The sequence below is a fragment of the Stenotrophomonas sp. YJH_SMC_27 genome, from assembly GCF_059369815.1.
In genome coordinates, this window is the sequence record NZ_JCAFTA010000020.1 from 1 (window position 1) to 57,671 (window position 57,671).

A 57,671-nucleotide genomic window follows, 5' to 3' on the forward strand; every position below is an offset into this window, starting at 1 on the left:
ACATCCACGGCTTCTACAATCCAGCCCGGCTACACTCGGCGCTGGGCTACCACTCGCCTAACAACTACGCCCGGCAGCTCCGGGCTGCCGCCTGAAACGGCTTCATGGCGTCCGTTTTCAGGGGGCCAGATCAGACACCCCGCAACCCGACACCGCCCCACCCCTGACAGTTTCCCGGTGACGGTGGGTGAACTGCGATGACTGGTAGGTGTCGACCTTGGTCGGCACGGATCATTGCGAACTGGTGGGTGTCGACCTTGGTCGACACCAGGAGCGAAGCGACCGGCGTTTGCTTTTGATTTTCTTTTTCTTCTCCGTGGCTGGACAGCACACGGAAACTGTCAGAGGCCGGGCGGGTGGGTTGCGCAGGGGCGTGAGCCGCATGGATGCGGCGATCGAGCTTACATGGACGTACTTGCAGCGTCCCCTGCGCCACCCACCCGCCCGGCCACGCGCGGCTTCTGCTTTTGCTTCTGCCTTCAGCGACCAACCAGCCAGCCACGAGGGGCTGCGCCGTTGGCTGGAACAACCTGTTACCCATACGGGGCATGTACCCGTCACAGCTGCATGCGATGCTGACCACCTGATCCCTGCCAGCGAGAACGCCCGCATGACCACCATCATCGCCCCGCGCGTGCACGACATCGGCGGCCTCGAAGTCCGTCGCGCCGTCCCCACCCTGCAGGCGCGCAGCATCGGCTCGTTCGTGTTCGTCGACCAGATGGGCCCGGCACTCATGCACCCCGGCACCGCCATCGACGTGCGCCCGCATCCACATATCGGCCTGGCCACCGTGACCTACCTGTGGTCGGGCGCGATCGGCCACCGCGACACGCTGGGGTCGGACCAGGTGATCCGTCCCGGCGACGTCAACTGGATGACCGCTGGTCGCGGCATTGCCCATTCCGAGCGGACACCGCAACCGGACCGCGCCCACGACAACCCGATCCACGGCATGCAGACCTGGGTGGCGCTGCCGAAATCGCACGAGGAAATCGAACCGGCCTTCTACCACCATGCCGCGGCTACACTGCCCGAGCAGCGCCGCAACGGTGCCTGGCTGCGGGTGATCGCCGGCCGCGCCTATGGCGAGGAATCGCCGGTGAAGGTGTTCGCCGATACCCTCAACGTGGCGATCGATCTCGACCCGGATGCGGAGATCGATATCGATGACGGCCACCGCGAGCGCGCGCTGTACATCCTCGAAGGCGACGCACAGCTGGATGGCGTGGACATCCCTGCACAGCATCTGGTGATTCCCGAGGCCGGCGCACGCGGCCGCCTGCGCGCGAAGACGCCGGTGAAGGCGATGCTGTTCGGTGGCGAGCCGCTGGATGGCCCGCGCCACCTGTGGTGGAACTTCGTATCCAGCTCGAAGGAGCGCATCGAGCAGGCCAAGCACGATTGGGAGGCCGGCCGATTCGGCACCATTCCGGGCGACGACAAGGAGTTCATTCCGCTGCCGCAGTATTGAACATCGCGTGTTGCACACATCCGAGGGTGTATCCCTGCACCCGGCGTTGACGCTACAGTCACCCGCTGAGCACTGAAATGTGACATAAATCACACTTTCGCCCTCAAAGGAGTGCAACACATGAGCATGGGTAAACGCTTGTCCGCCGAATTCCTCGGCACGTTCTGGCTGGTGTTGGGCGGCTGTGGCAGCGCGGTGCTGGCCGCCAAGTTCGGTGGCGACGGCAATCCGCTGGGTATCGGGTTCCTCGGCGTCGCCCTGGCCTTTGGCCTGACCGTGGTGACCGGCGCCTATGCGTTCGGCCATATCTCCGGCGCGCACTTCAATCCGGCAGTCAGCGTCGGCCTGTGGGCCGGCGGCCGCTTCCCGACCAAGGACCTCGTGCCGTACATCATCGCCCAGGTGGTTGGCGGCCTGCTGGCCGGCTTCATCCTGCTGCAGATCGCGTCGGGGGCCAGCGGCTTCGCCATCGATGGCAGCCAGGCCGGTGCGTTCGCCAGCAATGGGTATGGCGCGCTGTCGCCTGGCGGTTACAGCGTGGCAGCGGCCTTCCTGTGCGAAGTGGTGCTGACCGCCGTGTTCCTGATCGTGATCATGGGCGCCACCCATGGCAAGGCGCCGGCTGGCTTTGCGCCACTGGCGATCGGCCTGTCGCTGACCCTGATCCACCTGATCAGCATCCCGGTCACCAACACCTCGGTGAACCCGGCCCGTTCCACCGCCGTGGCCTTCTTCGCCGGCAGCGGCGCAGTAAGCCAGTTGTGGCTGTTCTGGGTCGCCCCGCTGCTGGGCGGCGCGATCGGCGGCATCATCTACAAGTGGATCGGCAACGACCGCTGAGGCCTGTGCGCACCATTGCGGCCGACCATCGGCCGCAATGGTTACGTCTGCAACTTCGATTTGTGCGATCGCTCACGTTCCGTTAAGGTTGAGTTGACCGTCCGTGCACACGCCGGGCGGGGCGGCATCCGGGGATGGGATGCCACAGCCGCCAGTCCTTCTGGTGGAGCCACACGACCGACCACCTTGGGGGATGCATGAAGTTCGCGCCTGTAGTGTTGTCGAGCCTGCTGTTCGCCGCAGCCCAGGCTGCCGCGCAGGCTCCCGCGGAATGTCCTTCGTTGCCGGCCAGCAGTGGCCTGCAGTGGCAGCAGCAGGTGTTGGCCGACCTTCTGGTCTGCCGCGCCAGCACCGGGGATGGACGCGAGGTACTGAGCCTGATGCTCAGCGCGCGTGACCCCAATATTCCGTTGAACCGGGCACTGCGCCAGGAAAAAGGCAGCTTCGGCGGTGAACCACTTTACTGGTACCAGCCCGATCTCGGTGGCCAGCAGCCGCCCGGCTATGCCGAGCGCCGCATCAGCGTGGTCAAGCTGGACAAGAAGCGCTACGCGCAGATTTCGCTGTACCCGGACAGCGCCCAGGAGCTGGGCTCGCTGCAGCAGTTGGCGCAGGGCATGAGCCTGACCCCGTCAGCCGTGGCCGCGGGGCGCTGAAGGTGACGGGGATGACTGCCTGGCAGCATCCCCGCAGGATCCGACTCGCGGGACGTCCGCCGGGCGTGGCCCGGCGGCGTTGCCGGCTTCTTTCGACGGGCCATGCCCGGCGCAATCCATCAGAACTTGCCTTCCTGGAAATCGACGAAGGCCTGCATCAGTTCCTGCCGCGTGTTCATCACGAAGGGGCCATGGCGCATCACCGGTTCGCGCAGCGGACGGCCGGCAACCAGGATCAACCGCGCGCCTTCACTGCCCGCCGAGAGGTGCAGTTGCTCGCCTCCGCCCAACACTGCCAGTTCCTGGCGTGCAACGTCGCGCGCAGCGTCCTGCTCGCCCACCGTCAGCCCGCCCTCGAACACGTAGGCAAAGGCGTTGTGCCCTTCCGGCAGCGTGTAGGTCCAGGCCCGATCAGGCGCCAAGGTGATGTCGAGGTAGAGCGGATCGGTGGCCGGTTGCACGATCGGACCCCGGGTGCCGTCCACGCTGCCGGCAATCACCTTCACTGTCACACCCGGCTCCGGCTGCACCACCGGAATCCGCTCGGGCGCGAATTCCTGGTACTTCGGGTCAGTCATCTTCTCCTTTGCCGGCAGGTTCACCCACAGCTGGAAGCCGCGCATCTGCCCGCTTTCCTGCTCGGGCATCTCCGAATGCACCAGGCCACGCCCAGCGGTCATCCACTGCACGCTGCCCGGGGTCAGCAGGCCTTCGTTGCCGTGGTTGTCGCGATGCCGCATGCGCCCGTCGAGCATGTAGGTGACGGTCTCGAAACCGCGGTGCGGATGTTCCGGGAAGCCGGCGATGTAATCCTCGGCGCGGTCGGTTCCGAATTCATCGAGCAGCAGGAACGGATCCAGATCGGGCAGCGTGGGGCCGCCGATGACGCGGGTCAGGCGCACGCCAGCACCGTCGGAGGTGGGCAGGCCACGGATGGTGCGCAGCACGCGGGCCGGTTCGGGAAGGCTCATGGCGACTCCTGTTGGATGGATGCCAGTGAAGATGGACGCCATACGGCCGTACGCCAATGGATGGCGCCGCAACCGATTGTTCCATCCCTGATGTTCGCTGCACGTCAGCACAACGAACGTACGACCAAAGTACTACCGCCGATTCGTCCTGCGCCAATTGACCCTGTCGAAGGCAAGCGGGACTCTTTGACTGTCTTTCCGGGAGAGAGCACCTCATGAAAGGGTTTTCAAAACTGGGCTGGGCGGTACTCGCCCTGCTCGGCGCATTCTGTCTGGGCACCGTGGCACTGCGCCGCGGCGAGCACATCAATGCGCTGTGGATCGTCGTCGCTGCGGTTTCGCTGTACCTGGTCGCCTACCGCTTCTACAGCCTGTTCATCGCCAACAAGGTGATGCAGCTGGATCCGACCCGGGCCACCCCGGCGGTGATCAACAACGATGGCCTGGACTACGTGCCGACCAACAAGCACGTGCTGTTCGGCCACCACTTCGCCGCCATTGCCGGCGCCGGCCCGCTGGTCGGCCCGGTGCTGGCCGCGCAGATGGGCTACCTGCCCGGCCTGCTGTGGCTGGTGGTGGGCGTGGTGCTGGCCGGCGCAGTGCAGGACTTCATGGTGCTGTTCCTGTCCAGCCGTCGCAACGGCCGCTCGCTGGGTGACCTGGTGCGCGAGGAGATGGGCCAGGTACCCGGCACCATCGCCCTGTTCGGTGCGTTCCTGATCATGATCATCATCCTGGCGGTGCTGGCGATGGTGGTGGTCAAGGCGCTGGCCGAAAGCCCGTGGGGCATGTTCACGGTGATCGCGACGATGCCCATCGCGATCCTGATGGGCGTCTACATGCGCTATATCCGCCCTGGCAGGATCGGCGAGATCTCGGTGGTCGGCCTGATCCTGCTGCTGGCCGCAATCTGGTACGGCGGCAAGGTCGCCGCCGACCCGGTGTGGGGCCCGGCGTTCACCTTCACCGGCACCCAGATCACCTGGATGCTGATCGGCTACGGCTTCGTCGCCTCGGTGCTGCCGGTGTGGCTGCTGCTGGCCCCGCGCGACTACCTGTCGACCTTCCTCAAGATCGGTACCATCATCGCGCTGGCCGTCGGCATCCTGATCGTGATGCCGGAACTGAAGATGCCGGCGCTGACCCAGTTCGCCGCCAGCGGTGATGGCCCAGTGTGGAAGGGCGGCATGTTCCCGTTCCTGTTCATCACCATCGCCTGCGGTGCGGTGTCGGGCTTCCATGCGCTGATTTCGTCCGGCACCACGCCGAAGCTGCTGGCCAATGAAGCGCACATGCGCTACATCGGCTACGGCGGCATGCTGATGGAATCGTTCGTGGCGGTGATGGCGCTGGTGGCGGCCTCGATCATCGACCCGGGCATCTACTTCGCGATGAACAGCCCGGCGGCGGTGATCGGTGCCGATGCGGCCTCGGCGGCGCACTACATCACCAACACCTGGGGCTTCACCATCACGCCCGAACAACTGACCGCGACCGCGGCGGCGATCGGTGAACCGACCATCCTGCATCGCGCCGGTGGCGCGCCAACGCTGGCGGTGGGCATCGCGCAGATCCTGCACGAAGCGATTCCCAGTGGCAGCGACGCGATGATGGCGTTCTGGTACCACTTCGCGATCCTGTTCGAAGCACTGTTCATCCTGACCGCAGTGGACGCCGGCACCCGCGCCGGACGCTTCATGCTGCAGGACCTGCTGGGCAATTTCGTGCCGGCCCTGAAGAAGACCGAATCGTGGACCGCCAACATCATCGGCACTGCGGGTTGCGTGGCACTGTGGGGCTACCTGCTCTATACCGGCGTGGTCGATCCGTTCGGCGGCATCCAGACGCTGTGGCCGCTGTTCGGCATCTCCAACCAGATGCTGGCTGGCATCGCGCTGATGCTGGGCACGGTGGTGCTGTTCAAGATGAAGCGTGACCGCTATGCGTGGGTCACCGGGGTACCGGCGGTGTGGCTGCTGATCTGCACCACCTATGCCGGCTTCATCAAGATCTTCGACAGCAACCCGGCACAGGGGTTCCTGGCCCAGGCACACAAGTTCCAGGCTGCCATTGCCAGCGACACCATCACCGCACCGGCCAAATCGGTGGCGCAGATGAAGCAGATCGTGGTCAATGCCTACGTCAACACCGGCCTGACCGCGCTGTTCCTGCTGGTGGTGGGCGCTGTGCTGGTGTATTCGATCAAGACCATCCTGGCGGCACGCCGCAATCCGCAGCGCAGCGACCGCGAGACCCCTTACGTGGCACTGAAGCCGCACGAAATGGTGGATCTGTGATGAGCACGCAACTGGTTCCCGCCGGCCAGTACCAGGCGCACCGCCGCATCTGGCGGCGCCTGGTGCAGACCGCACGTCTGTGCTGTGGCATTCCCGATTACGACAACTATGTCCGGCACATGCTGGAAAAGCACCCGGACCAGGAGCCAATGGACTACAAGACGTTCTTCCGCGAACGCCAGGAAGCGCGCTACGGTGGGCGCAATGGTGGCCGCTGCTGTTGAGGGTTGGGTGCCGGGCTTGCAGCCCGGCGCCCGCAGAGGCAACTGCAACTGCAACGGCGAAAGCGTCGGCTCTGGTTTTCCGTGAATTTGGCGGGGTGGTGTCGGATGGCGGGAAGCCGTAAACCCGTCCTTGGGGGCTTGGCCGCAGCATCCATGCCGCGGACACCCCGCCATCCGACACCACCCCACCTTCGACAGATTTCCGTTGACGGCAAGAAGCATCAGGGGGCAGATCCGTTTCCGCGGGGAAACGGATCTGTCCTTTCTTTGTTCATGGATACCCATGAAGTGCATCCACGCATGACGTGGATCTATCCGGTGGCAGGCAAAAAGAAAGCCGAGCGTGGGCTCGGCTCTGCACGGGGAAAGCGTGTCCACGGCAATTGCCGTGAACACGCAACATGATCGTCAGCTCAGGACTCAGCCGCCGGCCATCCACTTCAGGATCAGGCCGGTGACATACGCCAGCCCGGTGCCGGTGGCATAGCCCACCGTACCCAGCAGCACGCCCACCGGCGCCAGCGTCGGGTGGAACGCTGCTGCCACCACGGGAGCCGAAGCGGCTGCGCCGATGTTGCCCTGCGAACCAATGGCGAAGAAGAACAGCGGCGCGCGCAGCAGCTTGGCCACCACCCACAGCACCAGCACGTGGGTGGCCATCCAGATCGCGCCGAGCAGGAACAGCCACGGCCTGTCCAGCAGCGACAGCAGGTTCATCTGCATGCCGATGCAGGCAATCAGGAAGTAAAGGAACACCGTGCCCAGCCGCGAAGCGCCTGCCGCTTCCAGCCGGCGCGCACGGGTGAAGCTCAGGCCCAGGCCCATCGCCGTGGACAGCAGGATCACCCACACGAACTGGCTGTCCAGGCTGAACTGGCTGGCCCAGCTGATATTGGCCTTGAACCAGCCCGACAGCGGCGCGGCGATGGCGTGGGCCAGGCCGACGCCACCCAGAGCCACGCCGACGATCACCATCAGGTCGGTCATGCTGGGAATGCGCGCGTTCTGTGCCTCGTAGGCGCTGATCCGTGCCTTCATCTCGTCGATGGCGCGGGTATCGGCCCCGTTGCGGGTGTCGATCTGCTGCGCGCGGTTGGCCAGGAACAGCAGGATCGCCATCCACAGGCTGGCACAGGCCACGTCGACCACGGCGAACTGGCCGAAGGTGGTGGCGTCGGTGCCGAACACCTCGCGCATGGCCACCATGTTGGCGCCGCCACCGATCCAGCTGCCGGCCAGCGCGGCCATGCCGGCCCAGGTATCACCGGCCACGGTTTCCGGGTGGATCAGCTTCATCAGCTGGAACGAGACGATTGCGCCGAGCATGATGCCAGCGGTACCGGCACAGAACACGAGCAACAGCTTCGGGCCGAGCTTGATGACGCCCTTCAGATCGATCGACAGGGTCAGCAGGACCAGTGCAGCCGGCAGCAGCACGTCACGCGCGACCGGGTTGTACAGCGAGGTGTTGTGGCCATCGATGACACCGGCGGTGTTGTAGATGGCGGGAATGAAGTAGCACAGCAGCAGCGCCGGCACCCAGGCGAAGATCTTCTTCAACAAGGGGGTCGGACCACTGGCAGCCCAGAAGATCAGGGCCAGGGTGGCGGCGATCAGGCCCAGTCCAACGATATCGTTGCTGATCAGGGCGGTAGCGGGTTCGGTCGGCATGGGATCCTCTGTCGATCGAAAGAGCGGAAAAAAAAGCGCCGCATAAAGCGGCGCAGTTCCAGATTAACACTGTCTTCACGCCGGGTCATGCCGCAGCGCGGAGCAGGTCGGCCGCTTGATCAGGCGGGGCGCGAAGCGCCAAAGTCCAGGGTGACGCGTGTCCCGCGCAGCTCGCAGGGCTGCAACTGCAGTGTCCAGCCCAGGTGTTCACACAGCCGCGCGATCAGGTCCAGGCCGATGCCGCTGCCACGGTCGGCACGCCCGCCGCGGGCCATGCGTGCATGGATCGCCGCGATCTCCTCCGGGCTCATGCCGTGCCCGGGGTCCTGCAGGGTCAGCACCGCCGACGGACTCAGCTGCAGTTCGATATGGCCGCGACCGCTGTTCTCGATGGCATTGCGCAGCAGGTTGCCGATCGCCGCCTGCACCACCGCCATCGGCGCGACGATATCCACCGGCGCGGCCTGGATACCGATGCTCAGGTCCTTGTCGCCGAGGAGGTGGCGATGGTCGTCGACGATCTCCGGCAGCAGCTGGTCCAGCGCGATGCGCTCGGCACGCGCCGCCAGGCGCGCCGGATCGCGCGCCAGCACCAGCAGCAGCTCGATCAACTGCTCCACGCTCTGCGCCGTTCGCAACACCCGCTGCATCTGCTGGCGGGCGCGCTCGGGCAGGCCCGGTTGCTCCAGTGCCAGTTCGGCGGCACCGGTCATCACGGCAATCGGCGTGCGCAGTTCGTGGCTGGCGGTGCTGATGAAGACCCGCTCACGCTCGACGAACTGCTCATTGCGGTCAAGGTAATCGTTCAGTGCATCGGCGATGGTATGCAGTTCGGAACTGCCGCGTGGATCGACCTCGATGCGCTGGCCCTGCACGCCCGGCCGCAACGCGGCGATGTGCTGTGCCAGCAGGCTCAGCGGGCGCACCATGCGTTCCATGCCGAACGACGCCATCAGTACGGTGACGAAGATCATGATCACCCCGGCCAGCATCACCCAGCGCGTGGCGAACTGTTCCAAGTCATGAAAATCGGAAATGTCCAGAACCAGCGCGACCCGGCCCATCGACTCGGTTTCGCGCACCATCACCGCCGTCTCACGGCCCTTGATCATTACGCCGTCATGCAGCCCCGGATGCAACGTACGCAGAGCGTCGGGCAGGTTGACCGCATCGAAGCGATACAGGCTGAGCGTGTCCGAATCCTGCCAGCGGTAATGCGGCTCATGCTCGACGTGCTCGACGATGCTGTCCAGTTCGGAGTTGAGCAGTGCGCGCCAGGCGGCGTGCTCGGCATGCTCGTGCACATAGTTGCCAACGCTGAACACCGCCAGTGAAAGCAGCGCCAGATAGCCCAGCAACCACCACACGACCCGACGGTACAACGGGCCCGGCTTACGCGCCTTCATCGTCATCCTTGCCGGCATCGCTGGTGGAACTCACCGCCAACCGGTAGCCCACCCGCGGCAGCGTGTGGATCAGTTTCTTGGCGAACGGGCCGTCGACGCTGCGACGCAACTCGTAGACGTGCGAGCGCAGCAGGTCACCATCCGGCGGCTCATCGCCCCACAGGGCGAACTCCAGCTGCTGTCGTGTCACCGCCCCCGGGCTGGCCCGCATCAGCACTTCCAGCAATTTGCGGCAGGCCGGGTACAGGTGCAGCAGCTGGCCCCCACGCTGGGCCTCCAGCGTTGCCAGATCCAGTACCAGGTCGCCCACCTGCAGGCGCTTGCGCGGGTTGCGGCCCTGCGCACGCAGCAACAGCGCCTCCAGCCGCACCTCCAGTTCTGGCAGCGCGAACGGCTTGGTCAGGTAGTCGTCGGCACCGGCGCGGAAGCCGGCAATCTTGTCCGGCAGCTCGTCACGCGCGGTCAGCATGATCACCGGCACTTCCGATGCTTGCTCGGCGCGCAGCCGGCGCAGCACCTCCGGGCCCTCCATGCGCGGCAGCATCCAGTCCAGGATCACGGCGTCGTAAGGGTGGCTGCCGGCCAGGTGCAGGCCGGTGATGCCATCCGGGGCCACGTCAAGCACATGCCCGCGCGACTCGAAATAGTCGAACAGGTTGGCTACCAGCTGGCGGTTGTCCTCGATCACCAACAGACGCATGCACGAAACACCCACGGAAGTTCGTACCATGGTAGCGCCGCGCATGTCGGAATGCGGTCGCCCCGGCCCCGCTCTGACGCTTTTCCCACCCCCGCCACCTCAGAATGGCCGTTTTGCTCCCGGAGCCTGCCGTGCCCGTAGCCCTGCCCCGCCGTTGGCGCCTGCCCCTGTTGTGGCTGTTGATCGTTGCTGCGCTGGCAGCGGGGATCGGCCTTCGGCAGCCGCAGCCGCCGGACGAGCCGCGCTTCGTGCTGGCGGCCCGGACCATGGTCGAAAGCGGGCAATGGCTGCTGCCGCACCGGGGCGTGGAGCTGTATGCGGAGAAGCCGCCGGTCTTCATGTGGCTGCAGGCGGCGGCCTACGAGATCGTCGGCAGCTGGCAGTGGTCGTTCCTGCTGCCGTCGCTGCTGGGCGCCCTGCTCAGCCTGTGGCTGGTGTCGGATCTGGCACGCCGGCTGTGGTCACCGCGGCATTCCCTGTATGCCTTGGCGGCGCTGTTCTGCACCCTGCAGTTCGGGCTGATGGCCAAGCGCGCGCAGATCGACATGGTGCTGGTGGGCATGACCACGGTGGCCCTGTGGGGCCTGATGCGCCATCTCTGCGAGCGCCGCAACCTGCCCGCACTGTGGCTGGCGGGTTTCGCGGCCGGCCTGGGGACAGTGACCAAGGGTGTGGGTTTCCTGCCGCTGTTGATGGTGCTGCCATGGTTCGGCTGGTGGCTGTACCAGCGTTGCCGCGGCCTCAGGGGGGATGGTCCGCACCCGGCAACGCTGCTGTGGCTGATCCCGGCCTTCCTGCTGGGCGTGTCGGTGTGGCTTGCGCCGCTGGGCTGGGCCCTGCTGCACACGCCCAGCGCCGAACTGCAGGCCTACGCGCATGAGCTGTTGTTCAAGCAGACCGGTACCCGCTATGCCAACGCCTGGCACCACCGCCAACCGGTCTGGTACTACCTGCAGGTGATCCTGACCCTGTGGCTGCCCGGCAGCCTGTTGCTGCCGATGCTGTTCAGACCCTGGTGGCGCCGCCTCCGCCGAGGCGACCGCCGGCAGTGGCTGCTGCTCGGCTGGGCCATTCTGGTGCTGGTGTTCTTCAGCGCCAGCCCGGGCAAGCGTGAGGTGTATGTGCTGCCGATGCTGCCGGCAATGGCACTGGCGGCGGCGCCACTGCTGCCGGGCCTGCTGCGCCGGCTGTGCGTGCGCCGCTACCTGTTCGGCTACAGCGTGGTGCTGATGCTGGCCACCGGCGTGCTCGGCGTCATGCTGTTGACCGAGCACCCTTGGGCCCTTGCGCAGCTTGAGCGCCGGGCAATGCCCGATACGCTGCTGCCGGTGCTGGGCGATGGCCTGCTGACCTTCGCCATCGCCCTGGCCACGCTGATCGTGTGGCTGCGGGTGCGCCGCGCCGCAACGCTGGTGCTGCTGACCCACGGCATGCTGTGGATGCTCTACGGCCTGGTGTTGATTCCGGCGCTGGATCCCTACGCTTCGGCATCGGCGCTGATGCGCCGGGTCGGCGCACGGATCGGGCCGGACGCCGAACTGGCGCTGGTCGCCTGGCGCGAGCAGAACCTGCTGCAGGCCGACCGCGCGGTGCGCGAGTTCGGCTTCAAGCGGCCTTGGGCCGAGCAATGGCACGATGCCGGCCCCTGGCTCGCCGAAGCGCCGGACAAGCGCTGGCTGCTGGTGCTGGACGATGCAATGAGTCCCTGCGTGGACCCGGCCAAAGTGATCGACATCGGCATGGCCAACAGGAATCGTTGGCAACTGCTTCCCGGTACGGCCTGGGACCCGAAATGCCACGCCGAACGGACAGGATCGACCGCAGACGAAGACTGAACGTTGACGTGCGCCGGGGAGTCATTAACCCGGCGCGAACGGGCGTCCGACCCTTCTCCGACATCAAGGTGACGAGCATGAGCGCGGATTCCCGAACCGCCCCTTCCCAGCATGCCCGTTCGTCCCATTGATGCGGTTGCGCCGCCTGCGACATCGCCACTGGCGTCAAGATTCGCCGTAACTCACTTCTGGCTGCCTGTCGCAATCGGTCTGCCCCTGTTTACGCTGCTGATGGGTTTCGGCGGCGATCAATGGGTCGCCGATCACCTGTTCCGTCTTGAAGGTGGCCACTGGGCGTTGCAGGACGCCTGGGTCACCCGCACAGTGGTGCACAAGGCCGGCAAATGGCTGAGCACGTCGGCGGCGCTGGTCGCGATCCTGTTGTGCGTGCACCACTGGCGCAAGGGAGGCGATCGCACCCTGCGATGGGCGCTGCTTTATGTCGTAATTGCCATGGCGCTGGGGACGGGCGTGATCTCCCTGCTGAAGGCCCTGGTGCCGATGGAATGTCCCTGGGACCTGCTGCGCTACGGTGGCCATCAGCCCTATATCGGCCTTTTCACGCAGCGCCCGGCCGGAATGCCCGCCCAGGCGTGCTTCCCTGCCGGCCACGCCAGCGCGGGCTATGCGTGGCTGTGCCTGTACTATTTCGCCCTGCTGTGGCGCCCGTCGTGGCGCTGGGCTGGGTTGTGGATCGGCCTCGGCACCGGCCTGGTGTTCGGCATCAGCCAGCAGCTGCGCGGCGCGCATTTCCTTTCGCATGATGTTGCCACCGCGTTGATATGTTGGTTGCTGTCACTCGGCCTGTACCTGATCGTCAAAGGCATCCTGATCCGCCATCCGCTGGACCGTCCCAACCGCCAGGAGGCAAACGCATGAGTGCATCGGTCCAACGCCCCGCCGGCCCTTCTGCGTTGGCGGGTCTTCGCCACTGGCGGCCACAGCTGTCCACCGAAGCGCTGATCGCGCTGACCAGCCTGTTCTTCGCGGTGGCCGGCAACGGCCTGTTCTGGCACAGCGCGATGGCCAGCCATCCGGGCAGCCTGCGCTACGCGCTGTCGCTGCTGCTGTTGCTGCTGGGTGCGCACGGCGTGCTGCTCGGCATCCTGGTCTGGCGCTGGAATGCCAAGGTGGTGATCAGCCTGCTGCTGCTGGTGACCGCGTTCGCCGCGCACTACATGGGCCGCTACCACATCTACCTGGATGCGGACATGCTGCGCAACGTGCTGGCGACCGACCCCAAGGAAAGCCGCGAGCTGATGACCGTGTCGCTGATATGGCCGGTACTGCTGCTGGCGGTGCTGCCGATGCTGGTGCTGTGGCGCGTGCAGCTGCGCCGCCGCAGCTGGGGCCGCAGCCTGCTGTGGCGGCTGGGCTTCCTTGCAGTAGCCGCAGTGACCGCCGTCGGCGGCGCGTTGATCTCGTTCCAGGATGTCTCGGCACTGATGCGCAACCAGCGCGAAGTGCGTTACCTCGCTACGCCCGCCAATGTGCTGCTGGGCATGCCGCGTGCACTGCGTGGCGACAACCCGGTGCAGCGCGCACCGAAGTTGCCGATCGGAACCGATGCCAAGGCCACCCCGCGCGCGCCGGCCAGCAAGCCGCGCCTGCTGGTGATCGTCATGGGCGAGACCGTGCGTGCGCAGAACTGGGGGCTCAACGGTGGCCGCAACACCACCCCGGAACTGGCGCAGGCCAGCGTGATCAATTTCCCGGACATGCACTCGTGCGGCACCAGCACCGAGGTTTCGCTGCCGTGCCTGTTCTCGCCATGGGGTCGTCACGACTACGACGAAAAGAAGATCCGTGCGCACCAGTCGCTGCTGCACGTCCTGGACCGCGCCGGCATCGTGCCGTTGTGGCGTGACAACCAGTCCGGCTGCAAGGGCGTGTGCGAAGGCCTGGACTTCCAGTCGCTGTCCGATGCCACCACGCCGGGCCTGTGCGCCGATGGCCGCTGCATGGATGAGATCCTGCTGCAGGACCTGGCCACCCAGGTGCGGGCCAGGCCCGGCGACCGGGTGGTGGTGCTGCACCAGCTGGGCAACCATGGCCCTGCGTACTTCGAGCGTTATCCGGCCGCCTTTGCCCGCTTCAAGCCAACCTGCGACACCCGTGACATCGGCCGCTGCTCGCGCGAAGAGATCACCAACAGCTACGACAATGCCGTGCTGTACACCGATCACTTCCTGAGCAAGACCATCGGCACGCTGCAGGGCATGCAGGACTACGACACGGCGATGATCTACCTGTCCGACCATGGCGAGTCGCTGGGCGAAAAAGGCCTGTTCCTTCACGGCGTGCCCTACGCCATCGCCCCGGCCGAGCAGACCCGGGTACCGATGACGATGTGGTTCTCGCCGGGCTTCGCGAGCAGCCGCGGGTTGGACCTGCAATGCGTGCGCAAGCGCTCGACGGCATATACCGACCATGACAACCTGTTCCCGTCGGTGCTGGGCCTGATGCAGGTGAAGACCTCGCTATACGAGCGCGACCGCGACGTTTTCGCCAACTGCGAGAGTTGAGGGTTTGTCGGCAGGGCTGCGCCCTGCCCCCGCCGAGGCCACTGCACAAGCAACGGCAACAGCAGAAGCAGGCGATTCGTGGCTTGGCGGGGCGGTGTCGGAATGCGGGGACGCCGCAAGTACGTCCATGTAGGCTTGGCAGCCGCATCCATGCGGCTGACACCCCGCACTCCGACACCGCTCCACCTCTGACAGATTGTCCCGATCTGGTAGATCCACGCCATGCGTGGATGAATTTCCATCGGAATCGAATAGTCGAATTGAATTCGAAAAGCATCCACGCATGGCGTGGATCAATGACAGGTCGCGGAAATCTGTCGAAGGCGGGGTGGGTCCGGTTGCGGGGGCGTGAGCGCCATGGATGGCGCGACCGAGCCTTCATGGACGGATTTACGGCGCCCCCCGCAACCGGACGCGCCCCGCCAAACCACGGATAGTCCGCTGTTGCTGTTGCTTCGGCCTTTGCCCTTGCTTGAAAGCCTCTGCGGGTGCCGGGCGCGGCCCGGCCGACTTCCGCCACTTGCGGTGGCAGCGACGGCCCACTAGCCTTCGGCCGTCGTTCACCACCCAAGGACCGCCCGTGAAACACCGTCATCTCCTGCTGGCCTCGGCAATCGCCGCCGCCACGCTGGCCCTGGCCGCCTGCAAGAAGGAAGCTGCCCCAGGCACCGATACCGCCAGCAGCAGCGCCCCGGCCGGCGAAACCGCCGACCAGTTCGTGGCCCGCATCAATGCCGAGTTCAAGGCCGCCTACCCGGAGATGACCTCGGCGCAATGGCTGTCCTCCACCTACATCAACAGTGATTCCGAACGCATCGCAGCCAAAGCCAACGAGCGCTCGTTGACCCAGCTCAACAGCTGGATCGAACAGGCAGCCAAGTTCGACGGCAAGCCGATGAGCGAGGACAGCAAGCGCGCGATCCACCTGCTGAAGCTGATGTCCTCGATGCCGGCGCCGCGCGACCCGGCCAAACTGGCCGAGCTGACCCAGATCGCCACCCGCATGGAAGGCAGCTATGGCGCCGGCAAGTACTGCACCGATGCCAACGACCCGAACTCCTGCCGGCAGCTGGGCGAGCTGGAGCAGGTGCTGGCACGCAGCCGCGACTACGACAAGCAGCTCGACGCCTGGCAGGGCTGGCACAGCACCACCAAGAACATGCGCGGCGACTATCAGAAGTTCGTCGGCCTGGTGAACGAAGGCGCCAAGGGCATGGGCTTCACCGATGCCGGCCAGATGTGGCGCAGCGGCTATGACATGCCGCCGGAGCAGATCGGCCCGGAAACCGATCGCCTGTGGGAACAGGTCAAGCCGATGTACGAACAGCTGCACTGCTATGCGCGCGCCAAGCTGGACAAGACCTACGGCAAGGACAAGGCCGAAGTGGGCAATGGCCTGATCGCCGCGCACCTGCTGGGCAACATGTGGCAGCAGGACTGGTCCAACCTGTGGGACCAGCTGGAACCATACCCGGGTGCCGGCAGCCTGGACATCACCGCTGCACTGGAAAAGCAGTACCAGACCAACCTGAGCGCGGCGCTGGCCAAGGCCGGCAAGGACGCCAGTGTGGCGGCCCAGTACAAGGCGCAGCGCGAAGCCGAACTGCGCACCGCCAAGCAGATGACCGAGCGCGCGCAGGACTTCTACGTGTCGCTGGGCATGCCGTCACTGCCGCAGTCGTATTGGGAAAAAACCCAGTTCATCAAGCCTGACGACCGCGACGTGGTCTGCCACGCCAGCGCCTGGGACATGAACATGGAAGGCGACGTGCGCACAAAGATGTGCATCAAGCCGAACGAAGAGAATTTCACCACCATCTACCACGAGCTGGGCCACATCTATTACGACCTGGCCTACAACCCGCTGCCGCCGCTGTTCCAGGGCGGTGCCAACGACGGCTTCCATGAAGCGATCGGCGACACCATCGTGCTGGCGATGACGCCCAAGTACCTCAGCTCGATCGGCCTGGTCGACGCGCCGACCGAAAGCCGCGAGGCGGTCATCAACAACCAGATGCGCATGGCGCTGTCGGGCGTGTCGTTCCTGCCATTCGGACTGATGATCGACCGCTGGCGCTGGGGCGTGTTCGATGGCTCGATCACCGCCGACAACTACAACAAGGCATGGTGGGACCTGAAGGCCAAGTACCAGGGCGTGGCCCCGGCCAGCAGCCGTGGCGAAGAATTCTTCGATCCGGGCGCGAAGTATCACGTGCCGGGCAACACCCCGTACACCCGTTACTTCCTGGCGCGCATCCTGCAGTTCCAGTTCTACAAGGGCCTGTGCGACGCCTCGGGGTACAAGGGCCCGCTGCATGAGTGCACCTTCTACGGCAACAAGGAAGCCGGCCAGAAGTACTGGGCGATGCTGAGCAAGGGTGCCAGCCAGCCGTGGCAGGCCACGCTGAAGGAGCTGACCGGCACCGACAAGCTCGATGCCGGCCCGATGATCGAGTACTTCACACCGGTCAACGAGTGGCTGAAGCAGCAGAACGAAGGCCAGATGTGCGGCTGGCAGGCCAACGCGGCCCCGGCGGCGAAATGAGAAAAGGGGCGGGTCCGCGAGGATCCGCCCCTGATGTAGCGCCGGGCCGCGCCCACGTGACCGGTGGGCGCCATTGCAGCGAACGCATCGCCATGCGCGCGGAGCCTTTCGCCAAGCAGTGACAGTGATTCATGCCCGGCGGCTCTTCATCGCACCGCTGCGCTCGCCGGGCATGGCCCGGCGCTATCCACGGCGGATCAGCTGTTCTTCTTCGCTGCCATCGCCGCGGCCAGCTCGGCCTTGAACTCCTCGAAGGTCTGGCCCTTCTCCTTTGCTTCGGCCTGTGCGGCATCACGAAGTGCATCGGAGTACATCAGGCGCACCGGCGTGCCATTGCGTTCGTGCAGCTCACCGGCCTGCATGATCAGCGCCAGCACCTGCGCAGCGCTCTCGCTGTGGCCGGCGATGCGGCCATCCATGCCCAGCACCCATTCGCCATCGCGGCGAACGACACCGGCCAGCAGGGTGCGCTGCGCGTCGCGCAGTTCGGCATGCGGCTCCACCGGCGACGCCTGCGCGGCTGCCTTGTTGGCGGCCTGCTTTTCCTGGCGACGGCGCTGGTCGCGGCGGGTCTTGGAGCTGGTGGACATGGTGCGGTACCGCTGCGAAGGGGGCGCAAGGATAACGCACCCCGCCCGCAGCGCTGCTTCACGCGTGCTCGATCCAGCACGGTCAGTCCAGCACCTTGCCGTGCCGCCAGTAGCCCATGAAGGTGATCGCGCGGCGGTCCAGCCCGCAGTCGCGGACCAGGTGGCGACGGATCGCCATTACCGCCGCCGCCTCGCCTGCCACCCAGGCATACAGCGGCCCGGCCACGCGGGTATCGGCCTGCTCCCAGAGGATCTGCGTATCGACGTCGATCTCCTCCAGCGCATCGCCGGCAGCCGCGCCCGGGGCCGCTGCCAACCGCGCCTGGACCGCCTGCAGCAACGGCTGTCCGTAGGCGGCCCGCCCGCGCGGCAGCCAGACCAGCTCGGCGCTGGAGGGCGCCTTCAGGTGCACGGCATCACCGGCCTGCGCCACCTCCAGCAGCGCCAGCGTGCGCGGCGGATCGACCATGGCCGCCAGTTCCTCGAGGATGCCGGCCACCGCCGGCAGCGCGGTTTCATCCGCCACCAGCAGCACCTGGCCGACTCCCATCGGCGGTTTCCATTCCCAGCCTTCGCTGCTGTCGGCACAGTCGGCATCGGGGGCCAGCAGCACTACGCGGTCGCCCGGGCGAGCGTGGACGGCCCAGCGCGAGGCCGGCCCGGTTTCGCCATGCAGCACGAAATCAACGTCGACCTCGCCCTGCTCGGCACGCAACTGCCGGATCGTGTAGGTGCGCATGGGCGGGCGCTGGTCGTCCGGCAGTGCCCGGTAGCGGGGATACCAGTCCTCGCCGCTGGGCACCGGCGGCACGTCCTGGCCGGGCAAGGGGAAGAACACCTTGATGCGCTGGTCCGGGCCTTCGGTCTTCATCCGCGCCACGTCGGCACCGGTGAATACCATGCGGTCCAGGGAAGGAGAAAGAACGCGGCGCTCCTTCAGCGCCACCTCGAACAGGCGGTAGGTCTGCTGCGCAGCCATGGGGGAACCTCATGCAACGACATCGGATCGGCTGGCTGTCGTGCATCCACGCACCGGCTGGCTGGAGTCCCCAGCCTAGTCCGGTCGTTCCTCGCCGCAAGCGTTACGGGCATCGCGGCGTGCCCTACCCCTGCGCGCTGCTCAATCGCCCGTGCAGGCTGCCTGCGCCGCGCGCTCAAGCCGGTGCTCCCAGTACCAGAACACGAAGCCGGCGCCAAAGAACGCGGCCTGGCCCAGCGCCAGGTGCAGCGGGCTGGCACTGAGCAACGGCGACACCACGCCGGCCACCACGGTGCTGATCATCAGCTGCACGAAGGCCTGCAGCGACGAGGCCAGGCCGCGCTGGTGCGGATACATGTCCAGCACCGCCAGCGCCAGGATCGGGAAGATCAGCGCCATGCCCATGCCGCCCAGGAAGATCGGCAGCACTGCCCACGGCAACACGAACTGCGGCGACAGCGCCACGTAGCCGACATTCAGCAGCGCCGACAGCGCGCACAGGCTGAAACCGATGGCGACCTGGCGGGTGGGCGTGGTGTGCCCGGCCATGCGCCCGGACAGGAACGAGCCGGTGGTCATGCCGCCGATGGTGGGGATGAACAACCAGGCGAAACCGCCCTCGCCCAGGTGCAGGTGCTGCATCACGAACACCGGCGCCGACGAGATGTACAGGAAGATGCCACCGAAGCCGATGCTGCCGGCCAGCGCCAGGCGCAGGAAGCGCGGGTTGAAACCGATGCGCACGTAATCGCGCATCAACGCGTGCGGCGACAACGGCACGCGCGCTTCGACCGGATGGGTCTCCGGCAGGTAGCGTGCAGTGGCTGCCAGCAGGGCCAGCGCGAACACCACCAGGAACCAGAAAATCAGCGGCCAGCCGGCGCCACTGAGCAGGATCCAGCCACCGATGATCGGCGCGATGGCCGGGGCGATGCCGAACAGCATCGACACCTGGCTCATCAGGCGCTGCGCGTCGTGGCCATGGTAGAGATCGCGGATCACCGCGCGGCCGACGATCATGCCGACACCCGCCGACAGGCCCTGCAGCGCGCGGAACGCCAGCAGCGTGGCCAGATCGGTGGACAGCGCACAGCCGACCGAGGCGCCGACGAACACCACCAGGCCACCGAGGATCACCCGCTTGCGCCCCCACGCATCGGACAGCGGGCCATGCGCCAGGCTCATCAGGCCATAGAACAGCAGGTACACGCTGATGGTCTGCTGCACCGCCACCTCGTCCACCGACAGGCGCTGCGCCAGCTGCGGGAACGCGGGGAAGATGGTATCGATCGAGAACGGGCCGAACATGGCCAGGCCGGCAAGCAGCAGGGCCATGCGGCGGGTGGAGGGAGCAACGGCGGCGGTCATGAAGGAAGCGTCCGGCAGGGCCATGCGCGGCACGCACGGCGGGCGCCGGTCCCGCTGCAACGGGGACGGCGCCAGATGAATTCGGGTATCCGCCCATCATAGGTGGGGATTGCGCCCGATGCCATGCAGCGGTGCACAAAACGCACGGCCGGGCCATCGGCCATTCAGCCGCGGGCCCGCGCCGGGGCGCGGCCAGCGGGCCCGCAACGGGCTATAATCGGCGGGCAACACGGTGGGAGAAGCGGAACACCGCTGCCGAAGGCGCAACGCCCGTAATCGCTCAGGCCCGATACCACCCGTAACAGAACTCTGGAGAGACCGGTTCGATCCGGCGCCGAAGGGGCACGAAGCCGCGGTTTTCCGCGCTTCCAAACTCTCAGGCAAAAGGACAGAGGGGCGCCCCGCAGACCGCCGACCGGCGGCTTGTGCCCGTGCGTGTGCCCTTTCCTGACGGATCCTTCGCCATGTCCCAGAACACCCCTTCCCTGCGTGAGCTCGAGCACCACAATGCGTTCGTCGAGCGCCACATCGGCCCCAACGATGCCGAGATCGCGCAGATGCTCGACGTCGTCGGCCACGCGTCGCTGGATGCGATGACCGATGCCATCGTGCCGGCCAAGATCAAGTCGCCGGCGCCGCTGGCGCTGCCGGAGTCGATGACCGAAGTGCAGGCACTGGCGAAGATCCGTGCGATCGCCGACAAGAACACCGTGCTGCGCAGCTTCATCGGCCAGGGTTACTACGGTACCCACACGCCGAACGTGATCCTGCGCAACATCCTGGAAAACCCGGCGTGGTACACCGCCTACACCCCGTACCAGGCGGAAATCTCGCAGGGCCGCATGGAAGCGCTGATCAACTTCCAGACCCTGTGCGCCGACCTGACCGGCATGGAAATCGCCAACGCCTCGCTGCTGGACGAAGCCACCGCCGCCGCCGAAGCGATGACCCTGGCCAAGCGTTCGGCCAAGTCGAAGTCGGACACCTTCTTCGTGCACGATGCCGTGCACCCGCAGACCCTGGAACTGCTGCGCACCCGCGCCGAGCCCATGGGCATCGTGCTGCGCGTCGGCACCCCGGCCGAGGCACTGGAAGCAGAAGCCTTCGGCCTGCTGCTGCAGTACCCGGACACCTTCGGCCAGGTCGGTGACTACAAGGCGCTGGTCGATGCCGTGCACGCACGCGGCGGCCTGGTGGCCGTGGCCACCGACCTGCTGGCCCTGACCCTGCTGGCTGCCCCGGGCGAATGGGGCGCGGACATCGTGGTCGGCAACAGCCAGCGTTTCGGCGTGCCGTTCGGCTTCGGTGGCCCGCACGCCGCCTTCATGGCCTGCCGTGACGCCTACAAGCGCTCGATGCCGGGCCGCCTGATCGGCGTTTCGGTCGATGCCCAGGGCAACCCGGCATACCGACTGACCCTGCAGACCCGCGAGCAGCACATCCGCCGCGAGAAGGCCACCTCCAACATCTGTACCGCACAGGTGCTGCTGGCAGTGATGGCCTCGATGTATGCGGTCTACCATGGCCCGGAAGGCCTGACCCGCATCGCCCGCCGCACCCACCGCCTGGCCGCCATCCTGGCAGCGGCACTGCGCAACGCCGGCGTACAGGTCGGTGGCGACTTCTTCGACACCCTGCACGTCACCGGCGTGCACGCCGATGAGATCCACGCCAAGGCACGCGCCGCAGGTTACAACCTGCGCGCGATCGACAGCGACTCGGTCGGCATCAGCCTGGACGAGACCGCCACCCGCGCCGACGTGGTCGCGCTGGCCGCCGTGTTCGGCGCGCAGGCCGACATCGATGCGCTGGACGCAAGCACCGCCGACGCGCTGCCGGCCGGCCTGCTGCGCCAGTCCGCGTTCCTGACCCACCCGGTGTTCAACACCCACCACAGCGAGCACGAACTGCTGCGCTACCTGCGTTCGCTGGCCGACAAGGACCTGGCGATGGACCGCACGATGATCCCGCTGGGTTCGTGCACCATGAAGCTCAACGCCACCGCCGAGATGATCCCGGTGACCTGGCCGGAGTTCTCGCAGATCCATCCGCTGGTGCCGGCTGACCAGGCGCTGGGCTACAAGGAACTGATCGACACGCTGGAAGCGATGCTGGTCGAATGCACCGGCTACGACGCGGTCAGCCTGCAGCCGAACTCCGGCGCGCAGGGTGAGTACGCCGGCCTGCTGGCGATCCGTGCCTACCACCGCTCGCGCGGCGAGGGCCATCGCGACATCTGCCTGATCCCGGATTCGGCGCACGGCACCAACCCGGCCTCGGCGCAGATGTGCGGCATGAAGGTGGTGGTCACCAAGACCGATGCCAACGGCAATGTCGATGTGGAAGACATCCGCCTCAACGCCGAGAAGTACAGCGACCGCCTGGCCGCGATCATGATGACCTACCCGTCCACGCACGGCGTGTTCGAGGAAGAGGTGGTCGAGATCTGCGAGATCATCCACAAGCACGGCGGCCAGGTGTACACCGACGGCGCCAACATGAACGCCCTGGTCGGCGTGGCCAAGCCCGGCAAGTGGGGTTCGGACGTTTCGCACCTGAACCTGCACAAGACCTTCTGCATTCCGCACGGCGGTGGCGGCCCGGGCGTTGGCCCGTGCGCGGTCAAGGAACACCTGGCCCCGTTCCTGCCGGGCAAGCTGGGTGACAACGGCCCGGTCGGCATGGTCAGCGCCGCCAGCTTCGGCAGCGCCTCGATCCTGCCGATCAGCTGGATGTACATCGCGATGATGGGCCGCGAAGGCCTGCGCAAGGCCACCCAGGTCGCGCAGCTCAACGCCAACTACATCGCCAAGCGCCTGGCGCCGCACTTCAAGACGCTGTACACCGGCCGCAACGGCCTGGTGGCGCACGAGTGCATCCTCGACGTGCGCCCGCTGGAGAAGACCAGCGGCATCGGTGCCGAGGATGTGGCCAAGCGCCTGATCGACTTCGGCTTCCACGCCCCGACCCTGAGCTTCCCGGTGGCCGGCACGCTGATGGTCGAGCCGACCGAGAGTGAGTCGCTGCACGAGCTGGACCGCTTCATCAACGCGATGATCCAGATCCGCGAGGAAATCAGCGCGATCGAAGACGGCCGCCTGGACCGCGAGGACAACCCGCTGAAGAACGCGCCGCACACTGCCACCGCAGTGACCGCCAGCGAGTGGACCCACGCCTACCCGCGCGAACTGGCTGCCTTCCCGCTGGCCAGCCTGAAGCAGAGCAAGTACTGGCCGCCGGTGGCACGCGTCGACAACGTGTACGGCGACAAGAACGTGATGTGCGCCTGCATCCCGGTCGACGCCTACAAGGATGATGAAGTCGAGGCTTGATTCCTCGCGGCATCGGTAAGTGAACGGCCCGCGCAAGCGGGCCGTTTTCATGAGGGTGTGTGGACCAGGGCCCACACGCACAAACATCTGATCACGGGTCCGGCATCTGCCCCAGGCTCAACTGCCAGGACACACCGAACCGGTCCTGCACCCAGCCGTAGCGGTTGCTGAAGTCATAGTCGCCCACCGGCATCAGCCAGTGGCCGCCCTCGCCCAGCACGCGCGCGGCGCGCTCGAACTGCTCGGCGCCGGAGCACTCGACGAACAGCGAGATCGACGGGCTGAAGGTGAAATCGTGCACGTCCAGGCTGTCAAAGCACAGGTAGTGGGTGCCACCGAGCAGGAAGATGGCCTGTCGGACCTGCCCGGGCACGCCGGCACCGGCGCCGTCCGGATGGCGCTGCATTGCCAGCAGGCGGAAATCGGCGAAGGCCTCGGCGTACAGGGCCAGGGCGGCCTCGGCCTGGCCGGTGAACATCAGGAAGGGGCGACTGCGCAGCATGCGGTACTCCCGGTCGACGGGCCGCAGGCGGCCCACCTGCGCACAGTGCCACGCGGAGTGTGTGCCTGTTGTAGAGCCGAGCCCATGCTCGGCTGGCGATCGCGCAAACAGCAGCCTCGACCGTAGGGTCGGCTCTACAGAATCACGCCTCGCGCATGCGCCGCGCGATGGCGCTGCCGGCGGCGATCGTGGCGGTCAGCGCCACCATCGACAGGAACTGCAGGCGGGTGTGCGACTCGCTCAGCAGCAGGCCGAAGATCAGCGCCAGGATCGCCAGCGCGCAGCAGGTCAGCCACGGGAAGCCCGCCATGCGGAACGGCAGCCGGGTACCCAGGCGATCCGCGCGGCGGCGCAACACCAGTTGTGAGACCAGCGACAGCGTCCACACCAGCAGGCAGGTCGAACCGACGATGTTCAGCAGCACCGGCAGCACCCGGTCCGGGAACAGCAGTTCCATCACCGTGGCGGCGAAACCGAACAGCACGCTGGCCAGCACGGCAATCACCGGCACCTGGCGCGGATCGGTCCAGCCCAGCACGGCCGGGGCTTCGCGGCGCTGCGCCAGCGAATACATCATGCGCGAGGCGCCGTAGAGGTTGGCATTGAGCGCCGACAGCAGCGCGATCACAGCGATCAGGGTGATGGCGGTGCCTGCACCCGGAATACGGGCAATGTCCAGCACCGCGGCGAAGGGCGACTTCAGCGCCTCGCTGGTCCACGGCACCACGGCGATGATCACGCTCAGCGAGCCGATGTAGAACACCAGGATGCGCCACGCCACGGTGCGGATGGCACGGGCGATGCTGCGCTCCGGGTCTTCGGTCTCCGCCGCCGCAACGGCCACGATCTCGGTGCCACCGAAGGCAAACACCACCACCAGCAACGCCGCGCCGATCCCGGCCAGGCCCTTCGGCGCAAAACCACCATGCTCGGTGAAGTTGCTCAGCCCAGGCGAGGTCACCTGCGGGAGCCAACCCATCAGCAGCGCCACACCGATGGCAATGAACGCCAGGATCGCCGCCACTTTCAGGATGGCGAACCAGAATTCGAACTCGCCGAAGTTCTTCACCCCGAGCAGGTTGATCGCGGTGAAGAACAGCATGAAGGCCAGCGCCGCCATCGGTACAGGTACTGCTGGCCAGACCGTGGCCAGCAGACCGGCCGCTCCCACCGCCTCGGCGGCGATCACGATCACCAGCTGCACCCACCACAACCACCCGACGGTGGCACCGGCGGTGGCGCCCATGGCATCGGCGGCATAGACCGAGAACGCGCCGCTGGTCGGTTTGGCCGCCGCCATTTCGCCCAGAGCGTTCATCACGATGATCACCAGCGCGCCGGCGACCAGATACGACACCAGGACCGCCGGACCGGCCGCCTGCACACCTACGCCCGAGCCGAGGAACAGGCCGGCGCCGATGGCGCTGCCCAGGCCCATCATGATCAGCTGGCGGGGCTTGAGCGAATGTCCGAGGCGGGACGGCGAAGCGGTCGGAATCGAGTTGGGCATCGGCAGGGCTGGCGGCGGGCTACAGGGGCGACACCTTACCCTGTCCCATGCCTGCGGGGATAGGCACAGCGCAGCAGGCGGCTCAGGCCAGTGCCGGCTCTCCGACACTGCCACCAATACGGGCGCGGTAGGCACGCGGCGAGAAACCGGTTTCAGCCTTGAACTTGCGGGTAAAGGCGCTCTGGTCGCTGAAACCGCAGGCCTGGCCGATGCTGGCGATGCTCTCGTCACCGTGCAGCAGGTGCATGGCCATCTGGATCCGCAGCCGGGTCAGCACCTGCTGCGGGGTCATCTGGAACACCTTGCGGAAGCTGCGCTCCAGCTTGGACAGCGAGAAGCCGGTGATGTCCAGCAGGGTCTGCATGCGCACGTTCTCGGCGTAGTGCGCGTTGAGGTGGGCCAGCGCCAGCCGCAGCTGCTCGTACTGGGTGCCGAGGCTGTCCTTCTGGCCCAGGTCGCGGGAAATGCCGATCAGGCCCTCGATGGCGCCATCGACCAGCAGCGGGCGCTTGCAGGTCAGGCACCAGCCCGGTTCGCGGTTGGCGAACAGGTGCAGCTCCATCAGGTTCTCGATCACCTCGCCGGACAGCACGCGGGCATCCTGGTCGACATAGTCCGCGCTGAGGCCGGTCGGGTAGATCTCGGCCGCGGTCCGCCCGATCACGTCCTTGCGCGCGCGCAGGCCCAGCCGTCGCAGCATGGTCTGGTTGACGTGGGTGTACCGCCCCTGGCGGTCCTTGATGAAGAACAGCACGTCCGGGATGGCGTCGAACAAGGCTTCGATGTCGGCGGGCTCGACTCGCATGCGGCAAGCATACCCGAGCCCGCTTTTGCCCGTACGTTCACCTTTGCCGGACCGGGGTTTAACGGGCTCGGTTCCAGTGTCGTGGTTCCCTTTGACGATCCGGAGCCACCCTCCATGGCCGCCAGCAAGCAGACCGGCAAGCGCGCAACCACCCCGCCCGAAAGCCACCCACGGGGCAATGGCGATGAGCTCCACCAGCAGGCCGGGGGCAGCCATCCGGTGATGACCACCGATCAGGGCATCCCGGTGGCAGACAACCAGAACTCCCTGCGACAGGGGCCTCGGGGGCCCACGCTGCTGGAAGACTTCATCCTCCGCGAGAAGATCACCCACTTCGATCACGAACGCATTCCCGAGCGCATCGTGCATGCACGTGGCAGCGCGGCACATGGCTACTTCGAGTTGACCCGGTCACTGGCCGCCCATACCCGCGCGCGCATCCTGACCGAGGTAGGGGTGAAGACACCCGTATTCACCCGTTTCTCGACCGTGGCCGGTGGCGCAGGCTCGGTGGATACCCCGCGCGACGTGCGCGGCTTCGCGGTCAAGTTCTATACCAGGGAGGGCAACTGGGACCTGGTCGGCAACAACATTCCGGTGTTCTTCATCCAGGACGCCATGAAATTCCCGGACCTGGTGCACGCAGTGAAGATGGAACCGGACCGTGCCTTCCCGCAGGCCGCCTCGGCCCACGACACCTTCTGGGACTTCATTTCGCTGATGCCCGAGTCGATGCACATGATCATGTGGGCAATGAGCGACCGTGCCATTCCGCGCTCGCTGCGCATGATCGAAGGCTTCGGCGTGCACAGTTTCCGCCTGCTGAACGAGGCAGGCGAGTCGACCTTCGTCAAATTCCATTGGCGGCCAAAGCTGGGCATCCAGTCAACGGTCTGGGACGAAGCGCTGAAGCTGCAGTCAGCCGACAATGACTTCCATCGCCGCGACCTGTTCGAGGCCATCCAGCGCGGCGACTTTCCCGAATGGGAGCTGGCGGTGCAGTTGTTCACCGAAGAAGAAGCCGACGCATTCCCGTTCGATCACCTGGACCCGACCAAGATCATTCCCGAATCGCTGGTGCCGTTGCAGGTGATCGGGCGCATGGTGCTGGACCGTTGGCCCGACAACTTCTTCGCCGAGACCGAACAGGTGGCGTTCTGCCCGGCCAACGTGCCGCCGGGCATCGACTTCAGCAACGACCCACTGCTGCAGGGCCGCCTGTTCTCCTACCTGGACACCCAACTGCTGCGCCTTGGCGGCCCGAATTTCCACCAGATCCCGGTGAATGCCCCGAAGTGCCCATTCGCCAATCATCAGCGCGACGGCCACATGCAGATGCAGGTGCCCAAGGGCCGCGTCGCCTATGATCCCAGCTCGCTGCAGGAGGACTCACCGCGTGAGACGCCTGCGGGTTTCCGCAGCCACGCCAGCGCCGACGATGGCCGCAAGGGCCGTACCCGCGCGGAGAGTTTCGCCGACCACTACAGCCAGGCCCGCATGTTCTTCCGCAGCCTTGAAACGCCGGAGCAGGCGCACCTGGCATCGGCGCTGGTGTTCGAGTTGTCCAAGGTGGAAACGCTGAAGGTGCGGGTACGTACCGTCAGCCACCTGCGCAACATCGATGACTCACTGGCGCGGCGCGTGGCCGATGGTCTGGCCTTGCCCGCCCTGCCCGACCCGGCACCCACCGCCACCCCGGCGCGGGACATGCCTCCCGCTCCCGAGGTGCGTGTGATCGGACGCAACAAGCCTACCCTGCAGGGTCGCTGCATCGGCATTCTGTTCGACGAAGGCTCCGACGCCCGCATCATTGCCAGCCTGAGCAAGGCAGCCAGGAAAGCAGGTGCAGACGTGAAGCTGGTCGCGCCCAAAGTCGGTGGCGCCACGCTGAGCGATGGCGCGATGCAGGCGGCGGATGGGCAACTGGCAGGCACGCCATCGGCTGTGTTCGATGCGGTGGCCGTGGTGCTGAGCGTAGACGCATCAAAGGCGTTGTCGAAAGAGAGCGCCGCGCTGGAGTTCGTCAGCCAGGCGTGGGCACACCTGAAGGCCATCGCCAGCGACGCGGGAGGCCAAGCGCTGCTGAAGGCGGCGCGGGTCGGCAACGATGCCGGCATCGTCGAAGCGGAAGACGCCAAGGCATTCCTGGCGGCGGCCGCCACCCGCCAGTGGGCGCGTGAGCCCAAGCTGCGCCTGCTGGCCTGACCACAACGACAGGAGAATCGTCATGCCCCGTGGTGACAAATCCGCATATACCGAAAAGCAGAAGCGCCAGGCCGAGCACATCGAGGAAAGCGAACGTGATCGCGGCGCGAGTGAAGGCACCGCCGAGCGCATTGCCTGGGCCACCGTGAACAAGCAGGACGGCGGCGGCAAGCGTAGCGGCAGTGCACGCAAAACTACAAAGAAGGCGACCCGCAAGAAGACCGCCAAGACGTCGACAACCAGAAAGACGGCAGCGAAGAAGGCGCCGGCGAAGAAAGCGGTGGCAAAGAAGGCGGTGGCAAAGAAGGCACCGGCTCGCACGACCGCGACAAAGAAGGCCGCAAAGAAGACAGCGAAGAAGGCTGCGGCAAAGAAGGGGAGTACGGCCGCCTCGCGGAGCGCCGCCGCGAAGAAGGCAGCCAAGACGCGGGCCGCGAAGAAGTCCGTGCGCAAAGTGGCGGCGAAGAAAGCTGCGCGTACGCGTGCGCGCGGCTGATGCTTCGGTCAGAAGGGGAGCGTCCTCATCCATGCCGCAACTTCGGCTGCGTCAGCATCAGCACGGGCCTGCAGCAGTAGATGGGGCCCTTCCAGCGAAATACGGCCGCTCAAGGCGGCCGTATTCCTGTCGCTGCAGTGGCAGCCCGCTCAGGCTGCGCGACGGGGCGCAGCGGAGACCGCCGCGCCTTCCATCTTGAATACCGACACCGACGTGGTCAGTGCATGCGCCTGTTCCTCCAGCGCGCGGCTGGCGGCAGTGGCTTCTTCCACCAGCGCAGCGTTCTGCTGGGTCACCTGGTCCATCTGCACCACCACCTGGTTGACCTGCTCGATGCCGGCGGCCTGTTCCTTGCTGGCCGCTGCGATGTCGCTCATCAGCTGGGTGGTGCGCGAGCTGGCCTGGGCCACGCGGGCGATCGCGGCTTCCGATTCAACGGTCACCGCCAGGCCACTCTTCACCTTGGCAGCAGCGTCTTCGATCAGCTCCTTGATTTCCTTGGCGGCGACACCGGCACGCTGTGCGAGCGTGCGTACCTCGCTGGCGACCACGGCAAAACCACGGCCCTGCTCACCTGCACGCGCGGCTTCAACCGCAGCATTCAGCGCCAGAATGTTGGTCTGGAAAGCGATGCCGTCGATCACCGTGGAGATTTCCGAGATGCGTGCCGAGGACTGATCAATCTCGCCCATCACCGATGCCATCTGTGCCATCGCCTGCTCGGTCTCGCGCACGGCGGCGCCGGCAGCGTGCGCTTCGCTGTCGGCCTGACGCGCCAGTTCGGCGTTCTGGCGTACGGTGGAGGTCAGCTCCTCCATCGACGCGGCCGCTTCTTCCAGATTGGCCGCCTGCTGCTCGGTTCGGCGCGACAGGTCGTTGTTGCCAGCGGCCAGTTCCTGCGCCGCGTTGTTGATGCTGTCGGCAGCCACCTGGATGCCGCGGACGATGCCGGTCAGCTGCGCGGTGGTGGTGTTGGCATCGTCGCGCATGCGCGCGAACACGCCTTCGTACTCGCCCTCCATGCGTGCGGTCAGGTCGCCATGCGAGATCGCGCGCAGCACGTCGGAAACATCGGCGATGCTGGCCTGCGAACTGGCCATCATGCCGTTGAGGTGCTCGACCATCGTCTTGAACTGGTACTGGAAGGCCCCGGCATCGCCACGCATGCTGAAATCGCCGGCGCGTGCGGCACGGGCCAGTTCATCGATCTGCGCGTTGATCGCCATCAGGCTCTGCTTCACCGCGGCCAGGGTGCGGGTCAACGTGCCCTTTTCGCCCGGGTAGTCCGGCAGGTCGCGGCTGAGGTCACCGATGGCGTAACGCTGCATTACTTCAGCCATCAGCAGTTCCACCTGCACGTGCGATTCGACCAGGCTGTTGGTGGCCTGCACCATGCGGCCGAAATCGCCGGGGAACGCACTGGCGTCCATGCGATAGCGGATTGCGCCGGCCTCGTGCTGTTCCGCCATCTGCAACTGCGCGCCGATCGCCGCCTGCACACTCTGGCGCACGCTGGCCATCGCGTCACCCAGCTGGGTCAGCTCGTCGCGGCCACCGAGGCGGAACTCCTGGTCCAGCTGCCCCTTGGACAGGCGCTCGGCCAGGTTCACCGCGCGCGCCAGCGGAGCGGTCAGGCTGCGGCCGATCATCACCGAGGCGCCGATGCCAGCAAGCAGCGCAACGCCGCCCAGCACCAGCAACTGCAGCAGGCTGCGCTCGCCCAGGCGGATCGCCTCGGCGGCAGCCTCACGGCTTTCCTTCTCCTCGAAGTCCACGCCATCGGACAGCGCCTTGTTCCAGCCGTTGGCGGCGTCCTGCACCGGGCCCAGGGTCAGCGCCACGGCACCGGGATAATCGCCCTGCTCCATCAGTTCGCTGGTCTGCTTGTTGAGCGGGCGAGCAACGGCTCGCTTGGCGGCGATGGTTTCAGCGATGGCCTTGCCTTCGGCGTCACTGGGCAGCGCCTGGTAGGCGCTCCAGCTGGCCTCGTAGCGCTTGACGAGATCAGCAATGCGCTTCTCGTCGCTGGTGCGGTGATCACCCTGGCGGATCAGCATCTCGCGGCGCACCACCATCATCTGGTTGTTGGCATCAAGCATCTGCGACAACAGGCGCACCTTGGCCACGCTGACGTCGACCACCTGCTGCATCGCGCGCTTCTGCACGACACTGGCAGTGGCGCCGGTGGCCACCACGGCGGCAACCAGCAGCAGCAACAGGCCAAAGCCCAGCCCAAGACGCCAGGCAACCCTGACGTTCCTCAAGTAGTTCATGGGGGTATCCAAAACGGGGGGATGCGCCCTTATCGGCGGCACGGCAGGCAATCTTGATCGCCATCCACCAATGGCGTCGGCCACTGTTCACCTTGGTGAGTCCCCGTCCCAGTGGCACCTGCCGGTGCAAACCGGCCGCAATGACATGCCTGCTCATGCGGGCATCAGATCCCTTTCACGGTGGCTCGGCGCCGTCTGCGGGCAAGGTGGTGGCGTTCCCTGCTGGAGTCCCCGATGCCGTTACCCATGCCCCGATCCGCCCTGCTCGCTCTCTCGCTGCTGGCATCACCTGCCTTCGCGCAGGCGCCGCCGCCTGGCCTGCCTGCCCCCATTGCCGAGAAGGCAGGACCGGACACCGCACCCCGCTCTGTCCTGCACGCCCAAGTGCTGCTGGATCGCGCGAATTTTTCCCCCGGCCAGATCGATGGCGAAGTGGGCAGCAACCAGCGGCGCGCGGTGTCGGGCTTCCAGGCGGCGCATGGGCTGAGCGTAACGGGTGAACTGGATGACGCTACCTGGAAGGCCCTGCAGGCCGATACGATCACGCCGCTGGCAAGCTACACGCTCACGGCTGAAGATGTTGCCGGCCCGTTCCAGCCCATACCGAAAGGGCCCGCCGCACAGGCCAAGCTGAAGTCGCTGGGCTTCAGCAGCGTGGAAGAAGGCCTGGGCGAGCGCTTCCACGCCTCCCCTGAGCTGCTGAAGGCACTCAATCCCGGCGTCGATCTGGCCAAGGCCGGCAGCCGCATCCAGGTGCCCAACATCGGAACGGGGGCCTTGCCGAAGGCGGCGAAGATCGTGGTCGACAAGTCCGACTCCACACTTCAATTGCTGGATGCGCAGGGCAAAGTGATCGCACAGGTGCCTGTCTCATCCGGCAGCCAGCACGATCCGCTGCCGATCGGCGAATGGAAGATTCTCGGCGTGTATCGCGACCCGCCGTTCCACTACAACCCGAAGCTGTTCTGGGATGCGCGCAAGGGCGAAAAGAAGGCGACGCTGCCGCCTGGCCCGAACAATCCGGTCGGACGGGTCTGGATCGACCTGTCCAAGCCGCACTACGGCCTGCATGGCACACCCGAACCCGGCCACGTCGGCAAGACAGAATCGCATGGCTGCGTGCGCATGACCAACTGGGATGCGCTGCGCGTGGCCGATGCGGTGGATACTTCGGTGCCCGTGGTGATGCAGGAGTGAGCCTATGCGCCTTTCGCAGCTGATCGTGCTGGGCGTGCTGCTGGGCGTGGGAGTGGGCTGGTGGCTGCACCACGATGCAGGTGAGCCGGTGGCGGTTGCCCCGCCCGCAGTGCAACCTGCGGTGGCTGCGGTTGCAACGCCGCGCGTAGGCGCTCCGGCTCCCACGGCCGTGTCGCCGTCCAGCGCCACCAATGCGCCAACCGGCCTGCTGCTGCCGGTGCAGGGCATCCAGGCGTCGCAGCTGCGCGATACCTTCACCGATGCACGCAGCGAGGGCCGCGTACACGATGCCATCGACATCATGGCCGATGCAGGTACGCCGGTACTCGCGGTGGCCGACGGCACGGTAGAAAAGCTGTTCGACAGCAAGCGCGGTGGCCTGACGATTTATCAGTTCGAGCCCAGTGGACGCTGGTGCTACTACTACGCGCACCTGCAGCGCTATGCCGATGGCCTGGCCGAGAAACAGGTGATCAAGCGCGGGGATGTGATCGGTTACGTGGGCAGCACTGGCAATGCCAGCGCCGAGGCCCCGCATCTGCACTTTGAAGTGCACGTGCTGGGACCGGAAAAACAGTGGTGGAAGGGCAAATCCATCAACCCGTACCCGTTGCTGAAGCCGCCTGCTTCGACGGCCGGCGCTGCCAGCGCCGCAAGGTGAAGGTGAACACCGCCAAGGCAGCCCCTGGGACCAGCACGAACAGAACCGTCTCGCCTTTCACGCTGGCATGCTGGTCATCGCGTCGCTTCCCCGCTGGCCTGCCCACACGGTAATGAAGAAGCCCCGCTTTCGCGGGGCTTTTTCTTTCAGCGACGCCGGGCGTGGCCCGGCGCTACCAGTCACGCCCTCAGGCGAACGGATCCTGCAGGACCATGGTGTGGTCGCGGTCCGGGCCGGTGGAGACGATGCTGATCGGGCAGCCGGCCAGCTCTTCCAGCGAACGCAGGTAGGCGCGTGCGGCCGGCGGCAGGTCGTCCCACTGGGTGATGCCGTGGGTGTTCTCGCTCCAGCCCGGGAACTCCAGGTACACCGGGGTGCATTCTTCCCAGCCCTGCGCGTCCAGCGGCGCGTACTCGGTGCGCTTGCCGTTGTATTCGTAGGCGATGCAGACCTTCAGCTTTTCCATGCCGTCCAGCACGTCCAGCTTGGTGATGCACAGGCCGCTGATGCCGTTGATGGCCACGGCGCGCTTCAGCGCGACGATGTCCATCCAGCCGCAGCGACGCGGGCGGCCGGTCGAAGCGCCGTACTCGGCGCCGCGGTCACGGATGCCCTGGCCGACTTCGTCGTCCAGTTCGGTCGGGAACGGGCCGCCGCCGACGCGGGTGGCGTACGCCTTGGCAATGCCCAGCACGTAGTCGATCGAATCGGCGCCGACGCCGGAACCGGCCAGCGCACCACCGACGGTGGTGTTGGAGCTGGTGACGTACGGGTAGGTGCCGTGATCGATGTCCAGCAGCGCACCCTGCGCGCCTTCGAACAGCACGCGCTTACCCTGCTTGCGCAGGTCGTGCAGGATGCCGGCCACGTCGGACTTCATCGGCTGCACGTATTCGCCGAAGGCCAGCGCCTCGTCGAAGGTCTTCTGGAAGTCGACCGCATCGGTGTTCAGATACTTGGTCAGCACGAAGTTGTGGTAGTCCAGCGCAGTGCGCAGCAGTTCTTCCAGCTGCTTCGGGTAGTGCAGGTCGGCGATGCGGATGCCGCGGCGCGCCACCTTGTCTTCGTAGGCCGGGCCGATGCCACGGCCGGTGGTGCCGATTGCCTTGCCACCGGCAGCGCGCTCGCGCGCCTGGTCCAGGGCGATGTGGTACGGCATGATCAGCGGCGCGGCCGGGGAGATCTTCAGGCGCGAACGCACTTCCACGCCGGAGCCTTCCAGCTCGGCGATTTCCTTCTGCAGCGCGGCCGGCGAGATCACCACGCCATTGCCGATCAGGCACAGCGCGTCGTCACGCAGGATGCCCGACGGGATCAGGTGCAGGACGGTCTTCTTGCCGTTGATGACCAGGGTGTGGCCTGCATTGTGGCCGCCCTGGAAGCGCACGACGGCGCCGATTTCCTCAGTGAGCAGATCGACGATCTTGCCCTTGCCTTCATCGCCCCACTGGGCACCCAACACTACGACAGACTGACCCATGACGGGCTCCTCGATTTGTAGCGGCCATCGGGGCCGCGGACGGGTAAACCGTGGCGGGGCTGGCCAGCACCTGGAGGGCGGCTCCAAACGGGGAGCGGCCGGCGATGGAAGGCCCAGACACGGAAAAAGCCGGACGGGGAGGCCCGTCCGGCTTTTGTGCATTATCCGGGTTTCCGGGGTCGGGTGCCACCTTTCCGACGGACGGCTTCACCGGCCGGTCAGCCGCCCCGCCCGGTCGTGCCGGCCGTTGGCCGGCAATCCCGGGTTGCCGGCCAGCGGCCGGCACTACCCTCTCAATGCCGCGCCCACCACAGCAGGCTCAGGCCGGCCAGCAGCACCAGCCCACCGAAGCTGCGCAGGGCCGGGCTGGGCAGGTCCAGCAGGCGTTCGGCCATGCGCTTCCAGGCGAACGGGGCGACGAACAGGAACAGGCCTTCCAGCACCGCGACCAGGCAGACGGCGGCAAACAGATCTTTCATCGGGAACTCCGGAAAAAGCACGGGGCCCGGCGTCTGGCCGGGCCCCGTGGGGTACTGCCCTGCGACCTCAGCGGTCGTTCTTCAGGTACTGCAGGAACGGGTCGTTCTTGTCGAGCACGATCACGCCATTGCCGTCGGTCATGGAGCCACGGTAGGCCTCCAGGCTGCGGTAGAACGCATAGAACGACGGATCGGCCGAGCCGGCCTTGCCATAGATGCGGGCCGCCTCGGCATCGCCTTCACCGCGCAGGCGCTGCGCATCACGCTCGGCCTCGGCGATCAGCACGGTGCTGTCGCGGTCGGCCTGGGCACGGATGGTCAGCGACTGCTCCTCGCCCTCCGCACGCAGCTTGGCCGCTTCCTGCTTGCGCTGGGCGCGCATGCGCTCGTACACGTCGTTGATCACCTGGCTGTCGGTCGGCAGGTCCACCTGCTTGATGCGCAGGTCGATCATCTGCATGCCCAGGCCAGCCACCGCTTCGTTGATGCCCTTCAGCTGCTCGGCGATCAGCTCGCTGCGGTCGCCGGACACCAGCTGCTGCAGGGTGCGCGAGTTGATCTGGTTGCGCAGCGAGTCGGTGATGATCGGCGCCAGGCGGGCGTTGGCCACACGCGGGTCGCCGCCGGTGGCACGGAAGTAGTCACCCACGTTGGAGATGTAGCCGATGGCGAAGAAGTCGACGCTGACGTCCTTCTGCTCGGCGGTGAAGTAGCGCGCCGGCGCAGTGTCGAGCACCTGGAAGCGGCGGTCGAAGACCTTCACCGTTTCCACCACCGGCACCTTGAAGTGCAGGCCCGGCTTGATGTCCGAACGCACCACCTTGCCCAGGTTCAGCACCATGGCGGTCTGGTCCTCACGGACCACGTACACCGAGCCGAGCAGGCCCAGCACCACCGCCACGATCACGGCGATCCAGATAGGACTCTTCATCGGCTGCCCTCCTCACGGCCGCTCGGTCGCCCGGTCGGGCGGCCCACCGGCCGGCCCGGATCACGGGAAGCTTCCGCCGCTGCACCCGGCAGCGACGGCATCACCACGTCCGGGTTGGCCACTGCGGCCGGAGCCGACGTGCTGGGACGGGTATCGCCGGTCATCGGCACGTAGATCAGCTGGCGGCCATCGCCACCGATCACCTTGCGGTTCTCGCTCAGCACCTGCTGCACGGTCTCCAGCCACAGGCGCTTGCGGGTCACTTCCGGAGCGTCCTTGTACTGGGCCTGCAACAGGCTGAAGCGCTGCGCGTCACCCTCGGCCTTGGACACCACGGCCTGCTTGTAGCCTTCGGCAGTGGTACGGGCGCGCGAGGCTTGGCCCCGGGCTTCCGGCACGACCTTGGCGGCATAGGCCTGGGCCTCGTTGATCAGGCGTTCCTTGACCTGCTGGGCACCGTTGACCTCGTCGAAGGCCGGCTTCACTTCCTCCGGCGGACGGGCGTCCTGCAGGGTCAGGCCGGTCACGGTCAGGCCGGTCTTGAACGCCTTCAGCAGCGCCTGCAGGCGCTCCTCGGCGGCGACGGCCAGCGGACCACGGTTGTTCAGCACGGCGTTGAGGTCGGCGCGGCCAACTTCCTCGCGCACGGCGCTCTGCGCCGACTGCTCCAGCACCTGGTTGGCATCCACGGTGCCGAACAGGTATTGCTGCGGGTCGTCGATGCGGTACTGGACGTTCAGCGAGACGTTGACGATGTTCTCGTCGCGGGTCAGCACCGGCACTTGGATCGAGAACGTCTTGATCTCGGTGGCATTGACCTTGGTGACCGATTCGATCGGCCAGGGCAGCTTGAAGTTCGGGCCGGGCTGCAGAATGCGCGAGAACTGGCCGAAGCGCAGCACCACACCGCGCTGCTGTTCGCCGATCAGCTGGAAGCTGGAGAACAGCACCAGCAGCACCACGGCTGCCACCACCCAACGCACGATGCCGCCGTCGAACAGGTCCTTCAGCGGCCCGGGCAAACCGCCCCAGCCACCACCATTGCCACCGCCGCGTGACCCGAACGGCCCGCGTCGATTGTCCTCGGGGCCTTGTCCGCCCTTGTTGCCGCCGGGTGTATTCCAGGCCATGCACGCTCCATCAAGATTTGGGCTGCGGCGCGGGCCCTTCCCGCACCGCCAGCCGTGAAACCATCACCGATCATACAAGATGGGGCGGATCGGCAGGATCGAAAGGGGGGCAACGGGGTAAGGTGGCGTTTTCCTCGAAGTCAGGCAACGCCGATGGCCCCCACCACCCCGTTCACCGCCTTCCGCATCGAAAACGACGACGCCGGCTATCGCAGCGGCCTGGTCCGGCTCGGGGTCGACGACCTCAACCCCGGCCAGGTGCTGATCCGCGCCCACTGGTCCTCGGTCAACTACAAGGACGCGCTGGCCGGTACTGGAAAAGGGAAGATCCTGCGCCGCTTCCCGCTGGTGGGCGGCATCGATGTGGCCGGCACCGTGGTCGCCAGCACGGACCCGGACTGGCGTGAAGGCGACGCGGTGCTGGCCACCGGCTGCGGCCTCAGCGAGACCCGCGACGGCGGCTACAGCCAGTACGTGCGGCTGGAATCGCGCGCGGTGATCGCCCAGCCGGCCGGGCTGACCCCACGCGAGGCGATGGTGCTGGGCACCGCCGGCTTCACTGCGGCGCTGGCCCTGCTGCGCATGCAGGACAACCGGCAGACCCCGGAACTCGGCCCGCTGGCGGTCACTGGTGCCAGCGGCGGTGTCGGTGCGCTGGCGCTGTCCATCTTCAGCCGTGCCGGCTACAGCGTGCACGCGGTCAGCGGCAAGCCGGACCAGGCAGGATTCCTGCGCAGCATCGGCGCCACCGAGGTACTGCCGCGCGACGCGCTGGCCGACACCGGCGCGCTGCAGTCGGCCCGCTTCGGGGGTGGCCTCGATAATGCCGGAGGCGACATGCTGGCCAGCCTGCTGGCGCAGACCGTGCCCTACGGCAGCGTCGTCAGTGCCGGCCTGGCAGCCAGTCCGACGCTGGGCATGACGGTGATGCCGTTCATCCTGCGCGGTGTCTCGCTGCTGGGCGTGTCCTCGGCCAATGCGCCACGCGGACTGCGTGAGGAAGTGTGGTCGCGGCTGGGTAGTGACTGGAAGCCGCAGCACCTGGACCGCATCTGCACCGCCGAAGTCGGCCTCGATGGCCTTCCTGCCGTATTCGAACGGATGCTGGCGGGCGGTTCGCTGGGTCGCACCGTGGTACGGATCGACTGAACGTCGCAGGCAGGCGACGGACGGCAGACGTGGCCCTCCCGCCGGTAATGGGCCCGCACTACACTGCGGGCATTACATGGGGAACAACATGGCACGCATTCTGATCGTCGACGACTCACCGTCGCAGCTGTTGGGGATACAGCGCATCGTCGAGAAGCTCGGGCACCAGATCCTGACCGCCACCGATGGCGCCGCCGGGGTCGAAACCGCCAAGGCCGAGCTGCCCGACCTGGTCCTGATGGACGTGGTGATGCCCAACCTCAACGGCTTCCAGGCCACCCGTACCCTCGCCCGCGACGAGGCGACCCGGCATATCCCGGTGATCCTGGTGACCACCAAGGACCAGGACACCGACCGCATGTGGGGCATGCGCCAGGGCGCCAAGGCCTACATCACCAAGCCGTTCTCGGAGGACGAGCTGTCCGAGGTGCTGGAGCGCGTGTTCGCGGGCCAGGGCTGAGACGCGCGCGGTGTTGCCGGCCGCTGGCCGGCAACCACGCATCACCGTCCAGGGCAATGAAGTTGCCGGCCAGCGGCCGGCACCACCTTCAAATGGTCTCGCCGAACGCCTTGGCCAGATTGCGGTACGCCTTCTTCTGAGCCTCATCGGTCGCAGCCGGGGCCACGATCTCGATTTCGACGATCTGGTCGCCGTCCGGGCTGCCCGGCAGGCCACGGCCACGCAGGCGCAGCTTGCGGCCGGCATCGGAATCGGCCGGAATCTTGAGTTCCACCGCACCACCCAGGGTCGGCACGCTGATGCTGGTGCCCAGCGCGGCCTGCCACGGCGTGAGCGGCAGCGTATAGAGGATGTTGCGACCATCGACCTCGAACTGCGGGTGGGCGGCGTATTCCACCTCCAGCAGCAGATTACCGCCATGGTTGCCCTGCCCTGCCAAGCGGATCACCTGGCCCGGGCGGATGCCCTTGGGCACGCGCACGTCCAGCTGCTTGCCGTTGACGGTGATGCGCAGGCTGTCGCCGCTGTAGGCCGCTTCCAGTGGCACCGACAGCTTGGCGCGGGTATCGCGGTTGGGCGCATGGCCCTGGCTGCTGAAGCCCGGACCGCCCCCCGCGCCCGCTCCACCGCGCTGGCGCGCGAACAGGCTTTCGAAGAAGTCGCTGAAGCCGCCGTTGGGGCCGCCGCCACCGAACACTTCCTCGAAATTGAAACCACCGGCGCCGCCGTAGTTCGGCGGCACGTTGAACTCCTCGCCCGGGCGATAGCCCTGCGCGCGCAGCTGGTCATAGGCCGCACGCTTTTCCGGATCGCGCAGCGCCTCGTAGGCCTCGTTGACCGCCTTGAACTTGTCTTCGGCCCCGGCCTCCTTGCTGACGTCCGGGTGGTACTTGCGTGCCAGCCGGCGGTAGGCGGTCTTGATCTCCGCCTCGCCCGCGCTCGGTTCCACCCCCAGGGTGGCGTAGTAATCCTTGAATTCCATCCAGCTACCTCGATTCGCTTCGGCCGCGCCGGTGGCGCCGCCCCGGGTTCATTCTACGCGCCTGCGAGGCTACGCCGCCCCTCGTGCGGCCCCGGTGAGGCCGACTGATCCTGCGCAATGCGGCTGCCATCCCCGTGCGCCACGCTGTGGCTGGAAGCCCCTGCCACAAAGCCGGAAGATGGAGCCTGCACACCGGGTTTCCAATGTCTTGACGCCCCTCTCCCATCCGGCCCACTAGCCTGCCCCAGCAAGGAGTTCCCATGACCATCCATGTCGGCGACCGCATTCCGGAAGTGACCCTCAAGCGCATCCGCGAGGGCATTGAAACGCTTGATACGCATTCGTTGTTCGATGCGCGCAAGGTGGTGCTGTTCGCCGTGCCCGGCGCGTTCACCCCGACGTGCTCGGCACGTCACCTTCCCGGCTACGTCGAAAAGTTCGAGGCCTTCCGCCAGCGCGGCATCGACGTCTACTGCATGGCCGTCAACGACCCGTTCGTGATGAAGGCCTGGGCCGCCGACCAGAGCGTGCCCGACGGCCTTCTGATGCTGTCCGACGGCAATGCCGAGCTGACCCGCGCCTTGGGTCTGGAGCTTGATGCGAGCGCGTCGGGCATGGGCATCCGCTCGCGTCGTTTTGCCCTGTACGTCGACGACGGCGTAGTTCGAGAGGCCTGGGTTGAACAGCCCGGCCAGTTCGAAGTGTCTTCGGCCGAGTACGTGCTGGAGCATCTCCCCACCTGATTCCCCACCGCAGAAGGAAACGGCCAGCCATGTCCACGCAGCCAGCCAAAGCCAGCAAGCCCGCCGCGGAAATTGCCGGCATCAGCGACAGCAAGACCCTGCGCGAACGCGCCCGGCGCAACATCGAAGATGGTGCGATCACCGACAGCTACAGCGCTGACCGCGAGGTGGTGATCAAGCTGCTCAACGACGCACTGGCCACCGAGTACGTCTGCGTTCTGCGCTACTACCGGCACTACTTCATGGCCAAGGGCATGCTGGCCGACGCGGTGAAAGCCGAGTTCCTCGAGCATGCACAGCAGGAGCAGGCGCATGCCGGCAAGCTGGCCGAGCGCATCGTCCAGCTGGGCGGCGAGCCGGATCTCAACCCGGATACGCTGACCGCGCGTTCGCACGCCGAATACAAGGAAGGCAGCGACCTGCGCGACATGGTGCGCGAGAACCTGGTGGCCGAGCGCATCGCCATCGACAGCTATCGCGAGATGATCAACTTCATCGGTGACCGCGATACCACCACCAAGCGCATCCTTGAAGAGATCCTGGCGCAGGAAGAAGAGCACGCCGACGAGTTCGCCGACCTGCTGGATGGGTGGATCGGGGAGTAGTCGCTACGCCACGCGATCGCTGCCATCTACGGCGTTGTAGAACCGAGCCCATGCTCGGCTGACCGCTGCACGCACGTCGCAGGAGCAGCCGAGCATGGGCTCGGCTCTACAGCAGCGTGACAACATGCGGGAAGTGCCATCCAAGGTCGGCATCTAGCGCAGGACGTTGAACCGCACCTGCGTCCAGGCGCCGTCGGCTGCCAACGCGGTCAGGGCGTGCGTGCCGGGTTCGGCGAACTCTCGCTGCATCAGCTGCGCGCCGTGGGTCTGTGCAATCCAGCGTCCATCCAGCAGCCACTCCACCGCCTGCTCGCTGCCCAGCGCGCGCAGCTGCAGGCGTACGCCATGTTCCGAATTCGGCGCGCGCGCCAGCGTGGCGCCATCGTTGAGCCCATCGATGTGCAGCGCAACGCTGGCCTCGCGGCCATCATCACGGCAGTCCGGCGACAGCGCCGGGAGCTGCGAGGCTTCGCGCGTGGCCTTGGACAGCCATGGCGACAGCAACGCTGGCCAGCGCGCGATCTCGCGCGCGACTTCTTCGTGCGGCAAGCGGCAATCGGCTGACACGCGCAGACCGGTACGCGCATCGGCAAGGTAGCGCTGCCGACCTGGTTGCCAGCGCCGTGCTTCGCGCTCGGGGAAGGTCGGTGGTGCCGCGCCTTCCAGCAGATAGGCTGGCATCAGCCGCTGGCAGAGCGCAGCAGGCAGGCCTTCGGCACGCTCACCAGTCGGCCAGCAGATGTCTTCCTGGCTGACGCTGGCCGGCATCGGCGCGGCCGCCGAATCACCGCGCTGGCGCGGCAGGCTGTCCACCACCTCGAACATCAGCGGCAGCGCGGTCACCGCGCCGTACTGGCCCGGTAGCGGTGTGCCGTCCGGTCGGCCCACCCACACGCCCACGGTGTAGTGGCGGGTGCTGCCAATCGCCCACGCATCGCGGTACCCGTAGCTGGTGCCGGTCTTCCACGCCACGCGCGGGCGGCCACCGACATCGAACGTCCCGACGCTGTACCCCGGCCGCGGATTCGATTCCAGCATCTCGCGCACGATCCAGCTGGCGCCGGGCGAAGCGAGGCGCCGCTCGATCATCGGTTCGTCATCGGCGTAGCGCACGCGCCCGGCGATGCCGTTGCGGTTGAGCGCGGCGAACGCGCCGACCAGGTCTTCCAACCGCGCGCCGGTGCCGCCCAGGATCAGCGACAGATTGGGCGTACTGCCTGGCGGGAAGCGCAGCTGGATGCCCGCGTGCGACAGACGTGCAGCGAAGCGCGCGGCACCGACCCGCTGCAGCAGGTCCACCGAGGGCACGTTCAGTGACAACCGCAAAGCGCTGGACGCGCCGATCGGCCCGTTGAAGGCCATGTCGAAGTTGCCGGGGCGGTAGCTGCCGAAACTCTGCGGCGCATCCACCAGCAGGCTTTCCGAATGGATCAGGCCATCATCCAGCGCCATCGCATACAGGAACGGCTTGAGCGTGGAGCCCGGCGAGCGCCAGGCCTGCACCATGTCCACGTGGCCGAGCCGCTGGCGGTCGCCGAAGGACAGGGTGCCCACATAGGCACGTGCCTGCAGGGTCTGGTTGTCGACCACCAGCAGGGCGGCCGAGGTGCGTTCTGGCAGCGTCGAGAAGTAGCTGGCCACGCGCTCTTCCAGCGTGCGCTGCAGGCCGATATCAATGCTGCTCTGGATGCGCGCTTTGCCCGGCTGCGCTGAATGCAGTCGCTGCGCCAGCAGTGCCGCATGCAGCGGCGGCCGCAGCGAGCGCGCCACCACGTTCTCGATGCGCGCGTCCTCCACTTCCTCCGGCGTCCACGCACCCAGTTCGGCCATGCGTGACAGCACCTTGTCGCGCGCCTTCTGCGCCGCTTCCGGATGGCGGTCCGGGCGCAGCCGGCTTGGCGCCTGCGGCAGCACCGCCAGCAACGCGGCCTCGGCATGCGACAGCTGCGCCGCCGGCTTGCCCAGGTAGGCCCAGCTGGCCGCTTCCACGCCCTCGATGGTGCCGCCGTAAGGCGCGCGCTCCAGATACAGGGCCAGGATCTGCTGCTTGCTCAGATGCACTTCCAGCTGCACCGCGCGCAGCATCTGCTTGAGTTTGCCCCAGGGCGTGCGCGAGTGCGGGTCGAGAATGCGCGCCACCTGCATGGTCAGGGTCGAACCGCCGGACACGATGCGGCCGCCGCGCAGCAGCTGGCCGCTGGCACGCAGCATCGCCACCGGGTTGATCCCCGGATGGCGCCAGAACCAGCGGTCTTCGTAGGTCAGCAACGCCTGCAGGTACAGCGGCGAGACGCTGTCGATCGAGGCAGGATAACGCCACACGCCCTCGGCATCGGCGAACGCACGCAGTGGCGTGCCGTCGGCGGCCACCACCAGAGTGCTGGTTTCGCGCTGCTTCGGCAGCGGGGGCGGGAAGGCGAAATCCAGCACCAGCAGCAGTGCCAGCGTGGCGGCCATGCCCCAGCGCAGCCACGGCCACAGCGGCCGCCACCGGCGGCGCAGGGCCGCCAGCCGGGTCGTCATCGTGTTCTTCATTGCAGGTTGCCAGCAGGACGGGCCGCGCCGTCGCGGCCCGTCCGCGCGGTCACGGCTGTACCACCGTGATCGTGGTCGGGTTGCTGCGGCCAACGCCACGCAGCTGCGGCCGGTACATGTCCTCCACCAGCGGTGGCGGCACCGAGTAGGTACCCGGGGTCACCGCGCGCACCAGGTAGAACACGTTGGCCTTGCTGCCACGCGAGAGCTTCAGCGCGGCCACATAGCGGTCGTCGCGGAACTCTTCGTGCTTGGTATCGGCCGCTTCACCGCGGTCGCTGATGGTGATGCCATCGACCACCACATCGGCCCACTGCTTGGCGTCGCCCAGGTTGAAGTTCTCGATCTCCAGGCCCGCCGGCAGCAGGTCGGTCAGCAGCGCATCGGGCATCGTGGTGTCGGCGGTGACGGTGACGCGCACGATCAGTGCTTCGCCTTCCTTCAGCGGTCGCGGCGACCACGGTTTGCCATCGGTACCGAAGTAGCTCCGTTCAATACCCAGCACGCTGTTGTCCGGTGCCGGTGCGCTGCGCGGGATGCCGGCCACGTCGATGCTGGCGAACATCGGCGGCTGCCCCTGCGGAGTGAAGCGCACACCGCTGGCCAGCTCACTGGCGCTGAAGTTGCGGCCGAACAGCTTGCGCTCGCCGATGGCTTCGCTGTTGCCACCGATCACCAGTTCACCGGCCACCAGCGCCTTCTGGTTGGCGGCGAGCGCCTTGCCGAGACGTGCAATCGCCACCTGTTCCTGCGTGCTCAGCCACATCCAGCCGGCATTGCGGCGCGCATCCAGGCCACGACCGAGGTCGACCGCGCGCGCGTCCCAGGCCGGCTTGGCCAGCTTGTTCTCGTGGGTCAGCGCGATCATCAGCGCGTCATCGCGGATCGCGCTGCCGTAGTCGCCGAAGTACGACGGGCGCTCGCTGCTGGACTTGGCGAAGGCCGCCGCCAGCGCGGCCTGGCCACGCTTGGCATCGCCCTGCAGCGACAACGCCACGCCCAGATGGACCAGCGACAGGCCGCCCACCGCCTTGCTGCGCTCGTTGTCGTACAGCGTGCGCAGGGTACCGAGCGGTGCACGGTTGACCCGGGCCAGCACGTAGCCCGAATAGGCCTGGTTGGCGAACTTCAGCTTCTCGCGGTCGTCCTGGCCGTAGAACTGGTTGCCGCCGGACAGCAGATCCTCGCTAAGCCGGTTGAGCGCCTTCTGCAGCACGTTGTCGGGCACCGCGAAACCGGCATCCTTGGCGTCGAGCAGGAACTCGGCGATGTACGGGGTCAGCCACGGGTTCACGTAGCCGTCGTCACCCCACATCGAGAAGTTGCCGTTGGCCACCTGCATCGACGCCAGGCGACCGAACGCACCTTCCATGCGCTCGCGACGCGTCTTGGCATCCAGGCCGTCGGCACCGAGCATCGACGACGTCGCCTGGTCCAGGATCAGCGCCGCGTAACCCTTGCTGGTGGTCTGCTCGGCACAGCCATATGGATAATTCAGCGCGCCCTGCAGTGCACTGGCGAACGGAATCGGCGGCAGCGGGCTGACCAGCAGGCGGGCATTGACCGACTCCGACATCAGGCCATCGGTCAGGCTGTTGTCGAGGCTGACCGCCGCCAGCGGATCGAGCGTACGCACCTGCGAACGCAGCACCTGCGGCCACGCCGCACGCACCGGCAGGTCGTAACGGCGATCGGCCTTGAAGCCGTTGCCGTCCACCCGCACCCGCACCTTGGCCACGCTGTGGCCCTCACGCGCGGACAGCGGGAAACTCAGCGTGGTCTTGGCATCGGCATTCAACTGCACGCTGCGGCTGCCCTCACCCAAGTTCAACGGGCCCTCGCTTTCCACCTTCACGTTGAACTGCCCCGGCTTGCCTGTGAAGTTCTGCACGTCCAGGGTCACGGTGCTGCGGTCGCCCGGGGCCAGGACGCGCGGCATGCTGGCTTCGGCCAGGATCGGCGCGCGTACTATGGTTTCCACGTCGCGCTTGCCGTACTGGTCATCGCTGTAGACCAGCGCCGACACCCGCAGGGTGCCGTTGAAATCCGGCACCTTCAGGCGGATGCGGGCATTGCCCTTGGCATCGAGCTGCACCGGGCCGGAGAACAGGTCCACGGTCTGCACGCGCGCGGTCGGGCGCTTGGCCTGCGGCAATGCCTGCAGTGCCATGTCGCCACCGAATTTCAGCTTGCCGCTGCCACCATCGAAGCTCTCGATCACCCGGCTGTAGATGTCATAGGCATCGATGCCGAGGCGACGCTGGGCGAAGAAGTGCGCGCCGGCGTCGGGCACCGGGAAACGGGTGATGTTGAGGATGCCCACGTCCACCGCCGAGACGGTGACGTGCGCCATCTTGCCGGCCAACTGTGGTGCGCTGACCGTCACCGGCAGGTCCTGCTCCGGGCGCATCTGCTTGGGCGCGGCCAGGCCGACGGCCACGGTGCGGCCCTTGCGGTCCATCGGCACATGCACCACACCCACGGCACGGGCCGGAGTGATCTTGCTCGGCGCACTGCCGCCACGGAACACCAGCGCGGTGATGTAGACGTCGTGGCGTTCCCAGTCAGCGGTGACCGGAATCTTGAAGGTCGAACCCGGCTTGGCCTCGATGTCCTGCACGTACAGCATGCGGTCGGTCTCGACCATCAGGATGCCCTTGCCGGCATGCGGCGGGGTCACCGTCACTTCCAGGGTGTCGCCGGCCTTGTAGCCGGTCTTGTCCAGGCCCAGCTTGACCTTGTCCGGGCGCGCGTCCAGGCCGCGGTTGTCATCGCCCCAGCTCCAGCCGGCGCGGAACGGGTAGCGGCTGGTCAGGCCGGTGGACGGATCGAACACGTCCACGCGGTACTCGCCCCACTCCACCGGGAAATCGAAGGCGACCGCGCTGCCGCCGGCATCGACGGTGCGCGTTTCCTTGTTCTCGAAACGGCGGGTGAAGTCGTAGTCCCAGCGGTTGTCGTTGAAGGTCCAGTGGTAGTCGCGCAGCTCGCGCACCAGGGTGATCTTCAGGCCCTTGGCTGGCTGCGGTGTGCCGGCGGCATCCACGCGCATCAGTTCGAAGCGTGCGTTGCCGTTGGAATCAGCACCATCGTCGGGGTTGAACAGCGGCCGCACGCCGACCAGCGCGTTGGCCGGCCACATCACCCGCTTCAGGGTCCGGGTGACCGTGCGGCCACCGGTTTCATACAGGCTGCCGGACAGCACCACGGCGATCGGTGCCTTGGCCTTGGCCGCCTCTTCCGGCAACGCCACATCCTCACGCAGCTGGCCATTGGCCGGCAGCGCGGTATCGATCACGTCCTTGGCCTCGCGCGGCAGCTGCAGGGTCGGGTCACCGAAGAAATAGCCCGGCAGGCCGTCCACCGGCTTCTGTTCGGCGGCCACCGTCATGCGTGCGGTGAAGCGGTTGCCATCGGCCGGTGCGCCATACAGGTAGGCACCATTGGCCTGCAGGCGCAGGTCCTCACCCGGCTTCAGCGTCTTCTGCGCACTGTCCAGGTCCAGCTTCATGCGTTCGGGCAGGAACTCCTCGATGCGCAGGGTCATGCCCTGGATCGCTTCCTTGCTGGCCGGGTCGGTGCGGAACTCGACCTGCCAGCGCCCGGTCGGCGCCTCGGCGGGGATCACCTGCTCGAAATTGATGTAGCCCTGGTCGCCTGGCTGCAGGCGGGTCTCGCGGAACGTCTTGCCGTCGGGCTGCTTCAGGCGCAGGAACACCGGTTGCGCCTTGACCGGCTTGCCATCGTTATCACGCAGCAGCGCGGACAGGCGCACGGTCTCGCCCGGGCGGTACAGGTCGCGGCCGGACCAGGCATAGACATCGAACCATGCGTTGTCGCGGCCGGCCACGGCGAATTCGCTCAGGTCCAGCGCTGGCTGGTTGAACGGCAGGAAGCTGGTGTCCTTGCCGCTGCTGGCGACCAGCACGTGGGTGGCATCCAGGGTGTAGTTCAGCAGCGCATTGCCGTTGCCGTCGGTGCTGCCCTTCAGCACCACCTCGCCCTTGGCGTCGAGCACGCGCAGGTCGATGCCCTTCAGCGGCGCGCCGTCCTTGAGACCGGCGGTATGCACGAACAGCTTGTCCTTGTAGGCGCGGGTGTGCAGGCCGATGTCACTGACCGAGAAGAACGCGGTATCGAATTCGCCCTCATAGTCGCCGGTGCGCTTGAGCAGTGCGAAGTACAGGCCCGGCTCCTGCAGTTCCTTGATGTCCTGGGTCGGCAGGTAGGTCAGCACCCGCTCGTTCTGCTTGCCGCCAAGGATGAAGCGGTTGACGTAGACCGGCTCGGCCAGCTTGTTGATCGGGCTGCGCTCGTAGTCGCTGCTGAGCTCCCAGCTGCCACGGCGGCCACCGCGCTGGTACTGGCTGAAGAAGGTCGGCAGGTCCTTCTCGCGCACGCGCAGAAACTCGACGTCCACTTCCGGCACGTTCACCGAGACCACCGGCAGGCCACGGCTGTCCTTGGCCGGCAGCACGCTGCCCTGCGAGGCGAACCCAACCACCGGCTTCAGCTCGCCGCTGAACACCTTCTGCTTCAGTTCCTTGCCCAGCCGGCTGCCATCGGCGGCCAGCAGGTCCGGCGAGACCACCAGGCTGAATTCCTTGCCGGCCTCGACGAACGGGTAGCGCAGGGTCAGGCCGTCATCGGACAGCGTCCAGCTGCTGTCGTCGGTGCCGACCTTCTCCTCGAAGCGCACCAGCGTGTCGAAATCCTGGGTGCCGACCAGCGGGCGCGAGAACTCCAGCGCCAGCGACAGGCCGTCATTCTTCTGGTCCGGGTAGGCGCGCAGAAGGGTGAATTCCTTCACCTGCTCGGCCTTGGTGGTGATCGCCTCGCCACTGGCCTTGGGCAACTGCCCGCTGTCGTTGCGGCAGCCGGCCAGGCCCAGCAACAGGCCTCCTGCCAGTACCGCCGCCGCCCATCCCCACCGCTTCCGCCGTGCCGGACCGCTCATGTCGTCACTCCTTGATCGAGGTGGCCATTATAGGCAGGCCGCGTCAAGGTGTTGACGCGAATTCGGCAATCGCCCCGGGTGCGGGTGGTGCCGGCCGCTGGCCGGCAACCGGCATGGCAGGTTGGATGGGATTGCCGGCCAGCGGCCGGCACTACCGATCAAACTACCCCGGCAGGTACAGGTCCACGTAGTCGGTCACCGGCATCGCGGCCAGCGCCACCGGGTCCAGTGAAGCGGCCCAGATGCGCTGCTGCTGGGCGGTCGGGAAGCGGTGGGCCAGGTGCCGGCGGAACTTGTCCATCAGCAACGGAATGCCCTCCTCACGTCGGCGCGCGTGGCCCAGCGGGTATTCCACCAGTACCTCGGGCAGCTCAGTACCGTCGCTGAAGCGCACGCTCAGGCCGTTGGCGATGCTGCGCTTGCCCGGGTCCAGGTAATCGGCGCTGAGCTGCGGGTCCTCATTGCAGGCCATCTTCGCGCGCAGCGCATCAATGCGTGGATCGGCAGCAACGTCGTCCTCGTAATCCTCGGCCACCAACCGCCCGTGCAGCAACGCGATGGCGACCATGTACTGCACGCAGTGATCGCGGTCGGCCGGGTTATGCAACGGCCCCTGCTTGTCGATGATACGGATGCAGGCTTCCTGGGTGCGGATGGCGATGTGCGCGATGTCCTCGACCCGCCGTTCCATCGCGCGCAGCTGCTGGTGCAGCGTGACCGCCGCCTCCACTGCAGTCTGGCCGTGGAACTCGGCCGGGTAGCTGATCTTGAACAGCACGTTCTCCATCACATAGCTGCCCAGCGGTCGCCCCAGCGTCAGTGCCTGACCGTGCATGGATACGGCCTCGAAACCCCATGTCGGTGCACTCAATACGCTGGGGTAGCCCATCTCGCCGCTGGCTGCCATCAGCGCCAGACGCACGCCACGACTGGTCGCATCGCCAGCGGCCCAGCTCTTGCGCGAGCCGGTATTGGGCGCGTGACGGTAGGTTCGCAGCGCCTGGCCATCTATCCAGGCCAGCGACACTGCATTGAGCATGCGTTCGCGATCCAGCCCGAGCAGCTGCGAGACCACCGCGGTGGTGGCCACCTTGACCAGCACCACATGGTCCAGCCCGACGCGGTTGAAGGAATTCTGCAGCGCCAGCACGCCCTGGATCTCGTGCGCCTTGATCATCGCAAGCAGCACGTCGTGCACGGTCGGCGGCGGACGACGCAGGGCCTGCGCGTTGCGTCCCAGCCAGTCGCAAACAGCCAGGATGCCGCCGAGATTGTCGGAAGGATGGCCCCACTCGGCAGCCAGCCAGGTGTCGTTGAAATCCAGCCAGCGCACCATTGCGCCGAGGTTGAAGGCGGCCTGCACCGGGTCCAGCACGTAGTGCGTGCCCGGCACGCGCGCGCCGTTGACCACGCTGATGCCCGGCACCAGTGGACCGAGCAGCTTGCTGCAGGCCGGGAAGGCCAGCGCTTCCAGGCCGCAGCCCAGCGTGTCGAGCAGGCAGTAGTGCGCGGTCTGGAAGGCCAGAGGCGAGTCGATGCGGGCGTCGCGTACGTAATCGACGATGTCCACCAGCAGCGCATCCCACGCTGCACGCTCGTTGGATGGGGTGTGGCTGTCGGACATCGTCGATCTCCTCGTTGCGGTGCACGGTTGCCCGTGCACCATGCCAACCAAGGTTGGCATCTACCAAAGCAATCGATCTCTGCGGCCCGGTAGTCGCCAACCTTGGTTGGCGTTTACCAACGCATCACTCGGCCGGCACCCGCACCTTGCCTTCCATCAATACGCGGGCGCTGCGGCTCATGATGGCCTTGGTCACCGTCCACTGGCCGTCAACGAGACCTGCCTCCGCACCCACGCGCAACGTGCCCGAGGGATGACCGAACGTAACCGCTTCGCGTTCGCCGCCACCGGCGGCGCGATTGACCAGCGTGCCCGGAATCGCCGCGGCGGTACCGATCGCTACGGCGGCGGTACCCATCATTGCGTGATGCAGCTTGCCCATCGACAACGCGCGCGCATGCAGGTCGATGGCCGACGCCGGAATCGCCTTGCCACTGGACGACACGTAGTCCTGAGCCGGTGCAACGAATGCCACCTTCGGCGTGTGCTGGCGGGTCGCGGCGTCTTCCAGTTTCGGGATCAGGCCCATGCGCAGCGCGCCGTAAGCACGAATGGCCTCGAATTTCTGCAGAGCCGCCTTGTCTTCGTTGATTGCAGGCTGCAGCTCGGTGCCGGTGTAGCCCAGGTCGGCCGCATTGAGGAAGATGGTCGGAATGCCGGCCGTGATCATGGTCACCTCGAAGCTGCCCACGCCGGGCACCTCCAGGGTATCGACGAGATTGCCGGTCGGGAACATCGCGCCCGCATCGCCGTCATCGGAAGGATCGATGAATTCCAGCTGGATCTCGGCCGCCGGGAAGGTCACGCCATCCAGCTCGAAATCGCCGGTCTCCTGCACTTCGCCATCGCGCATCGGCACGTGGGCGATGATGGTCTTGCCGATGTTGGCCTGCCAGATGCGTACGGTGCACAGGCCATCGCGCGGCACGCGGGCGGGATCGATCAGGCCATTGGCAATCGCGAACGGGCCGACCGCGGTGCTGAGGTTGCCGCAGTTGCCGCTCCAGTCGACGAAGGCGGTGTCGATCGAGACCTGGCCGTACAGGTAGTCCACGTCGTGGTCCGGCACCGAGGCGGTGGAGATGATCACGCACTTGCTGGTGCTGGAGGTGGCGCCGCCCATGCCATCGGTCTGCTTGCCATACGGATCGGGCGAGCCGATCACGCGCATCAGCAGCGCATCGCGTGCGGCACCTGGCACCTGCGCGGCTTCCGGCAGGTCCTGCAGGCGGAAGAACACGCCCTTGCTGGTGCCACCACGCATGTAGGTGGCGGGAATACGGAGTTGCGGGAGGAAGGTCATGGATGTGTTCCTTGCAAAGAAAGACGGCCCGTTGCCGGGCCGTCGGATGTCTTACGCCACCTTGGCGCCTTCCAGGAAGTCCTGGGCGAAGCGCTGCAGCACGCCGCCGGCCTCGTAGATCGCCACTTCCTCGTCGCTGTCCAGGCGGCAGGTGACCGGCACGATCACGTCCTGGCCGTCGCGGCGGTGGATGACCAGGGTCAGCTCGGCACGCGGGGTACGCTCGCCGATCACGTCAAAGGTCTCGGTACCGTCGATGCCCAGGGTCAGGCGGGTGGTGCCCGGCTTGAACTCCAGCGGCAGCACACCCATGCCGATCAGGTTGGTGCGGTGGATGCGTTCAAAGCCTTCGGCCACGATCGCTTCCACACCTGCCAGACGCACGCCCTTGGCGGCCCAGTCACGCGAGCTGCCCTGGCCGTAGTCGGCACCGGCGATGATGATCAGCGGCTGCTTGCGCTCCATGTAGGTCTCGATCGCTTCCCACATGCGCATCACCTTGCCTTCCGGCTCCACGCGCGCCAGCGAACCCTGCTTCACGCTGCCATCGTCGTTGCGCACCATTTCGTTGAACAGCTTCGGGTTGGCGAAGGTGGCGCGCTGTGCGGTCAGGTGGTCACCGCGGTGGGTAGCGTAGGAATTGAAGTCCTCTTCCGGCAGGCCCATCTTCGCCAGGTATTCGCCGGCGGCACTGGACGCCAGGATCGCGTTGGACGGCGACAGGTGATCGGTGGTGATGTTGTCCGGCAGCACCGCCAGCGCCCGCATGCCTGCCAGTGTGCGCTCACCGGCCAGTGCACCCTCCCAGTAGGGCGGGCGGCGGATGTAGGTGCTCTGCGGGCGCCAGTCGTACAGCGGGCTGACTGCGGCACCGTTCTCCACGCGCACGTTGAACATCGGGTTGTAGACCTTGCGGAACTGCTCAGGCTTCACCGAGGCCTTCACCACCGCGTCGATCTCGGCATCGCTCGGCCAGATATCCTTCAGGCGCACCTCGTTGCCATCGGCGTCCACGCCCAGCACGTCCTTCTCGATGTCAAAGCGAACGGTGCCGGCGATGGCATAGGCGATCACCAGCGGCGGCGAGGCCAGGAAGGCCTGCTTGGCGTACGGGTGGATGCGGCCATCGAAATTGCGGTTGCCCGACAGCACGGCCGTGGCGTACAGGTCACGGTCGATGATTTCCTGCTGGATCTTCGGGTCCAGCGCACCGCTCATGCCGTTGCAGGTCGTGCAGGCGAAGGCGACGATGCCGAAACCGAGCTGCTCCAGGTCAGGCAGCAGGCCGGACTCTTCCAGGTACAGCTGCACCGCCTTCGAGCCGGGCGCCAACGAGGACTTCACCCACGGCTTGCGCAGCAGGCCACGTTCGTTGGCCTTGCGCGCCAACAGTGCTGCGGCGATCACGTTGCGCGGGTTGGAGGTGTTGGTGCAGCTGGTGATGGCGGCGATGATCACCGCGCCATCGGGCATCAGGCCCTGTGCCTGCTCGGCCTTGCCCGCTGCCAGCTTGGCCTCGTCGGCGATGCCGCGCTCGGCCAGCTCGGCGGTCGCCACGCGCTTGTGGGGGTTGGACGGGCCTGCCATGTTGCGCACTACGCTGGACAGGTCGAAGCGCAGCACGCGCTCGTACTGCGCGGTGGCCAGGTCGTCAGCCCACAGGCCAGTGGTGCGGGCGTAGTTCTCCACCAGCGCCACCTGCGATTCCTCGCGGCCGGTCAGGCGCAGGTAATCGATGGTCTGCCCGTCGATGTAGAACATCGCGGCGGTCGCGCCGTATTCGGGGCACATGTTGGAGATGGTGGCGCGGTCACCGATGGTCAGTGCCGCCGCCCCCTCGCCGAAGAATTCAAGGTACGCGCCGACCACGCGCTCCCTGCGCAGGAATTCGGTCAGCGCCAGCACCACGTCGGTGGCGGTGATGCCCGGCTGCGGCCTGCCGGTCAGCTCGACGCCGATGATGTCCGGCAGCCGCATCCACGAGGCACGACCGAGCATCACGTTCTCCGCTTCCAGGCCGCCCACACCAATGGCGATCACACCCAGCGCATCCACGTGCGGGGTGTGGCTGTCGGTGCCCACGCAGGTGTCGGGGAAGGCCACGCCGTCCTGCACGTAGATCACCGGCGACATCTTCTCCAGGTTGATCTGGTGCATGATGCCGTTGCCCGGCGGAATCACGTCCACGTTCTGGAACGCCTGCTTGGTCCAGTCGATGAAGTGGAAACGGTCTTCGTTGCGGCGATCCTCGATGGCGCGGTTCTTCTCGAAGGCCTGCGGATCGTAGCCACCGCATTCCACCGCCAGCGAGTGATCGACGATCAACTGCACCGGCACCACCGGATTGACCTTGGCCGGGTCACCGCCCTTGTCAGCGATCGCATCACGCAGGCCGGCCAGGTCCACCAGAGCAGTCTGGCCGAGGATGTCGTGGCACACCACGCGTGCCGGGAACCACGGGAAGTCGAGGTCGCGACGGCGCTCGATCAGCTGCTTCAGCGAATCGCCGAGCGTGGCCGGATCGCAGCGGCGCACCAGGTTCTCGGCCAGCACGCGCGAGGTGTACGGCAGAGTGGCATAGGCGCCGGGCTGGATCGCATCGACGGCGGCGCGCGCGTCGAAATAGTCCAGCGCGCTGCCGGGGAGGTTCTTGCGGTAATCGGTATTCATGGGCTGGCGGAATGCTTGGGGCGGGCCGGGTGCCGGCGGTGCGGCGGCGAAAGCATCCGGCCGGCACGCGGCCGGCCGGATGAGTACAGCAGGTGATCAGACGCGCTTGTCGATGGCGACGAAGTCGCGGTCTTCCGGACCGATGTAATTGGCGCTCGGGCGGATGATCTTGCCGTCGATGCGCTGCTCGATGATGTGCGCGCTCCAGCCGGCGGTGCGGGCGATCACGAACAGCGGGGTGAACATCGCGGTCGGCACGCCCATCATGTGGTAGCTGACCGCACTGAACCAGTCCAGGTTCGGGAACATCTTCTTGATGTCCCACATCACCGATTCCAGGCGCTCGGCGATGTCGTACATCTTCATGCTCGACTGCTCTTCGGACAGCTCGCGGGCCACGTCCTTGATCACCTTGTTGCGCGGATCGGACACGGTATAGACCGGGTGGCCGAAGCCGATCACCACTTCCTTGCGCTCGACGCGGGCCTTGATGTCTTCCTCGGCTTCATCCGGGTTGTCGTAGCGCTTCTGCACTTCGAACGCCACTTCATTGGCACCGCCATGCTTGGGACCGCGCAGCGCGCCGATGCCACCGCAGATCGCGCTGTACATGTCGCTGCCGGTGCCGGCGATGACGCGGCAGGTGAACGTCGAGGCGTTGAACTCGTGCTCGGCGTACAGGATCAGCGAGGTGTGCATCGCCTTCACCCACGAGTCCTGCGGCTTCTCGCCGTGCAGCAGGTGCAGGAAGTGGCCACCGATCGAGTCATCGTCGGTCTCCACGTCGATGGCACGGCCGTTGTGGCTCCAGTGGTACCAGTACAGCAGCATCGAGCCGAGGCAGGCCATCAGCTTGTCGGCAATGTCGCGCGCGCCCGGGTGGTTGTGGTCGTCCTTCTCCGGCGCCACGCAGCCGAGCACGGAGACACCAGTGCGCATCACGTCCATCGGGTGTGCCGACGGCGGCAGTTCTTCCAGCGCGGCCTTCACCGCGGCCGGAATGCCACGCAGCGACTTCAGCTTGGCCTTGTACGAAACCAGCTCGGCGCGGGTCGGCAGCTTGCCGTGCACCAGCAGGTAGGCGATTTCCTCGAATTCGCTGGTGTTGGCCAGGTCCAGGATGTCATAGCCACGGTAGTGCAGGTCGTTGCCGCTGCGGCCCACGCTGCACAGCGCGGTGTTGCCGGCAGCGGTGCCGGACAGGGCGACGGACTTCTTCGGCTTGAAGGTGGGGGTTGCGGTCGTATCGTTCATGTTTCCCTCCGAAACTTGATGGTGCAGGGTACTGCTTATTTCTTGGCGGCGAACAGCGCATCGAGCTGCTGCTCGAAGGCGTGATAGCCGATGCGGTCGTACAGCTCTTCGCGGGTCTGCATGGTCTCCACCACGTTGCGCTGATGGCCATCGCGGCGCACCGCCTGGTACACGTTCTCGGCCGCCTTGTTGGCCGCGCGGAACGCCGACAGCGGGAACAGCTGGATGGCGACGCCGGCCGAGGCCAGTTCATCGCGACTGAACAGCGGGGTGGCACCGAATTCGGTGATGTTGGCCAGCACCGGCACCTTCACCGCATCCACGAAGCGGCGGTAGGTGTCCAGATCGTAGGCGGCCTCGGCGAAGATGCCGTCGGCACCGGCCTCGACGCAGGCGATGGCGCGCTCGATCGCCTTGTCCACGCCGTCCACCTGGATGGCATCGGTACGCGCGATCAGGAAGAAGTCCGGATCGGTCTTGGCATCGGCAGCGGCCTTCACACGGTCCACCATTTCGCCCTGCGAGACGATTTCCTTGCCCGGACGGTGACCGCAGCGCTTGGCGCCAACCTGGTCTTCGATGTGGCAGGCGGCCGCGCCTGCCTTGATCAGCGACTTCACGGTGCGCGCGATGTTGAACGCACTCGGGCCGAAGCCGGTGTCGATGTCGACCATCAGCGGCAGGTCGCAGACATCGGTGATGCGGCGCACGTCCACCAGCACGTCTTCCAGGGTGTTGATGCCCAGGTCCGGCAGGCCCAGCGAGCCGGCGGCAACACCGCCACCAGACAGGTAGATGGCGCGGAAGCCGGCGCGCTTGGCCAGCAGGGCGTGGTTGGCGTTGATCGCGCCGATCACCTGCAAGGGCGATTCGGCAGCCAGCGCCTCACGGAAGCGGGCACCGGCGGAGAAAGGGGCGGAAGCGGTCATGCGGCGATCCAGGTTGAAGTACGGGACAGAGGGCGCAAGCCCCGTGCCAAGCTGCAAGCCTTTGATTTCACAGACATGACCACCCCGCAACAGTGAAACATATGAAACATTGAAACGGATGTATCATGAAACATTCCGACCAATTGCTGCCGTCATGTACCTGCCCCGCACCCCGCTGCGCCACGCCGATGCCGACCCCGGCCGTCCGGTGATCTGGACCGTCAGCGTTTCGCGCCTGACCGGCCTGCTCGGCGACGTCATCCCCGAGTTCGACCGCCGTGCGCGCATCGAGCAGATCAACCTCGGCTTCGAGGAAGCCGTGGACGTGATCGGCAAACGGCTGCGCCGTGAGCATTGCGACGTAGTGATCGCCGGCGGCTCCAATGCCGCCTGGCTACGCGGGCGGCTGGAGCTGCCACTGGTGCCGATCCAGGCCAACGGCTTCGACCTGATGGAAGCGCTGGCCCGTGCCCGCCGCATAGCCAGCCGCATCGGCCTGGTCACCCACGCCAGCGACGTGCCGGTGTTCAGCAACTTCCAGCAGAGTTTCGGCCTGGATATCGAGCATCGCCGCTTCGTCACCCGCGAGGACGCGCGCGACTGCATCGCCGACCTGCGCGCCAACGGCATCGAGGTGATCGTCGGTACCGGCATGGCCATCGACCACGCCGAACAGGCCGGCTTGCCCGGCGTGCTGCTGTACTCCGCCGATTCGGTACGGCAGGCGTTCGAACACGCACTGGAGCTGACCCAGGCCTTGGCCCGCTCCGGTGGCAACCGCGCTGCCCCGCGCCCGCGCCCTGCAGCGCGTGCAGACGCGCCTGAACTGCTCGGCGACAGCGAGGCCATGGCACAGGTGCGCGCACAGATCGCGCTGTACGCCCCACATGACAGCACCGTACTGGTCACCGGCGAAACCGGCACCGGCAAGGAACTGGTCGCGCGCCAGCTGCACGCCGCCAGCGGTCGTCGCGGACGCTTCGTGGCGCTGAACTGCGGCGCGATCAGCGAATCGCTGCTGGAAGCGGAGCTGTTTGGCTACAGCGATGGCGCCTTCACCGGCGCACGTCGTGGCGGCCGCGTTGGCCTGGTCGAGGCCGCAGACGGCGGCACGCTGTTCCTGGATGAAATTGGTGAACTACCCCTGCCGCTGCAGACCCGCCTGCTGCGCGTGCTGGAAGAACGCGAGGTGCTGCGTGTCGGTGCCACCGAACCGACGCCGGTCGACCTGCGCGTGGTGGCCGCCACCCTGCAGTCGCTGGAGCAGCGCGCGGCGACCGGTAGTTTCCGTCGCGACCTCTACTACCGCCTGGCCGCGCTGCGGATTGCCCTGCCCTCGCTGCGGGCGAGGCGTTCGGACATCCCGCTGCTGGCACAC

Annotated in this window: 42 protein-coding genes, 1 pseudogene and 1 riboswitch (1 of these 44 running past the window's edge); of the genes and pseudogenes, 19 read left to right on the top strand and 24 right to left on the bottom strand. The window is 66.7% G+C overall.

What is annotated here, in order from left to right; genetic code table 11:
* Nucleotides 1-610 precede the first annotated feature (610 nt).
* The 3 genes from AC5P7R_RS20600 to AC5P7R_RS20610 all read left to right on the top strand — a co-directional run bounded on the left by AC5P7R_RS20600 (nucleotide 611) and on the right by AC5P7R_RS20610 (nucleotide 2,970).
* Nucleotides 611-1,474, top strand: coding sequence for a pirin family protein (locus tag AC5P7R_RS20600; protein ID WP_021203180.1), 864 nt, complete (start codon nucleotides 611-613; stop codon nucleotides 1,472-1,474).
* A 120-nt stretch (nucleotides 1,475-1,594) separates the two neighbouring features.
* Complete coding sequence (aqpZ, locus tag AC5P7R_RS20605) at nucleotides 1,595-2,314, top strand: aquaporin Z (protein WP_260808413.1); 720 nt, start codon at nucleotides 1,595-1,597, stop codon at nucleotides 2,312-2,314.
* A 197-nt stretch (nucleotides 2,315-2,511) separates the two neighbouring features.
* Nucleotides 2,512-2,970, top strand: a complete 459-nt coding sequence (locus AC5P7R_RS20610) for a hypothetical protein (RefSeq protein WP_188250365.1) — start codon at nucleotides 2,512-2,514, stop codon at nucleotides 2,968-2,970.
* A gap of 119 nt (nucleotides 2,971-3,089) precedes the next feature.
* Here AC5P7R_RS20610 and AC5P7R_RS20615 read toward each other — a convergent pair whose 3' ends face one another.
* Nucleotides 3,090-3,941: a pirin family protein gene (locus AC5P7R_RS20615; RefSeq protein WP_019662177.1), complete on the bottom strand. Its 852-nt coding sequence runs from the start codon at nucleotides 3,939-3,941 to the stop codon at nucleotides 3,090-3,092.
* 215 nt (nucleotides 3,942-4,156) lie between these two features.
* Between AC5P7R_RS20615 and AC5P7R_RS20620 the strand changes: the two genes are divergently transcribed.
* The gene (locus tag AC5P7R_RS20620; RefSeq protein ID WP_227854364.1) at nucleotides 4,157-6,238 is read left to right on the top strand and encodes a carbon starvation CstA family protein; all 2,082 of its coding nucleotides are present in this window, start codon (nucleotides 4,157-4,159) and stop codon (nucleotides 6,236-6,238) included.
* Nucleotides 6,238-6,462: a YbdD/YjiX family protein gene (locus tag AC5P7R_RS20625; protein WP_005410613.1), complete on the top strand. Its 225-nt coding sequence runs from the start codon at nucleotides 6,238-6,240 to the stop codon at nucleotides 6,460-6,462. Before AC5P7R_RS20620 ends, AC5P7R_RS20625 begins: the two co-directional genes overlap by 1 nt.
* A 420-nt stretch (nucleotides 6,463-6,882) precedes the next feature.
* Here AC5P7R_RS20625 and AC5P7R_RS20630 read toward each other — a convergent pair whose 3' ends face one another.
* From AC5P7R_RS20630 to AC5P7R_RS20640, 3 genes are all read right to left on the bottom strand, one after another.
* On the bottom strand, nucleotides 6,883-8,133 hold the full coding sequence (locus AC5P7R_RS20630; protein ID WP_021203179.1) for a DUF819 family protein: 1,251 nt from the start codon (nucleotides 8,131-8,133) through the stop codon (nucleotides 6,883-6,885).
* A gap of 119 nt (nucleotides 8,134-8,252) precedes the next feature.
* A complete protein-coding gene (locus AC5P7R_RS20635; RefSeq protein ID WP_021203178.1) occupies nucleotides 8,253-9,539 on the bottom strand; it encodes a sensor histidine kinase in 1,287 nt (428 codons plus the stop codon).
* Nucleotides 9,526-10,239 (bottom strand): response regulator transcription factor, encoded by a 714-nt coding sequence (locus AC5P7R_RS20640; RefSeq protein WP_019662181.1) that lies wholly within the window; start codon nucleotides 10,237-10,239, stop codon nucleotides 9,526-9,528. Before AC5P7R_RS20640 ends, AC5P7R_RS20635 begins: the two co-directional genes overlap by 14 nt.
* 104 nt (nucleotides 10,240-10,343) lie before the next feature.
* Between AC5P7R_RS20640 and AC5P7R_RS20645 the strand changes: the two genes are divergently transcribed.
* The 4 genes from AC5P7R_RS20645 to AC5P7R_RS20660 all read left to right on the top strand — a co-directional run bounded on the left by AC5P7R_RS20645 (nucleotide 10,344) and on the right by AC5P7R_RS20660 (nucleotide 17,144).
* A complete protein-coding gene (locus tag AC5P7R_RS20645; RefSeq protein WP_478435945.1) occupies nucleotides 10,344-12,074 on the top strand; it encodes an ArnT family glycosyltransferase in 1,731 nt (576 codons plus the stop codon).
* A gap of 111 nt (nucleotides 12,075-12,185) precedes the next feature.
* The gene (locus AC5P7R_RS20650) at nucleotides 12,186-12,953 is read left to right on the top strand and encodes a phosphatase PAP2 family protein (RefSeq protein WP_021203176.1); all 768 of its coding nucleotides are present in this window, start codon (nucleotides 12,186-12,188) and stop codon (nucleotides 12,951-12,953) included.
* Nucleotides 12,950-14,599, top strand: coding sequence for a phosphoethanolamine transferase (locus AC5P7R_RS20655; protein WP_021203175.1), 1,650 nt, complete (start codon nucleotides 12,950-12,952; stop codon nucleotides 14,597-14,599). Before AC5P7R_RS20650 ends, AC5P7R_RS20655 begins: the two co-directional genes overlap by 4 nt.
* Before the next feature lie 580 nt (nucleotides 14,600-15,179).
* Entirely contained in the window at nucleotides 15,180-17,144 is a 1,965-nt protein-coding gene (locus AC5P7R_RS20660) for a M2 family metallopeptidase (RefSeq protein WP_188250366.1), read from the top strand.
* Nucleotides 17,145-17,341: 197 nt separating this feature from the next.
* Here AC5P7R_RS20660 and AC5P7R_RS20665 read toward each other — a convergent pair whose 3' ends face one another.
* The 3 genes from AC5P7R_RS20665 to AC5P7R_RS20675 all read right to left on the bottom strand — a co-directional run bounded on the left by AC5P7R_RS20665 (nucleotide 17,342) and on the right by AC5P7R_RS20675 (nucleotide 20,081).
* Nucleotides 17,342-17,734 (bottom strand): hypothetical protein, encoded by a 393-nt coding sequence (locus AC5P7R_RS20665; protein WP_008265644.1) that lies wholly within the window; start codon nucleotides 17,732-17,734, stop codon nucleotides 17,342-17,344.
* Between the two features lie 82 nt (nucleotides 17,735-17,816).
* The gene (locus AC5P7R_RS20670) at nucleotides 17,817-18,713 is read right to left on the bottom strand and encodes a siderophore-interacting protein (RefSeq protein ID WP_207050023.1); all 897 of its coding nucleotides are present in this window, start codon (nucleotides 18,711-18,713) and stop codon (nucleotides 17,817-17,819) included.
* Nucleotides 18,714-18,854: 141 nt separating this feature from the next.
* On the bottom strand, nucleotides 18,855-20,081 hold the full coding sequence (locus AC5P7R_RS20675; RefSeq protein WP_031270798.1) for a multidrug effflux MFS transporter: 1,227 nt from the start codon (nucleotides 20,079-20,081) through the stop codon (nucleotides 18,855-18,857).
* A gap of 299 nt (nucleotides 20,082-20,380) precedes the next feature.
* Nucleotides 20,381-20,483: riboswitch (glycine riboswitch) on the top strand.
* A gap of 62 nt (nucleotides 20,484-20,545) precedes the next feature.
* On the opposite strand from AC5P7R_RS20675, the gene gcvP reads away from it, so the two are divergent.
* Nucleotides 20,546-23,413 (top strand): aminomethyl-transferring glycine dehydrogenase, encoded by a 2,868-nt coding sequence (gene gcvP, locus AC5P7R_RS20680; RefSeq protein WP_021204410.1) that lies wholly within the window; start codon nucleotides 20,546-20,548, stop codon nucleotides 23,411-23,413.
* Between the two features lie 91 nt (nucleotides 23,414-23,504).
* Here gcvP and AC5P7R_RS20685 read toward each other — a convergent pair whose 3' ends face one another.
* From AC5P7R_RS20685 to AC5P7R_RS20695, 3 genes are all read right to left on the bottom strand, one after another.
* Nucleotides 23,505-23,915: a VOC family protein gene (locus AC5P7R_RS20685; protein ID WP_005410627.1), complete on the bottom strand. Its 411-nt coding sequence runs from the start codon at nucleotides 23,913-23,915 to the stop codon at nucleotides 23,505-23,507.
* A gap of 142 nt (nucleotides 23,916-24,057) precedes the next feature.
* On the bottom strand, nucleotides 24,058-25,425 hold the full coding sequence (locus AC5P7R_RS20690; protein ID WP_005410628.1) for an amino acid permease: 1,368 nt from the start codon (nucleotides 25,423-25,425) through the stop codon (nucleotides 24,058-24,060).
* 82 nt (nucleotides 25,426-25,507) lie between these two features.
* On the bottom strand, nucleotides 25,508-26,230 hold the full coding sequence (locus AC5P7R_RS20695) for a helix-turn-helix transcriptional regulator (protein WP_021204412.1): 723 nt from the start codon (nucleotides 26,228-26,230) through the stop codon (nucleotides 25,508-25,510).
* Nucleotides 26,231-26,344: 114 nt separating this feature from the next.
* Here AC5P7R_RS20695 and AC5P7R_RS20700 point away from each other — a divergent pair, with 114 nt between their 5' ends.
* Both AC5P7R_RS20700 and AC5P7R_RS20705 read left to right on the top strand, forming a co-directional pair.
* Complete coding sequence (locus AC5P7R_RS20700) at nucleotides 26,345-28,435, top strand: catalase (RefSeq protein ID WP_188250367.1); 2,091 nt, start codon at nucleotides 26,345-26,347, stop codon at nucleotides 28,433-28,435.
* Nucleotides 28,436-28,457: 22 nt separating this feature from the next.
* Nucleotides 28,458-28,931 carry a hypothetical protein gene (locus AC5P7R_RS20705; RefSeq protein WP_164144778.1) on the top strand — a complete coding sequence of 158 codons (474 nt, stop codon included), beginning with the start codon at nucleotides 28,458-28,460 and terminating at the stop codon, nucleotides 28,929-28,931.
* An 8-nt stretch (nucleotides 28,932-28,939) separates the two neighbouring features.
* On the opposite strand, the pseudogene AC5P7R_RS20710 reads toward AC5P7R_RS20705, so the two are convergent.
* Together AC5P7R_RS20710 and AC5P7R_RS20715 are read right to left on the bottom strand one after the other, a co-directional pair.
* Nucleotides 28,940-29,032 (bottom strand): annotated as a pseudogene (locus AC5P7R_RS20710) (alpha/beta fold hydrolase); the annotation flags it as partial.
* A 48-nt stretch (nucleotides 29,033-29,080) separates the two neighbouring features.
* Nucleotides 29,081-31,204 (bottom strand): methyl-accepting chemotaxis protein, encoded by a 2,124-nt coding sequence (locus AC5P7R_RS20715; RefSeq protein WP_227852368.1) that lies wholly within the window; start codon nucleotides 31,202-31,204, stop codon nucleotides 29,081-29,083.
* 234 nt (nucleotides 31,205-31,438) lie between these two features.
* Here AC5P7R_RS20715 and AC5P7R_RS20720 point away from each other — a divergent pair, with 234 nt between their 5' ends.
* Nucleotides 31,439-32,401 carry a L,D-transpeptidase family protein gene (locus tag AC5P7R_RS20720; RefSeq protein ID WP_188250370.1) on the top strand — a complete coding sequence of 321 codons (963 nt, stop codon included), beginning with the start codon at nucleotides 31,439-31,441 and terminating at the stop codon, nucleotides 32,399-32,401.
* Between the two features lie 4 nt (nucleotides 32,402-32,405).
* Complete coding sequence (locus AC5P7R_RS20725) at nucleotides 32,406-33,062, top strand: M23 family metallopeptidase (RefSeq protein WP_227852370.1); 657 nt, start codon at nucleotides 32,406-32,408, stop codon at nucleotides 33,060-33,062.
* A 187-nt stretch (nucleotides 33,063-33,249) separates the two neighbouring features.
* Here the strand turns inward: AC5P7R_RS20725 and AC5P7R_RS20730 are convergent, their stop codons facing one another.
* The 4 genes from AC5P7R_RS20730 to hflK all read right to left on the bottom strand — a co-directional run bounded on the left by AC5P7R_RS20730 (nucleotide 33,250) and on the right by hflK (nucleotide 37,082).
* Complete coding sequence (locus tag AC5P7R_RS20730) at nucleotides 33,250-34,542, bottom strand: adenylosuccinate synthase (RefSeq protein ID WP_019660036.1); 1,293 nt, start codon at nucleotides 34,540-34,542, stop codon at nucleotides 33,250-33,252.
* Nucleotides 34,543-34,835: 293 nt separating this feature from the next.
* Entirely contained in the window at nucleotides 34,836-35,021 is a 186-nt protein-coding gene (locus AC5P7R_RS20735; protein ID WP_005410640.1) for a DUF2065 domain-containing protein, read from the bottom strand.
* A gap of 67 nt (nucleotides 35,022-35,088) precedes the next feature.
* Entirely contained in the window at nucleotides 35,089-35,952 is an 864-nt protein-coding gene (hflC, locus tag AC5P7R_RS20740) for a protease modulator HflC (RefSeq protein WP_019660037.1), read from the bottom strand.
* Entirely contained in the window at nucleotides 35,949-37,082 is a 1,134-nt protein-coding gene (gene hflK / locus AC5P7R_RS20745) for an FtsH protease activity modulator HflK (protein WP_005410642.1), read from the bottom strand. Before hflK ends, hflC begins: the two co-directional genes overlap by 4 nt.
* Nucleotides 37,083-37,235: 153 nt before the next feature.
* Between hflK and AC5P7R_RS20750 the strand changes: the two genes are divergently transcribed.
* Together AC5P7R_RS20750 and pilH are read left to right on the top strand one after the other, a co-directional pair.
* Nucleotides 37,236-38,231, top strand: a complete 996-nt coding sequence (locus AC5P7R_RS20750) for a YhdH/YhfP family quinone oxidoreductase (protein WP_180832161.1) — start codon at nucleotides 37,236-37,238, stop codon at nucleotides 38,229-38,231.
* 88 nt (nucleotides 38,232-38,319) lie between these two features.
* Nucleotides 38,320-38,691, top strand: a complete 372-nt coding sequence (gene pilH, locus AC5P7R_RS20755; protein ID WP_005410644.1) for a twitching motility response regulator PilH — start codon at nucleotides 38,320-38,322, stop codon at nucleotides 38,689-38,691.
* An 88-nt stretch (nucleotides 38,692-38,779) separates the two neighbouring features.
* Here pilH and AC5P7R_RS20760 read toward each other — a convergent pair whose 3' ends face one another.
* The gene (locus AC5P7R_RS20760) at nucleotides 38,780-39,673 is read right to left on the bottom strand and encodes a DnaJ C-terminal domain-containing protein (RefSeq protein ID WP_021204418.1); all 894 of its coding nucleotides are present in this window, start codon (nucleotides 39,671-39,673) and stop codon (nucleotides 38,780-38,782) included.
* Nucleotides 39,674-39,933: 260 nt separating this feature from the next.
* Here AC5P7R_RS20760 and AC5P7R_RS20765 point away from each other — a divergent pair, with 260 nt between their 5' ends.
* Nucleotides 39,934-40,416 (top strand): peroxiredoxin, encoded by a 483-nt coding sequence (locus AC5P7R_RS20765; RefSeq protein ID WP_005410646.1) that lies wholly within the window; start codon nucleotides 39,934-39,936, stop codon nucleotides 40,414-40,416.
* Nucleotides 40,417-40,445: 29 nt separating this feature from the next.
* Entirely contained in the window at nucleotides 40,446-41,021 is a 576-nt protein-coding gene (locus AC5P7R_RS20770; protein WP_227854360.1) for a ferritin-like domain-containing protein, read from the top strand.
* 153 nt (nucleotides 41,022-41,174) lie between these two features.
* On the opposite strand, the gene pbpC is transcribed toward AC5P7R_RS20770, so the two are convergent.
* The 7 genes from pbpC to prpB all read right to left on the bottom strand — a co-directional run bounded on the left by pbpC (nucleotide 41,175) and on the right by prpB (nucleotide 56,293).
* Nucleotides 41,175-43,556, bottom strand: coding sequence for a penicillin-binding protein 1C (gene pbpC, locus AC5P7R_RS20775; protein ID WP_478435946.1), 2,382 nt, complete (start codon nucleotides 43,554-43,556; stop codon nucleotides 41,175-41,177).
* 49 nt (nucleotides 43,557-43,605) lie between these two features.
* A complete protein-coding gene (locus tag AC5P7R_RS20780; protein ID WP_495214162.1) occupies nucleotides 43,606-48,513 on the bottom strand; it encodes an alpha-2-macroglobulin family protein in 4,908 nt (1,635 codons plus the stop codon).
* Nucleotides 48,514-48,676: 163 nt separating this feature from the next.
* Complete coding sequence (locus tag AC5P7R_RS20785; RefSeq protein ID WP_021204422.1) at nucleotides 48,677-50,137, bottom strand: bifunctional 2-methylcitrate dehydratase/aconitate hydratase; 1,461 nt, start codon at nucleotides 50,135-50,137, stop codon at nucleotides 48,677-48,679.
* Between the two features lie 124 nt (nucleotides 50,138-50,261).
* The gene (gene prpF / locus AC5P7R_RS20790) at nucleotides 50,262-51,440 is read right to left on the bottom strand and encodes a 2-methylaconitate cis-trans isomerase PrpF (RefSeq protein WP_227854357.1); all 1,179 of its coding nucleotides are present in this window, start codon (nucleotides 51,438-51,440) and stop codon (nucleotides 50,262-50,264) included.
* Between the two features lie 51 nt (nucleotides 51,441-51,491).
* A complete protein-coding gene (acnD, locus tag AC5P7R_RS20795; protein ID WP_021204424.1) occupies nucleotides 51,492-54,110 on the bottom strand; it encodes a Fe/S-dependent 2-methylisocitrate dehydratase AcnD in 2,619 nt (872 codons plus the stop codon).
* Between the two features lie 96 nt (nucleotides 54,111-54,206).
* Nucleotides 54,207-55,364 carry a bifunctional 2-methylcitrate synthase/citrate synthase gene (gene prpC / locus AC5P7R_RS20800; RefSeq protein ID WP_005418357.1) on the bottom strand — a complete coding sequence of 386 codons (1,158 nt, stop codon included), beginning with the start codon at nucleotides 55,362-55,364 and terminating at the stop codon, nucleotides 54,207-54,209.
* 35 nt (nucleotides 55,365-55,399) lie between these two features.
* Nucleotides 55,400-56,293 carry a methylisocitrate lyase gene (gene prpB / locus AC5P7R_RS20805; protein WP_005418360.1) on the bottom strand — a complete coding sequence of 298 codons (894 nt, stop codon included), beginning with the start codon at nucleotides 56,291-56,293 and terminating at the stop codon, nucleotides 55,400-55,402.
* A gap of 154 nt (nucleotides 56,294-56,447) precedes the next feature.
* Between prpB and prpR the strand changes: the two genes are divergently transcribed.
* On the top strand, nucleotides 56,448-57,671 hold the 5' portion of the coding sequence (gene prpR, locus AC5P7R_RS20810; RefSeq protein ID WP_031270801.1) for a propionate catabolism operon regulatory protein PrpR. It continues 360 nt past the right edge of the window; only the first 1,224 of its 1,584 coding nucleotides appear in the window; the start codon lies at nucleotides 56,448-56,450; the stop codon falls past the right edge of the window.

Excerpts from the sequence above, each read along its gene's own strand:
- AC5P7R_RS20770 (WP_227854360.1), top strand. The coding sequence starts at position 40,446 with ATGTCCACGCAGCCAGCCAAAGCCAGCAAGCCCGCCGCGGAAATTGCC.
- AC5P7R_RS20725 (WP_227852370.1), top strand. The coding sequence starts at position 32,406 with ATGCGCCTTTCGCAGCTGATCGTGCTGGGCGTGCTGCTGGGCGTGGGA.
- hflC (WP_019660037.1), bottom strand. The coding sequence starts at position 35,952 with ATGAAGAGTCCTATCTGGATCGCCGTGATCGTGGCGGTGGTGCTGGGC.
- AC5P7R_RS20760 (WP_021204418.1), bottom strand. The coding sequence starts at position 39,673 with ATGGAATTCAAGGATTACTACGCCACCCTGGGGGTGGAACCGAGCGCG.
- AC5P7R_RS20675 (WP_031270798.1), bottom strand. The coding sequence starts at position 20,081 with ATGACCGCCGCCGTTGCTCCCTCCACCCGCCGCATGGCCCTGCTGCTT.
- AC5P7R_RS20695 (WP_021204412.1), bottom strand. The coding sequence starts at position 26,230 with ATGCGAGTCGAGCCCGCCGACATCGAAGCCTTGTTCGACGCCATCCCG.
- AC5P7R_RS20600 (WP_021203180.1), top strand. The coding sequence starts at position 611 with ATGACCACCATCATCGCCCCGCGCGTGCACGACATCGGCGGCCTCGAA.
- AC5P7R_RS20655 (WP_021203175.1), top strand. The coding sequence starts at position 12,950 with ATGAGTGCATCGGTCCAACGCCCCGCCGGCCCTTCTGCGTTGGCGGGT.
- pbpC (WP_478435946.1), bottom strand. The coding sequence starts at position 43,556 with ATGAAGAACACGATGACGACCCGGCTGGCGGCCCTGCGCCGCCGGTGG.
- gcvP (WP_021204410.1), top strand. The coding sequence starts at position 20,546 with ATGTCCCAGAACACCCCTTCCCTGCGTGAGCTCGAGCACCACAATGCG.
- AC5P7R_RS20690 (WP_005410628.1), bottom strand. The coding sequence starts at position 25,425 with ATGCCCAACTCGATTCCGACCGCTTCGCCGTCCCGCCTCGGACATTCG.
- AC5P7R_RS20625 (WP_005410613.1), top strand. The coding sequence starts at position 6,238 with ATGAGCACGCAACTGGTTCCCGCCGGCCAGTACCAGGCGCACCGCCGC.
- AC5P7R_RS20700 (WP_188250367.1), top strand. The coding sequence starts at position 26,345 with ATGGCCGCCAGCAAGCAGACCGGCAAGCGCGCAACCACCCCGCCCGAA.
- AC5P7R_RS20785 (WP_021204422.1), bottom strand. The coding sequence starts at position 50,137 with ATGTCCGACAGCCACACCCCATCCAACGAGCGTGCAGCGTGGGATGCG.
- AC5P7R_RS20635 (WP_021203178.1), bottom strand. The coding sequence starts at position 9,539 with ATGAAGGCGCGTAAGCCGGGCCCGTTGTACCGTCGGGTCGTGTGGTGG.
- AC5P7R_RS20645 (WP_478435945.1), top strand. The coding sequence starts at position 10,344 with ATGGCCGTTTTGCTCCCGGAGCCTGCCGTGCCCGTAGCCCTGCCCCGC.
- hflK (WP_005410642.1), bottom strand. The coding sequence starts at position 37,082 with ATGGCCTGGAATACACCCGGCGGCAACAAGGGCGGACAAGGCCCCGAG.
- AC5P7R_RS20665 (WP_008265644.1), bottom strand. The coding sequence starts at position 17,734 with ATGTCCACCAGCTCCAAGACCCGCCGCGACCAGCGCCGTCGCCAGGAA.
- prpB (WP_005418360.1), bottom strand. The coding sequence starts at position 56,293 with ATGACCGCTTCCGCCCCTTTCTCCGCCGGTGCCCGCTTCCGTGAGGCG.
- AC5P7R_RS20730 (WP_019660036.1), bottom strand. The coding sequence starts at position 34,542 with ATGGGTCAGTCTGTCGTAGTGTTGGGTGCCCAGTGGGGCGATGAAGGC.
- AC5P7R_RS20715 (WP_227852368.1), bottom strand. The coding sequence starts at position 31,204 with ATGAACTACTTGAGGAACGTCAGGGTTGCCTGGCGTCTTGGGCTGGGC.
- aqpZ (WP_260808413.1), top strand. The coding sequence starts at position 1,595 with ATGAGCATGGGTAAACGCTTGTCCGCCGAATTCCTCGGCACGTTCTGG.
- prpF (WP_227854357.1), bottom strand. The coding sequence starts at position 51,440 with ATGACCTTCCTCCCGCAACTCCGTATTCCCGCCACCTACATGCGTGGT.
- pilH (WP_005410644.1), top strand. The coding sequence starts at position 38,320 with ATGGCACGCATTCTGATCGTCGACGACTCACCGTCGCAGCTGTTGGGG.
- acnD (WP_021204424.1), bottom strand. The coding sequence starts at position 54,110 with ATGAATACCGATTACCGCAAGAACCTCCCCGGCAGCGCGCTGGACTAT.
- AC5P7R_RS20750 (WP_180832161.1), top strand. The coding sequence starts at position 37,236 with ATGGCCCCCACCACCCCGTTCACCGCCTTCCGCATCGAAAACGACGAC.
- AC5P7R_RS20685 (WP_005410627.1), bottom strand. The coding sequence starts at position 23,915 with ATGCTGCGCAGTCGCCCCTTCCTGATGTTCACCGGCCAGGCCGAGGCC.
- AC5P7R_RS20640 (WP_019662181.1), bottom strand. The coding sequence starts at position 10,239 with ATGCGTCTGTTGGTGATCGAGGACAACCGCCAGCTGGTAGCCAACCTG.
- AC5P7R_RS20650 (WP_021203176.1), top strand. The coding sequence starts at position 12,186 with ATGCCCGTTCGTCCCATTGATGCGGTTGCGCCGCCTGCGACATCGCCA.
- AC5P7R_RS20620 (WP_227854364.1), top strand. The coding sequence starts at position 4,157 with ATGAAAGGGTTTTCAAAACTGGGCTGGGCGGTACTCGCCCTGCTCGGC.
- AC5P7R_RS20630 (WP_021203179.1), bottom strand. The coding sequence starts at position 8,133 with ATGCCGACCGAACCCGCTACCGCCCTGATCAGCAACGATATCGTTGGA.
- AC5P7R_RS20735 (WP_005410640.1), bottom strand. The coding sequence starts at position 35,021 with ATGAAAGATCTGTTTGCCGCCGTCTGCCTGGTCGCGGTGCTGGAAGGC.
- AC5P7R_RS20670 (WP_207050023.1), bottom strand. The coding sequence starts at position 18,713 with ATGGCTGCGCAGCAGACCTACCGCCTGTTCGAGGTGGCGCTGAAGGAG.
- AC5P7R_RS20720 (WP_188250370.1), top strand. The coding sequence starts at position 31,439 with ATGCCGTTACCCATGCCCCGATCCGCCCTGCTCGCTCTCTCGCTGCTG.
- prpC (WP_005418357.1), bottom strand. The coding sequence starts at position 55,364 with ATGAACGATACGACCGCAACCCCCACCTTCAAGCCGAAGAAGTCCGTC.
- AC5P7R_RS20765 (WP_005410646.1), top strand. The coding sequence starts at position 39,934 with ATGACCATCCATGTCGGCGACCGCATTCCGGAAGTGACCCTCAAGCGC.
- AC5P7R_RS20610 (WP_188250365.1), top strand. The coding sequence starts at position 2,512 with ATGAAGTTCGCGCCTGTAGTGTTGTCGAGCCTGCTGTTCGCCGCAGCC.
- AC5P7R_RS20615 (WP_019662177.1), bottom strand. The coding sequence starts at position 3,941 with ATGAGCCTTCCCGAACCGGCCCGCGTGCTGCGCACCATCCGTGGCCTG.
- AC5P7R_RS20780 (WP_495214162.1), bottom strand. The coding sequence starts at position 48,513 with ATGAGCGGTCCGGCACGGCGGAAGCGGTGGGGATGGGCGGCGGCGGTA.
- AC5P7R_RS20705 (WP_164144778.1), top strand. The coding sequence starts at position 28,458 with ATGCCCCGTGGTGACAAATCCGCATATACCGAAAAGCAGAAGCGCCAG.